This is a genomic window from Stenotrophomonas sp. STEN035 (assembly GCF_056759935.1).
In genome coordinates this window covers 1-57671 of the sequence record NZ_JBRRDY010000021.1, presented here as the reverse complement: position 1 = coordinate 57671, position 57671 = coordinate 1, and the positions used below count along the sequence as shown (strand labels likewise).

Annotated in this window: 46 protein-coding genes (1 of these 46 running past the window's edge); 25 read left to right on the top strand and 21 right to left on the bottom strand. The window is 62.7% G+C overall.

Going from position 1 to position 57671, the window contains the following annotated elements; genetic code table 11:
* Positions 1-355, bottom strand: partial view of a pirin family protein gene (locus ACVOLL_RS12765; protein ID WP_481513218.1) — the 5' portion only. 506 nt of this gene lie to the left of the window's left edge; 355 of the gene's 861 nt are visible here — the first part of the coding sequence; the start codon lies at positions 353-355; the stop codon falls past the left edge of the window.
* 400 nt (positions 356-755) lie between these two features.
* On the opposite strand from ACVOLL_RS12765, the gene gpmA reads away from it, so the two are divergent.
* Complete coding sequence (gpmA, locus tag ACVOLL_RS12760) at positions 756-1505, top strand: 2,3-diphosphoglycerate-dependent phosphoglycerate mutase (RefSeq protein WP_481513217.1); 750 nt, start codon at positions 756-758, stop codon at positions 1503-1505.
* Positions 1506-1749: 244 nt separating this feature from the next.
* Here gpmA and ACVOLL_RS12755 read toward each other — a convergent pair whose 3' ends face one another.
* Entirely contained in the window at positions 1750-2151 is a 402-nt protein-coding gene (locus tag ACVOLL_RS12755) for a helix-turn-helix domain-containing protein (RefSeq protein ID WP_481513216.1), read from the bottom strand.
* Between the two features lie 262 nt (positions 2152-2413).
* Here ACVOLL_RS12755 and ACVOLL_RS12750 point away from each other — a divergent pair, with 262 nt between their 5' ends.
* The 3 genes from ACVOLL_RS12750 (at position 2414) to ACVOLL_RS12740 (ending at position 5863) form a co-directional block, all read left to right on the top strand.
* Entirely contained in the window at positions 2414-3319 is a 906-nt protein-coding gene (locus tag ACVOLL_RS12750; protein ID WP_481513239.1) for an alpha/beta hydrolase, read from the top strand.
* A gap of 133 nt (positions 3320-3452) precedes the next feature.
* Positions 3453-4265, top strand: coding sequence for a helix-turn-helix transcriptional regulator (locus ACVOLL_RS12745; RefSeq protein WP_481513215.1), 813 nt, complete (start codon positions 3453-3455; stop codon positions 4263-4265).
* A gap of 74 nt (positions 4266-4339) precedes the next feature.
* On the top strand, positions 4340-5863 hold the full coding sequence (locus tag ACVOLL_RS12740) for a serine hydrolase domain-containing protein (protein ID WP_481513214.1): 1524 nt from the start codon (positions 4340-4342) through the stop codon (positions 5861-5863).
* A 244-nt stretch (positions 5864-6107) separates the two neighbouring features.
* Here ACVOLL_RS12740 and ACVOLL_RS12735 read toward each other — a convergent pair whose 3' ends face one another.
* Positions 6108-6470 carry a roadblock/LC7 domain-containing protein gene (locus ACVOLL_RS12735; protein WP_481513213.1) on the bottom strand — a complete coding sequence of 121 codons (363 nt, stop codon included), beginning with the start codon at positions 6468-6470 and terminating at the stop codon, positions 6108-6110.
* A 430-nt stretch (positions 6471-6900) separates the two neighbouring features.
* On the opposite strand from ACVOLL_RS12735, the gene ACVOLL_RS12730 reads away from it, so the two are divergent.
* On the top strand, positions 6901-7593 hold the full coding sequence (locus tag ACVOLL_RS12730; protein WP_481513212.1) for an alpha/beta hydrolase: 693 nt from the start codon (positions 6901-6903) through the stop codon (positions 7591-7593).
* A 61-nt stretch (positions 7594-7654) separates the two neighbouring features.
* On the opposite strand, the gene ACVOLL_RS12725 is transcribed toward ACVOLL_RS12730, so the two are convergent.
* Entirely contained in the window at positions 7655-8455 is an 801-nt protein-coding gene (locus ACVOLL_RS12725; protein ID WP_481513211.1) for an AraC family transcriptional regulator, read from the bottom strand.
* Between the two features lie 72 nt (positions 8456-8527).
* On the opposite strand from ACVOLL_RS12725, the gene ACVOLL_RS12720 reads away from it, so the two are divergent.
* From ACVOLL_RS12720 to ACVOLL_RS12690, 7 genes are all read left to right on the top strand, one after another.
* Positions 8528-9739 (top strand): MFS transporter, encoded by a 1212-nt coding sequence (locus ACVOLL_RS12720; protein WP_481513210.1) that lies wholly within the window; start codon positions 8528-8530, stop codon positions 9737-9739.
* Positions 9740-10129: 390 nt separating this feature from the next.
* Entirely contained in the window at positions 10130-10918 is a 789-nt protein-coding gene (locus tag ACVOLL_RS12715) for a DeoR/GlpR family DNA-binding transcription regulator (protein WP_481513209.1), read from the top strand.
* Between the two features lie 56 nt (positions 10919-10974).
* Entirely contained in the window at positions 10975-12114 is a 1140-nt protein-coding gene (locus tag ACVOLL_RS12710; protein ID WP_481513208.1) for an MFS transporter, read from the top strand.
* A gap of 293 nt (positions 12115-12407) precedes the next feature.
* Complete coding sequence (locus ACVOLL_RS12705) at positions 12408-15107, top strand: type VI secretion system Vgr family protein (protein ID WP_481513207.1); 2700 nt, start codon at positions 12408-12410, stop codon at positions 15105-15107.
* A gap of 171 nt (positions 15108-15278) precedes the next feature.
* Positions 15279-17267 carry a T6SS effector phospholipase Tle3 domain-containing protein gene (locus ACVOLL_RS12700; RefSeq protein WP_481513206.1) on the top strand — a complete coding sequence of 663 codons (1989 nt, stop codon included), beginning with the start codon at positions 15279-15281 and terminating at the stop codon, positions 17265-17267.
* Positions 17264-18940 (top strand): type VI lipase adapter Tla3 domain-containing protein, encoded by a 1677-nt coding sequence (locus tag ACVOLL_RS12695; protein WP_481513205.1) that lies wholly within the window; start codon positions 17264-17266, stop codon positions 18938-18940. Before ACVOLL_RS12700 ends, ACVOLL_RS12695 begins: the two co-directional genes overlap by 4 nt.
* Positions 18937-19206, top strand: coding sequence for a PAAR domain-containing protein (locus ACVOLL_RS12690; protein ID WP_481513204.1), 270 nt, complete (start codon positions 18937-18939; stop codon positions 19204-19206). Before ACVOLL_RS12695 ends, ACVOLL_RS12690 begins: the two co-directional genes overlap by 4 nt.
* A 51-nt stretch (positions 19207-19257) precedes the next feature.
* Here ACVOLL_RS12690 and ACVOLL_RS12685 read toward each other — a convergent pair whose 3' ends face one another.
* From ACVOLL_RS12685 to ACVOLL_RS12675, 3 genes are all read right to left on the bottom strand, one after another.
* Positions 19258-20058, bottom strand: a complete 801-nt coding sequence (locus ACVOLL_RS12685; protein ID WP_481513203.1) for a hypothetical protein — start codon at positions 20056-20058, stop codon at positions 19258-19260.
* A 115-nt stretch (positions 20059-20173) separates the two neighbouring features.
* Entirely contained in the window at positions 20174-20746 is a 573-nt protein-coding gene (locus ACVOLL_RS12680) for a cytochrome b (RefSeq protein ID WP_481513202.1), read from the bottom strand.
* Complete coding sequence (locus ACVOLL_RS12675) at positions 20743-21369, bottom strand: dioxygenase family protein (RefSeq protein WP_481513201.1); 627 nt, start codon at positions 21367-21369, stop codon at positions 20743-20745. Before ACVOLL_RS12675 ends, ACVOLL_RS12680 begins: the two co-directional genes overlap by 4 nt.
* A gap of 161 nt (positions 21370-21530) precedes the next feature.
* Here ACVOLL_RS12675 and ACVOLL_RS12670 point away from each other — a divergent pair, with 161 nt between their 5' ends.
* From ACVOLL_RS12670 to ACVOLL_RS12660, 3 genes are all read left to right on the top strand, one after another.
* Entirely contained in the window at positions 21531-22082 is a 552-nt protein-coding gene (locus tag ACVOLL_RS12670; RefSeq protein ID WP_481513200.1) for an RNA polymerase sigma factor, read from the top strand.
* Positions 22072-23076: a hypothetical protein gene (locus ACVOLL_RS12665; protein ID WP_481513199.1), complete on the top strand. Its 1005-nt coding sequence runs from the start codon at positions 22072-22074 to the stop codon at positions 23074-23076. Before ACVOLL_RS12670 ends, ACVOLL_RS12665 begins: the two co-directional genes overlap by 11 nt.
* 136 nt (positions 23077-23212) lie before the next feature.
* The gene (locus tag ACVOLL_RS12660; RefSeq protein ID WP_481513198.1) at positions 23213-25306 is read left to right on the top strand and encodes a M13 family metallopeptidase; all 2094 of its coding nucleotides are present in this window, start codon (positions 23213-23215) and stop codon (positions 25304-25306) included.
* 205 nt (positions 25307-25511) lie between these two features.
* On the opposite strand, the gene map is transcribed toward ACVOLL_RS12660, so the two are convergent.
* Together map and ACVOLL_RS12650 are read right to left on the bottom strand one after the other, a co-directional pair.
* Positions 25512-26303 carry a type I methionyl aminopeptidase gene (gene map, locus ACVOLL_RS12655; protein WP_481513197.1) on the bottom strand — a complete coding sequence of 264 codons (792 nt, stop codon included), beginning with the start codon at positions 26301-26303 and terminating at the stop codon, positions 25512-25514.
* The gene (locus ACVOLL_RS12650; RefSeq protein ID WP_303749276.1) at positions 26300-26512 is read right to left on the bottom strand and encodes a ParD-like family protein; all 213 of its coding nucleotides are present in this window, start codon (positions 26510-26512) and stop codon (positions 26300-26302) included. The genes map and ACVOLL_RS12650 overlap by 4 nt, the downstream gene beginning before the upstream one ends.
* Before the next feature lie 286 nt (positions 26513-26798).
* Between ACVOLL_RS12650 and rpsP the strand changes: the two genes are divergently transcribed.
* The 4 genes from rpsP (at position 26799) to rplS (ending at position 28940) form a co-directional block, all read left to right on the top strand.
* On the top strand, positions 26799-27059 hold the full coding sequence (gene rpsP, locus ACVOLL_RS12645; protein ID WP_282273428.1) for a 30S ribosomal protein S16: 261 nt from the start codon (positions 26799-26801) through the stop codon (positions 27057-27059).
* A 37-nt stretch (positions 27060-27096) separates the two neighbouring features.
* On the top strand, positions 27097-27612 hold the full coding sequence (gene rimM / locus ACVOLL_RS12640; RefSeq protein ID WP_481513196.1) for a ribosome maturation factor RimM: 516 nt from the start codon (positions 27097-27099) through the stop codon (positions 27610-27612).
* Between the two features lie 5 nt (positions 27613-27617).
* Positions 27618-28397 (top strand): tRNA (guanosine(37)-N1)-methyltransferase TrmD, encoded by a 780-nt coding sequence (trmD, locus tag ACVOLL_RS12635; RefSeq protein WP_481513195.1) that lies wholly within the window; start codon positions 27618-27620, stop codon positions 28395-28397.
* Between the two features lie 135 nt (positions 28398-28532).
* The gene (gene rplS / locus ACVOLL_RS12630) at positions 28533-28940 is read left to right on the top strand and encodes a 50S ribosomal protein L19 (RefSeq protein WP_481513194.1); all 408 of its coding nucleotides are present in this window, start codon (positions 28533-28535) and stop codon (positions 28938-28940) included.
* A 478-nt stretch (positions 28941-29418) separates the two neighbouring features.
* Here rplS and ACVOLL_RS12625 read toward each other — a convergent pair whose 3' ends face one another.
* The 6 genes from ACVOLL_RS12625 to ACVOLL_RS12600 form a co-directional block, all read right to left on the bottom strand.
* Positions 29419-31218 (bottom strand): MFS transporter, encoded by a 1800-nt coding sequence (locus ACVOLL_RS12625; protein WP_481513193.1) that lies wholly within the window; start codon positions 31216-31218, stop codon positions 29419-29421.
* A gap of 134 nt (positions 31219-31352) precedes the next feature.
* On the bottom strand, positions 31353-32465 hold the full coding sequence (gene nagA / locus ACVOLL_RS12620) for an N-acetylglucosamine-6-phosphate deacetylase (RefSeq protein ID WP_481513192.1): 1113 nt from the start codon (positions 32463-32465) through the stop codon (positions 31353-31355).
* On the bottom strand, positions 32462-33238 hold the full coding sequence (locus ACVOLL_RS12615; RefSeq protein WP_481513191.1) for a DeoR family transcriptional regulator: 777 nt from the start codon (positions 33236-33238) through the stop codon (positions 32462-32464). The genes nagA and ACVOLL_RS12615 overlap by 4 nt, the downstream gene beginning before the upstream one ends.
* A gap of 32 nt (positions 33239-33270) precedes the next feature.
* Positions 33271-34605: a D-tagatose-bisphosphate aldolase, class II, non-catalytic subunit gene (locus ACVOLL_RS12610; protein ID WP_481513190.1), complete on the bottom strand. Its 1335-nt coding sequence runs from the start codon at positions 34603-34605 to the stop codon at positions 33271-33273.
* A 2-nt stretch (positions 34606-34607) separates the two neighbouring features.
* The gene (locus tag ACVOLL_RS12605) at positions 34608-35558 is read right to left on the bottom strand and encodes an ROK family protein (RefSeq protein ID WP_481513189.1); all 951 of its coding nucleotides are present in this window, start codon (positions 35556-35558) and stop codon (positions 34608-34610) included.
* Positions 35551-36705, bottom strand: a complete 1155-nt coding sequence (locus tag ACVOLL_RS12600) for an SIS domain-containing protein (protein ID WP_481513188.1) — start codon at positions 36703-36705, stop codon at positions 35551-35553. Before ACVOLL_RS12600 ends, ACVOLL_RS12605 begins: the two co-directional genes overlap by 8 nt.
* A 316-nt stretch (positions 36706-37021) precedes the next feature.
* On the opposite strand from ACVOLL_RS12600, the gene ACVOLL_RS12595 reads away from it, so the two are divergent.
* From ACVOLL_RS12595 to ACVOLL_RS12585, 3 genes are all read left to right on the top strand, one after another.
* A complete protein-coding gene (locus ACVOLL_RS12595; RefSeq protein ID WP_481513187.1) occupies positions 37022-40384 on the top strand; it encodes a TIM-barrel domain-containing protein in 3363 nt (1120 codons plus the stop codon).
* A gap of 122 nt (positions 40385-40506) precedes the next feature.
* A complete protein-coding gene (locus ACVOLL_RS12590; RefSeq protein ID WP_481513186.1) occupies positions 40507-43482 on the top strand; it encodes a TonB-dependent receptor plug domain-containing protein in 2976 nt (991 codons plus the stop codon).
* A gap of 116 nt (positions 43483-43598) precedes the next feature.
* A complete protein-coding gene (locus tag ACVOLL_RS12585) occupies positions 43599-44954 on the top strand; it encodes a Gfo/Idh/MocA family protein (RefSeq protein ID WP_481513185.1) in 1356 nt (451 codons plus the stop codon).
* A 131-nt stretch (positions 44955-45085) separates the two neighbouring features.
* Here ACVOLL_RS12585 and ACVOLL_RS12580 read toward each other — a convergent pair whose 3' ends face one another.
* Positions 45086-46540, bottom strand: coding sequence for an MATE family efflux transporter (locus ACVOLL_RS12580; RefSeq protein ID WP_481513184.1), 1455 nt, complete (start codon positions 46538-46540; stop codon positions 45086-45088).
* Positions 46541-46646: 106 nt separating this feature from the next.
* Between ACVOLL_RS12580 and ACVOLL_RS12575 the strand changes: the two genes are divergently transcribed.
* Positions 46647-47054, top strand: a complete 408-nt coding sequence (locus tag ACVOLL_RS12575; protein WP_481513183.1) for an RNA-binding S4 domain-containing protein — start codon at positions 46647-46649, stop codon at positions 47052-47054.
* 146 nt (positions 47055-47200) lie between these two features.
* Here the strand turns inward: ACVOLL_RS12575 and ACVOLL_RS12570 are convergent, their stop codons facing one another.
* Positions 47201-47809, bottom strand: a complete 609-nt coding sequence (locus tag ACVOLL_RS12570; RefSeq protein ID WP_481513182.1) for a DUF937 domain-containing protein — start codon at positions 47807-47809, stop codon at positions 47201-47203.
* A 157-nt stretch (positions 47810-47966) separates the two neighbouring features.
* Positions 47967-49613: a catalase gene (locus ACVOLL_RS12565; protein ID WP_481513181.1), complete on the bottom strand. Its 1647-nt coding sequence runs from the start codon at positions 49611-49613 to the stop codon at positions 47967-47969.
* Positions 49614-49817: 204 nt separating this feature from the next.
* Between ACVOLL_RS12565 and ACVOLL_RS12560 the strand changes: the two genes are divergently transcribed.
* Positions 49818-50504, top strand: a complete 687-nt coding sequence (locus ACVOLL_RS12560; RefSeq protein WP_481513180.1) for a helix-turn-helix transcriptional regulator — start codon at positions 49818-49820, stop codon at positions 50502-50504.
* Between the two features lie 73 nt (positions 50505-50577).
* A complete protein-coding gene (locus ACVOLL_RS12555; RefSeq protein ID WP_481513179.1) occupies positions 50578-51201 on the top strand; it encodes a glutathione S-transferase family protein in 624 nt (207 codons plus the stop codon).
* Positions 51202-51375: 174 nt separating this feature from the next.
* On the opposite strand, the gene mutS is transcribed toward ACVOLL_RS12555, so the two are convergent.
* From mutS to ACVOLL_RS12540, 3 genes are all read right to left on the bottom strand, one after another.
* A complete protein-coding gene (mutS, locus tag ACVOLL_RS12550) occupies positions 51376-53931 on the bottom strand; it encodes a DNA mismatch repair protein MutS (protein WP_481513238.1) in 2556 nt (851 codons plus the stop codon).
* Between the two features lie 379 nt (positions 53932-54310).
* Entirely contained in the window at positions 54311-56617 is a 2307-nt protein-coding gene (locus ACVOLL_RS12545; protein ID WP_481513178.1) for a TonB-dependent receptor, read from the bottom strand.
* 590 nt (positions 56618-57207) lie between these two features.
* A complete protein-coding gene (locus ACVOLL_RS12540) occupies positions 57208-57462 on the bottom strand; it encodes a hypothetical protein (protein ID WP_481513177.1) in 255 nt (84 codons plus the stop codon).
* Positions 57463-57671 lie beyond the last annotated feature (209 nt).

Below are 57671 nucleotides of genomic sequence, written 5' to 3'. Positions count from 1 at the left end.
AGGTCTGCATGCCGTGCAGGGCCTGCGCATGTTCGCGCGCCTCGCTGGGGCTGCGCTCGGAGTGGGCGATGCCACGGCCGGCGGTCATCCAGTTGACGTCGCCAGGGCGGATGATCTGCTCCGAGCCCAGGGTGTCGCGGTGGCCGATCTGCCCGGCCCACAGGAAGGTGACCGTGGCCAGGCCGATATGCGGGTGCGGTCGTACGTCGATGCCCTGGCCGGGACTGAAGATGGCCGGACCCATATGGTCCACGAACACGAATGAGCCAACGCTGCGCGCCTGCAGCGACGGGACCGCACGGCGTACCTGGAAGCCGCCAAGGTCATGGACGCGCGGGCTGATGATGGTGGTCATGGCTGGCTGCTCCGGGGTGTTTGAATGTGGGGGCAGGATGGCATGGTGGAAGCGAAGAGGGGGTTGTCGTGCGGGGAATGGATTGTTGTTTTGGTGTTGAGGGTGGGGAAGTTGGAAGCGAGATGCGTTACCCCTCCCCAGCCCTCCCCTTCGCTGCGTGAAAGGGAGGGGGCCAGGGCCTTGAGTGCGCGGAGGGCTGCTGCAAAGCCCCCTCCCTTTGCCAAAGGCAAGGGGAGGGCTGGGGAGGGGTGAGCTCTTGCTCCCGCACATTCACCAAACAAACAAAACCAGTCTGCCCTGCAACTACATCGCTCCCATACCCAAACCCCCGACAAAGAACGGATGCCAGCGTGAAGGGGCTACAATCGCCGTCTTACTTCCCCATCCGGAGACCTCCGCAGTGACCCGCAAACTCGTGCTGTTGCGCCATGGCCAGAGCCAGTGGAACCTCGATAACCGCTTCACCGGCTGGGTGGACGTGGACCTCACCGAGCAGGGCCGTCAGGAAGCCGCTACCGCCGGCCGGCTGATGAAGGAAGAGGGCCTGCAATTTGATGTAGCCCATACCTCGGTACTGAAGCGCGCCATCCACACCTTGCAGGGTGCACTGGCCGAACTGGGTCAGGATTGGCTGCCGGTCAACAAGTCCTGGCGTTTGAACGAGCGTCATTACGGTGGCCTGCAGGGCCTGGACAAGGCCGAAACCGCCGCCAAGCACGGCGAGGAGCAGGTCAAGGTGTGGCGCCGTTCCTACGACATCCCGCCGCCGCCGATGGAGCTGGCCGATCCGGGCCACCCGATCCACGATCGTCGCTACGCCGGCCTGGATCGCAACGCGTTGCCTGCCACCGAGTCGCTGGCGACCACGCTGGAACGCGTGTTGCCGTATTGGCACGACGCCATCGCCCCGCAGCTGAAAGAGGGCAAGACTGTGCTGGTCACCGCCCACGGCAACTCGCTGCGCGCGCTGTACAAGTACCTCAACAACGTGAGCAAGGAAGCCATCCTTGAGCTCAACATCCCGACCGGCATCCCGTTGCTGTTCGAATTGAACGACGACCTCACGGTCAAGTCGTTCCGCTACCTGGGCGACCCGGAAGCAGCCAAGAAGGCTGCCGAGGCCGTGGCCAACCAGGGCAAGGCCAAGTAAGCGATCGGCCGGAAGCAGCACCACTGTTGCCTGCTCCAGTGGTGAATCACAAAAAGACCGATGCCAGCATGCTGGCATCGGTCTTTTTGTATGTGTGGGAGCGGCGTCAGCCGCGAAGCTGGAAACGCTTGAATCGCCGGCCCAGCTGTCATCTGATGATCTCCCTGCTTCGCGGCTTACGCCGCTCCCACAATGAGATCCGGCTGAGCGCCGTGTGAGTGATGCTTGGGAGTAGCGTTGCGGATCAGCGACGGCACGCCGGGTCGGCTTGGCATACCCGGTTGTCGCGTTCGGCAGCCTGTTTGCCCAAGCTGAAGCCAGCGACCAGCTGGAAAATGATCGCCACCAGGACCAGGCTGGCGATCCACAGGCTGATCTTTATCCGGTCAGCTGGACTGATGGCTGCAGCGCTAGCTGCCCGACCCGTGACGGATTCGCCAGTGTCGAGAAGATCCTCCGCCGCAACATCCAGCGCCGCCGCAACCGCCATCCGCGACTCAAGCGAAGCATTGCCTTCGGTTTCCAGCCGTTGCACCGTGCGCGGGCTCAAACCGCAGATGCTGGCCAGATGTTCCTGCGACCAGCCGCGGGCTTCGCGCAGTTGCCGGATCCGCTTTCCGTCGATCTTCACTGTTTCATCTTCCATGCTGCATTCCTGCCGATGTTAGCCGAGCTGCCAGGTTGCCGGGCAACTGCGGTCGAGAACACGACAGTAGGTCGACAGCAGTGTGTCGCCCCAAAGGAATCAACGACTTGTGCGCTTCCAAGGTGGCGGCTGAACTGATCCGCGGTGCGCATGCAAGTGGGAGAGGCAGTCTTCGGATGGGGGCTTTGCCATGGCATCATCGGGCACTGATCACGATGACTGGAGTGTCTGCTTGAGCAAATGGATGATGTCTGTAGTGGCAATGGTGGCGCTGAGCGCCTGTAGTGGTGCTCCCGAAGCTACACCCAATGCCACACCAGAAGCGGCCGCTGCGAAGCCTGCAGCAGCAACCGCGCAGCGTGGCGAAGGCAACCCTTATGAAGTGCTGGGCAGCGAAGTCTGGGGCGTGCCGGATCCGGTCAGTGGCCGCAACTACCAGGTGTTCGTGGCCTTGCCAGCCGGCTACGCGGACAACCCGGACAAGCGCTATCCGGTCTTGTACGTCACCGACGCCGACTATGCCTTCCCGCTGGTCTGGCAGATGGCGCGGCGTTTGAACGTCGAAGGCCGCAAGATCGAGGACTTCATCCTGGTCGGTCTGTCCTATGCCAAGGGCGAGGGCGGCATGCAGAGCCGCCGCCGCGATTACACGCCTACCGCCAATGGCCCGAGTAGCTCGCCGGCCGATGCCGTGCACGGTGGCGCCAGCGACTACATCACCTACCTGGAAACGCAGGCGCTGCCGTTCGTGGCCAAGCGCTACCGCAGTGACGAGAGCCGGCGCATGTTCCTCGGCCATTCCTACGGCGCCTTGCTGGGTACGCAGGTGCTACTGGAACGCCCGCAGTTGTTCAGCGGCTACATCCTCGGCAGTCCGTCGTACTGGTTCGACAAGCATGAGATGGAGCGTCGACTGGCCGCGGCAGGCAAGCCAGCCGAGTTCCCCGCGCGGGCCTATATGTATGTAGGCGAATATGAGTCGGTGCAGCACGGCGGGGATGCCGACATGGTGGTCGATGCGCGGCGCATGATCGGTCTGCTGGGGGCGCGTGGCGGCCAGTCACTGGAGCTGAAGCTGGACGTGCTCAATGACGAGGACCATCTCAGCGTTGCACCGCGTGGCTTCATGCATGGCTTGAAGTACCTGCTGGCCGCGCCAAAGGGCTGAGTCTTCCAATCTTCAGGGGCGGGCCCCGCACGCACAGCGGCCGGGCCAAGCCTGCGGTACCACGACCAACGGCAGGTGTGCCGACCTGCGGCTTGGCTAGACTGCGTTCAATCCCTGCTGCCCGCGCCACGCCATGTCTTCGCCGCCAACCACGCATCGGATCGATGCCGCGCAGGGCCCAACCCGACGCCGGGTGTTCAGTGGCGAGCGTCTGGCCGCACGGGTCAGTTGGTATGCACCGGGTGAGCGCATGCGCCGACACGCGCACGATTGTCACCAGCTCTCGCTGCTGCTGCTCGGCACCTTGATGGAGCAGACCGGGCAGGGCGAGGAGCGGCTGGCTGTGCCAGCATTGGGCGTGAAGCAGGCAGGCGTTGCCCATGCCAATGATTACGGGCCGAGCGGTGCGCTGATGTTGGGTATCGACTTGCCGGCATCGTTCGATCTGCAGGACAAGCTCGGTATCGGCCGTGCCTGGCAATGGCGCGGGCATGCGCTGCAGCCGCTGCTGCTGCAGGGACGGGGACTGTTGTCGGCCTTGTTTGCAGGTGAGCTGGTCGCTGCCGATGTTGATGCCCGGCTCTGGGAATTGCTGGCTGGCATGGCCGGCCCGGACGAGCGCCCCAGCGGCACACCGCCACGTTGGTTGGCGTTGTGCTGCCAGCGTCTGCAGGATGAGAACGTGCAGTTGGCCGATCTGGCTGATGAGCTTGGCGTGCATCCGGTGTACGTCGCCCGTGCCTTTACGCGTTGGATGGGCTGCGCGCCGTCGGTGTTCCGCGCACGTGCACAGTTGCAGCGCGCCCTGCCGCTGTTGGCCAAAGGGCAGGCCCTGGTTGATGTGGCGCAGCAGGCCGGTTTTGCCGACCAATCCCATTTCAGCCGGATTGCCCGCACGCACAGTGGGCTGACCCCGGCGCGGCTGCGCGCGCTGTTGCAGGCGTGAGCAGGTTCAATCCATTCAAGACCCTGGGCAATGCCCTGGCGCATCGTGGCGCTTGTCAGTCACGGAGCCGCACCATGCATCTGCGCAACATCCTGTCCCTGCTAGTGCTGCTGCCGGTTTGGCCGGGCTGCGTGACAACGGCTGCGGCGGCTACGCCGCAACAGGCGACACGGGAGCTGGCGGTATTCCTGGATGGCATTCCGGAGCTTGGGCCGGGCTATGCGGTGGTGATCGTCGATCGTGACCGGCAATTACTGGGCTATACCCGCGGCCTGCGCAACGCCAGCAGCCAGGCGCCGCTGACCATGCACACGCCGATGTACATCGCGTCGCAGACCAAGTCCTACATGGGATTGCTGGCGCAGGTGCTGGATCAGCAGGGCGTGCTGCGCCTGGACAGTACCTTGGCCGATCACTGGCCGCAGCTGCGTCTGCCTGATGGCGTCGATCCGGCCGCCTGGACCTTGGCGGATCTGCTCAATCACCGTGTGCCCTTGAGCGCGGATGCGATCACCACGCTGGAGGCGTACATCGGCAGTCCCGATCCGGCCCTGTATCCGCAGCTGCTGCAGCAGTTCGCCAGCAAGCGCGCCGATGGCTTCGACTACGACAATCTCGGCTACAACATCTACGCGGCGATCCTGCAGCAGCGCACTGGCCGCTCGTGGCAGGACTGGTTGCAGCAAACCTTGTTCACGCCGTTGCAGCTGCACGAAACCGCAACGAACACCTCCAGCTTCGATCCGGCGCAGCTGGCCTTCAACCACCAGTGGCTGGGTACCGAACAGGGCTGGCGGTTGGTGCCACCCAAGCCCGACGCCTTGATGCATTCGGCTGGCGGCACGATGACGTCACCGCGCGACATGGGCCGTTGGTTGCGCTTGCAGTTGGGTGCAGCCTTGTCTCCCCAATTCGATGCACGCTTGCTGGATGCTGCCCACCGCGTCGGTGCCCAGGTCGATCCCAAGGCCCGCAACGCCTACGAGTTGCCCTGCAATGGCTATGCGTTTGGTTGGAACGTGTGTGATTTCGAGGGCCACACGTTGTACATCCACGGCGGCAGCTATACCGGTGCGCGCAGCATGATGGCGTTCTCGCCGGATCTGGGCGTGGGTATCGGCGTGTTCTCCAACTCGGACAATGCCACCGGTTGGTTGACCTCGCGCACCGTGGTGCAGTTCTTCCAGTATCTGGTGGACCATCCGGAAGCTGCTTCATGGGCGCAGATCCGGCGCAATGCCTATCCGCAGCGCGTGACCGAACAGCTGGCGGGCATGCGAGCGCGGCAGGCAAAACAGCATGACGATCCGCGTTGGCAGGGGTGGCAATGGCGGCCGGATTCGACAGCGCCCTATGCCGGTGATTTCCGTGGAGTTACGTTGCCGGTCACTGCGCAGGTGATCGTGGGCGGCGAGGGAATGCAACTTCAGGTGGGCGCACTAAATCGCAAGCTGACACCCGCTGCGCCGGATCTGTTTGCGGCGCAGGATGGGCCGTTGGACGAGGCTGAGTCCATGCAGTTCCAGCGAGATGTGCAGGGTGAGTTATTGGGGTTTGAGTTTGATGGGCAGCGTTATGTGCGTGTGCGTTCCCGGTAGAACGGCACGGGTTGATTCAGAGGTTCGGGTGAAATGGGCGCGCAATTGTTTGTAGGAGCGGCGTGAGCCGCGAAGCTGACATTGCTGCAGTTGCAGATGTTTGTGGCACCTGACGATCTACCTGCTTCGCGGCTTACGCCGCTCCTACAAAAGCCTCGCCGCCTCTGTCAAAGATGTGTCCCTGCACAACGCAAAAGCCCGGCGTTACGCCGGGATTTCGTGCAGCAACGTGATCCGTTACGGCTTACTTGAAATCCAAAGTCTTCTCGAATGACTTCAGCTCATGCCGCGCCATCGCCAGGTTGGCATGGGTGCGGTCGAGCACGACATACAGGAACAAATCCTTGCTGCCGTCCAGCGGGCGAATCAGGTGGTACTGCTTGGACAGGGTCAGCAGGATGTCTTCCACCACGTCGCTCAGACCCAGCGAATTGGCCACGCGACGCTTGGCGCGCACGACGTCGGCGTTGCCGGCGGCGGCAACTTCCATGTTGATGGCGCCGCCACCCAGCGTGCCCAGCGCCATACCGCTGTCGCTGTCCACCAATGCGGCGCCGATGAAACCAGCGATTTCGCTCAAAGCATCAAGTTTTACGTTTGCAGCCATTTCTCATCCAATGAAGTAAGGGTTACTACAAAAGCAAAGCGCGCGCGGGTCCATCCCGGGCGAGCGGCCGCGCAGCATAGCGAAAACCGTTGAATGCATGCGAGCCGGCCAGGTATGCGAGGTGCAACGGTGCGTCTTATGCTTGGCTTGCTGTTTCTGCGGCGAGCGCTGGCAAGGGCTGCAGAACCCACACTGCATGCGCCTACGAAGGCAGGCGGCATCGGCTTGCAATGTTTGGTAACGGTGCTGCCAGTGTTGGATTTCGCACTGAATGGGAGCCGGAACTTCGATGCAATCCCGGCAATGAAACCGTCACGGTCAATTTACGGCCGAGTCGCAGAATGACGGGCAGAGAGCGATCGCCAATCCTATCCACGATGAGGTGCTCGCTCTCCGTCATCGACTATTCCAAACAGCGGGAGCGCACATCATGGGCAAGCCGGCAGTGGTTCTGGTGCATGGTTTCTGGGGCGGAGCGGCGCATTGGGCGCGTGTGATACTGGAGCTGCGACGGCTGGGTTACCAGGATATCCGTGCGGTTGAAAATCCACTCACCTCCTTGGCCGATGATGCCGAGCGCACCCGCAAGATGGTGGCGCAGATCGACGGGCCGGTGGTCCTCGCCGGGCACTCCTACGGCGGTGCGGTGATCACCCAGGCTGGTAATCTGCCCAACGTGAAGGCCTTGGTGTTCATTGCCGCGTTTGCTCCCGATGCCGGCGAGAGCCCGGGCGGGATCACTCAGCAGCATCTTCCGGTCGCAGCGCCGAATCTGGCGCCAGACAGCGATGGCTACCTGTGGCTCAAGCCGGATAAGTTCCATGAAAGCTTCTGCCAGGACCTGCCCGAGGAGGAGGGTTTTGTCATGGGAGTGACGCAGAAGGCGCCATTGGCCAGTACGTTCGGTGACAACATCAGTGACCCGGCCTGGAAGCACAAGCCAAGCTGGTACCAGATATCCAGCCAGGACCGGATGATCGCGCCGGAAAACCAGAAGGCCATGTCCGCCCGTCTCAACGCGCGCAAGGTGATAACGCTGGATGCGGGACATGCATCGTTGGCATCGCATCCGGCGGAGGTCGCGGCCCTGATCGACGAGGCCGCGACGGCTACTGCTGGCTGAAAGCGACACGCACCGTATGCCGCGTTGCCCACTGCGGCGGTGCGGCGGTTCGCATATGCCCTCAGCGGAAGAACTGGCTCGGCGTCAGCCCGAAACGGCGCTTGAACATGGTGGCGAATGCGCTGGGGCTCTCATAGCCCAGCGCCAATGCAACGTCGATGACTTTCTCGCCAATCGCCAAACGTTCCAGGGCACGCAGCAGGCGTGCCTGCTGGCGCCATTGACCGAAGGTCATGCCCAGTTCGCGTGCACACAGGCGCTGGATGGTTTTGACGTCCACCTGCAGGCGGGTCGCCCAGTCCTGCAGGGTGGATGCATCGTCCGGGTGGCGTTGCAGCTGTCTGCCGATCTGGCGCAGCCGTGGATCGCGCGGCTCGGGCAGGTGTAGCGGCAGCACCGGCAGCGTCTGTACTTCGTCCAGGATCAATCGCATCAGCCGGCCATCGCGCGAGTTCTCGGCATAGCGGGCCGGTATTTCCACCGCCGCATGTATGAGCGATGCCAGCAATGGGGTGATGGACACTGCCGATGGAGTCTGCGGCGCGTCCGGCATTGCCTCCGGGGTGATGTACAGGCTGCGCATCTGTACCAGACCGATGCAGTGCACCTGGTGGCCGATGCCGGCCGGCATCCAGATCGCGCGCGTGCTGGGCACCACCCAGCGGCCCATGCCTGCATTGACCACCAGTACCCCGGTTTCCGCGTAGACCAGCTGGTGTCGATCCGGATGATGGTGCAGCGGAATCAAGGTAGTGGTGGGGTAGTCCCGGGCCTTGCAGTACACCGCTGTTTCCGGGCCGACGGGGAGTGGCTGGCGACGGCCTTTTCGGACAGCTGGAATGTCCTTTTCGAAAGGATACATGACCATATCGCGCAGGATGGACGTGAATTGCGACTCTACCATGCGCGTCCGCCCCCACTACGCGGTCATGCCATGTCATCTCCTGCTTCAACGGTTGCAGCTCCTGCCTCACAACGTCGCCCGGTCGCGGTAGGTGTGCTTGCTGCGATCAGTAGTTCGCATCTGGTCAACGACATGATGCAGTCGTTGATTCTGGCGCTGTATCCGATCTTCAAAGGCCAGTTCCATCTGAGCTTCGCCCAGGTGGGCTTGATCACGTTGACTTACCAGCTAACTGCGTCGTTGTTCCAGCCCTTGATTGGCCTGCGCACCGACAAGCGGCCGGCACCGTACTCGCTGCCCATGGGCATGGTGTCCACCTTGTGTGGTTTGCTGCTGTTGGCGTTCGCACCCAACTTCGCAATGGTGTTGGTGGCGGCGATGCTGGTCGGCATCGGTTCGGCGATTTTTCATCCGGAATCCTCGCGCATCGCGCGGCTGGCCTCCGGCGGCCGCCATGGCCTGTCGCAATCGGTGTTCCAACTGGGCGGCAATGCCGGTACTGCGATTGGTCCGTTGTTGGCCGCGGCGGTGATCGTGCCGAACGGACAACGCAGTGTGGCGTGGTTCGCCTGTGCCGCTTTGTTGGGCATAGGCCTGCTGACTTATGTGAGCCGTTGGTACCAGCAGCACCTGCTGGCCGTCGCCACGCAGCCCAAGGTGGCGGCCAAGCATGCCAACCTATTGCCGCCGAAGACCGTGGCCTGGGTGATCGGCATCCTGCTGGTGCTGATCTTCAGCAAGTACTTCTACATCGCTGGTTTGAGCAGTTACTACACGTTCTATCTGATCCAGAAGTTCCATGTTTCGGTGCAAAGCGCGCAGCTGCATCTGTTCGGCTTCCTCGCAGCGTCTGCGGCCGGTACCTTGATCGGCGGGCCGTTGGGTGACCGCATCGGCCGCAAGCCGGTGATCTGGGCCTCGATCCTGGGGGTGGCACCGTTCGCCTTGATGCTGCCGTACGCCGACCTCCAGTGGACCATGATCCTGACGATGGTCATCGGCTTCGTATTGTCCTCGGCGTTCTCGGCGATCCTGGTGTACGCGCAGGAATTGATGCCCACCCGCATCGGCACGGTTTCCGGCCTGTTCTTCGGCTTCGCCTTCGGTATGGGCGGCCTGGGTGCGGCAGTGCTGGGCGTGCTGGCCGACCACACCAGCATCATCTGGGTCTACAAGCTGATCTCGTTCCTGCCGCTGCTCGGCATCGTCGCCGCCTTCCTGCCGAATCCGCGTGCGCCTTGAATGACAGGCGGCGCGCGCACCCTTTGAACGTGGGATTCCCAGTCCCCTCGCAGCGGCAGGGGAAAATTTTGAGGACTGCAGCTTCTGCCCCCTCCCTTTCGCAACGCGAAGGGGAGGGCCGGGGAGGGGTAAAGCTCTTGCTGTAGCGCTGCCGGATCGTCTGATGACCACCCGGCCGGGGCCTCATCCCGGATCGAGGCATCACTGTCCTGGCGGTCGCGGTCGCGGGCGCATGGCGGATGTTTGCTTGTTCATCCGCTGTTTTGCACGAAGTTGCACGATTGCTTGTGTTGATGCATGATTTCGCAATCAAGAGGCTGAGCGCCCAGAGCGATGACTGTCGGTGCTCCTATGCCGAGTCAGATTCCCATCAACGCAGAAAACCATCACATGACCGCCTCGGACCCCGACGCACTCCCGCAGGAGCGCCAGCAGCGCATCCTCGAGCAACTCCGCAAGCACGGTCGCGTAGTTGCCAACGAGCTGGCGGCCGCGTTTGCGGTCTCCGAGGACTCCATCCGGCGCGATCTGCGTGACATGGCCGCCAAGGGGCTGTGCCGGCGGGTATACGGCGGGGCACTGCTGCCGACGCCGCAGTTCGATACTTTGCCTGAGCGGGTAGGGCGGCAGGATCCGGAGCGCAGTGCGCTGGCCGCCCACGCGGCGTCCCTGCTGCTGCCCGGGCAGGTGGTGCTGATGGATGCGGGTTCCACCAATGTCGAGATCGCCCGCGTGCTGCGTGGCACGGCATTGACGGTGGTGACCAACTCCCCTGCCGTCGCCGATGCGCTGGCCGGCGCGCAGGCAACCGAGGTGATGATGATCGGTGGTCGTATCGACCCGCGTAGCGGCGGTGCCATCGGCTCCATCGCATTGCAGCAGCTGACGCAGCTGCAGGCGGATGTCTGTATTCCAGGTGTCTGCGCGGTTGATCCGGAGACCGGCATATGGGGCATCAATGCCGAAGAGTGCGCATTCAAGCAAGCAATGCTGCGGGTCAGCGATACCACGCTGATTGTCGCCAGCAACGAAAAAATCGGCGCACGTGGCAGCTTCCGTATTGCCAGCATCGATCAGGTTGATCAACTGCTGATCAGCGACCGTGTCCCGGCGGAAATGCAGCAGCGGTTGGCGCCAATCGCACAGCGTCTGCATCGGGTTGTCGTCGCGAAAACCTGATTCAACGGATCGAGTGCAAGCAGCGCGGCTGCAGTGCAGATATCAAGGAACAACAAGTGACCAATCCAATCATATTGCAGCGCAGCGAGCAGATAGCCACGCGCGCAGCCTTTTTCGTGCCCGGTTTTGCGATCGCATGCTGGGCGCCGCTGGTACCTTTTGCGAAAGCCCGCGCAGGTCTTGATGACGCAATGCTTGGTGTGCTGTTGCTGTGTCTCGGTCTGGGCTCGTTGCTGTCCATGCCGCTGGCCGGCATGCTGGCAGCACGGCATGGTTGTCGGCCGGTGATGCTGGCAACCGTTTTGATGATGGTGTTGATGCTGCCGCTGTTGGCGGCGGCGTCCACGCCGCTGAGTATCGGCGTTGTATTGCTGGTGTTTGGCGCAGGCATCGGTGCAATGGACTGCGTGATGAACATTCAAGCAGTGGTGGTGGAGCGCGAATCCGGGCGCGCGATGATGTCCGGTTTCCACGCGTTCTATAGCATTGGTGCCTTGACCGGTGCGGCACTGGTAACGCTGCTGTTGTCGGTTGGCGGCGGCGCGCTGTTGTCGACCTTGGTAGTGGCTGCCGGCGTGTTGGCGATCACGGCACTGTCATCGCGCTGGTGGCGCAGCGAGCGAGCAGAGCAGGGTGAAGCCAGCTTCGCTTTGCCGCGTGGCGTGGTGATCGTGATTGGCGCCGTATGCTTCATCAGCTTCCTGGCCGAAGGCTCGATGCTGGATTGGAGCGCAGTGTTCCTGCATGAAGTACGCGGGGTGGAGCTTGCCCATGCCGGTTGGGGCTTTGTTGCCTTCAATATCGCAATGACTGCCACACGCCTGTTCGGCGACCGGCTGGTGAACCAGCTTGGGCCGAGCGTGGCGGTGCTGCTGGGTGGTTTGCTTGCATGTGGCGGGTTTGTACTGGCCACGCTGGTGGCGAGCTTCGCTGTGGCCTTGCTTGGCTACGCGCTGGTCGGCATTGGCTGCGCCAACATTGTGCCGGTGATGTTCAGCCTTGCAGGGCGGCAGACCCGCATGCCCGAGAGCGTTGCCATTCCCGCAGTCACCACCATGGGCTATGCGGGCGTACTGCTGGGCCCGGCGGCAATCGGCTTCATTGCCCAGCAGTGGTCGCTGCCTGCGGCGTTCCTGATGGCTGCGGCGGCGCTTGCGCTTGTCGCGGTGATTGGTTCGTTGCTGCGGGTGCGTTGAGTGCTCCTTTCCATGCTCCAGGTGACTTCGCGCGCGGCCGATTGAAACCGCTGCGGCTTTACGCCTGCTGCCATACGAGTCCGCCTGCTGCTACCGCCGCCATCCGATACGTTTCGCCTTTGACGCGGTTATATGAGGCGCTTTCCTGGCGATCCTGCCTGGCGAAGCGCGTAGGAAAATGCCGCGGTCTTGCCTCACCAAGCGATTTTTAAGTTTTTCCTTATGGTTATTGGCTGCCGTTTTGCTACAGCATTCCAGATCATAGAGTTCGGCGTGATCAAAGGAATGAACGCATGCAATGGATGCAGTATCCGGCCTGGGATGGCCCGGAATCGAAGCATCGGCTGATTGATGTGGAGTGGCCAGGTACGGGTGATTCGCCACCGATATGGCCAAGTAGCATCCGCTACCGCGATGAACTAAGTCGTTCCTTTCAGCTCGAAGCTACCTGCTTCTGCAGTGTTGAGGGGATTGAGGTTAAGCAGCTGCTGGGTAGACACGTGGCCTTCGGCGTGGACACTGGTCCTGGAGAGCGGCGCTGGCTCTCGGGGATCATCACTGCGGCCGCGAAGCGCGATGGCGCTGGTAGTTTCTCGTTGATCGATCTGCAGATCGAGTCCGCCTTGTCGCTGCTGGATCGCCGTCGCACGTGCCGTATCTTCCAGGACCAGAGCGTTCCGCAGATCGTGGCGACGTTGCTGGATGAACATCGTCAGCGCAACGCCATCATCGCCGCTTCGTTCAACCATAAAAGCGAACTACAGCGCGATTTCCCGGCGCGCTCTTACTGCGTTCAGTTCAATGAAAGCGATCATGCCTTCATCGACAGGTTGCTGGCTGAAGAAGGCATCACGTACTACTTCACATTCACCAGACAGTCTGGCGCTGCTGCGCACCAGCTGGTGCTCACGGACAAAGCTATCCGAGCGGATCAGTCGCTGCGTGCACTACATTTCCGGACGCAGGCCGATGCCGTTGGTTCACAGGAGCAATGGCTAACCCACTGGGAGGCCAAGTGCCAACTTGTGGGAAGCCGTGTCAGCCTCTCCAGCCACGACTACCAACCTGCGCATCGCCTGCAAGGTCAGGATGAGAACGTTCAAGAGCATGGTGAGTACGGCCGGCAGGCAGCCGCCAGCCTGACTGACTACCAGTCTTTGGCGCCGTACTACGCTGACCAAGAGCGGGAGCTGAGCAGCTATGCGCGGCTTCGGATGCAGGCTGAAGAGCAACAGGCCAGAACCTTCCTTGGGAGTGGGCGACTGCGCGGCCTGGCCACCGGCGAACGTATCTTGCTGGAGGATCATCCTGCGCATGCGGGACAGAGCGAACATCAGCGTACTTTCGTTGTCACCGGAGTTGATCTGCAACTGCGTAACAGCGTTCCTGAAGCTTGGCAGCTCCCCTCGTCGTTGCTGGAGCAGGCAGCTCAAGGCAATCTGATCGGGGGCGAGGAGCATCCGGATCAGGCAGCGGACGACATCAGACTGTGCTTCAGTGCGGTCCATCGGGATGTGCCCTTGGTGCCGCGCTATGCCGGGACCCTTGATCGCCCGACTGCAGATGGGCCGCAGACGGCCACCGTCGTCGGCCCTGTCGGTGAGGAAATATTTACCGACGAGTTAGGGCGTATTCGCATTCAGTTTCATTGGCAGCGCCCAGAAGAGCATCCGGCTGGCACGGCTGAGGGTAACGAGCGATCTTCAACTTGGGTGCGAGTGGCCATGCCCAGTAGTGGCGATGGCTTTGGCCATCAGTTTGTGCCTCGCATCGGTCACGAGGTGTTGGTCGCCTTCCTGCACAACGATATCGACAGACCGGTGGTGGTTGCCACACTGTACAACGGCAAACATGCGACACCGGGATTCAGTGGACGACGCGGCTTGCCCGGAAATCGCGCACTGTCGGGCATCCAATCGCGTGAGCACCATGGTCAAGGTCACAGCGAACTACTGATGGACGACACTTCCGGGCAGGTCCGTGCCCGGTTGGCAACTACCCCGTTTGCCAGCGAGCTCAACATGGGCAAGTTGAGCTCGCCGCGAGTAGACGGACAGGCGCAGCCACGAGGTGATGGTGCAGAGCTGCGTACCGATGCGGCGCTGGCGTTGCGCGCTGCCCACGGGATCCTGATCACCAGCTATGCGCGCGAACTGGCCCGAGGTGGGCAACTGGACCGGCAGGAGTTGCTGACGCTGCTTGACGAATGCGGCGAACTCTTTCGCGGGTTGGGGCAGACAGCGACCAATCGTGGCGCGAAACAAAGTGTTGGCGAAGGCATGGCGACGTTGCAGGACGCCGTAGCTGCGTGGCCAGAAGCGGGAAATCAAGCCGGTGAGCCGGTCGTCGCCATTGCTGGCGACGCAGGCATCATCAGCGCCACGCCTCAATCGCAGTTGCACTACGCCGGTGGAAACCACGACGTTGTAGCAACTGACAACGTGCAATCGGTTAGCGGTGGCGCCATGCTTCTGCAAGCAGGTGGCGGCGTGTCTGTTTATGCTCAGGATGGTGGTATCCAGGCCATCGCCAATTGCGGCAATGTGCTGGTACAAGCGCAGGACGCGGACATCGCACTAAATGCGCAGAAATTCCTGCATGCATCGGCGAGCGAAGGGGAGGTGCTGGTTACCGCCCCCACCATCCGCCTGGTTGCCGATGACGGCAGCTACATTCGTATTGGAAATGGCATCGAGATAGGTACCTCTGGCGATGCAAAGGTGCATGCAGCCAAGCACGATTGGGTGGGGCCGAAGACAGACAGTGTCGATATTCCAACGTTTGGGCGTGATCCGGCGGCGCGTCAGCCCCGGTTCCACTATGAAGGTGACACAGCTGCTGTAGTTGCCAATCTGGCCTATCGCCTCGTGATGGAGGATGGGGGCGTGGTTGAGGGAACGGCGGGGAGCGACGGGCAGGGGCTACGCGTAGAGCGTGGAACCATGCAGAAAGTGGCTGTTGAAATTGCCAAGTCGGCTGAGGACGGAAGTTGATGCAACGCCTCATCGTTCAAGGGTTGAATGCGCCGTACTACCGCCGATGTGTTCAGGGTTTTCTCCTGCGCTCCGGCTTCACCTTGAGTGCTGGTGACTTGTGGTCGCCGTATCGATGCGCTTGCTGACCATTGATGGAATGGAAGCCAGAATGCGAACAGGAGTATGCAAGTGAGTAACTACGAGCCTGCGGGTCAAAGCCGACTTACACCCAGTTCCACTGTGCCGAGCAATACGCCGGTGCCTCGACAGCGGCCCGGTGTGGTCATTTTTCTGCACGGGGTCAATGATCCTGGCGCCAGTTATGCCTCGGTTGAGACAGGGCTATGTCAGGGTTTGAACGAACGACTGGATCGTGACGACCTGAGGGCGGGACGTTATGGCGCGGATTACTGGGTGGCAAAAGCCAAGCCCAAGTTTTTGCATACAGAGGATGACATCGCCGCTCTTGATGATCCAGATACACACCTCTACCGCCGCAAGGATGGCCAAGCCAAGAGCGTATTGATTCCATTTTACTGGGGTTACCGGGCAGCCGATGGTGAGATCCAGCGCGATGCCAATGGCGATCCTGCCAAGGTCCGCACCCAATATCAGGACAAGTTCGGCAACCGGCTGGACCGGAGCTTCGGGAAGGGCGGTGGCTTCTTCGCAAATGCGACCAACAACCTGCGCGAGATGTATGGCAAGGGTTTCGACATGTTCGTCAGGCACGCGGCCAATACCCAGCTGCCAAACAGTCAGTTCATGGGCGAGTGCCCGCATCGCCGCTATTTCGTGCTGGCTGCCGAAAGACTGGCCAACATGATCAGCACCATCAGGAGTGTCTATCCCTCCGAAACCATCACCATCATGGGACACAGCCAGGGCACATTGATCACCTTGCTTGCCCAGGCGATGTTGGCCGATCGTGGGCAACGCTGCGCTGATTGCGTGATCATGGTGGCCAGTCCCTATTCGTTGCATGCCAAAGTCACACCGAAGGGCGGCGATACCTTGGGTGACTTTCTACGCATCATCGAGACGATCACAGCCGAGCCCTATGCCTTGCCAACCCTGGATGACCTTTGTGTTGGCCAACCCAAGTCCGGCGGTCGCGCAGGCCCACGATGGAGCGCGTTGAATGGGCATCGCATTGGCATCGATGGTCGCTCGGCGGCGTTCCCTGAGCGCGATAACCGCGGCAAGGTGTACCTGTATTTCAGCCCCGATGATGCCACGGTCGGCTTGGCGCAGGTGGTTGGGATCGGCACCTTCGGTGTTCCCGACCTGGTTGAAGGGCGCAGCGCGATGGAAAGGCTGCGTGAGAAGCGCTTTTACCAGCGTTTGTGGACCAAGCGCCACCGTGAGGGACAGCCGGTGTGGGTTGGTACTGAACCCGGTCGCCAGTTGCTACGCGCCAAAGGTGAGCCGCGCTATGCCAGTGGTGGCTGGTCTGCGAAGAACATCGCTGCCGCCGAGCCAATGAGTGAGGACGAGAGTCTGTGGATCAATGGGGAAGCGTTGATGCCCATGCACGCACCGAAGATGTTTGGTGGCGAAGCGGTCAAAGGAAGCCCGAGCACGCTTGGTAAAGATCGTGGAGATGATGTCACGCAGAATATTTCGCTGGGCAAGGTAAAGGCTGATTTTCCATGGCTACCGTTGCCAGACGCCTATGCCGGGATGAAAGAAGATGCAGCTCTGGCAAAATTCAACAGCGGGGCTGCTGATGAGAATGGTCAGACGCGTGCTGTGCGCAAGGGCCCAAGGGGCAAGTCGCTTGAACGGGAGATGACCCCTGACGAGGCCAGAGCGTGGATGCGGACTGCGGACTCGGAGCTGGAGGACAACAGCTATCACTCCGGCGTGCTGCGCGATTCAGAGAACCATCGTTGGGTGACTGCAATGGATGTGGCAATTGGTCAGGGCCATATTTTGGATGATAAGGATTGGCGTGCGCTGCTGACGCTGATGGGGGATTGGAGGATGGAACAGGCGAAAATCGATGCCATGAAAGAGAATCCAAAGTGGAGTGAGTTGAGTGAAGCCACGTGGAAGCTCATCGAGGCCTGTGGTCGTTACTACAACTCCGGTGAGTTTCCAAGATCCTCGCTCGTCAATCTGCGGAAGCCTCCGCAGATGGTGAGCGGCGGGAACTTCAATGAGAACCCATCATGAGCGGCCTCGGTACGATTCGCCCACGCTTGGCGCCTTATTGCTGGGCAGTGATCGTGCTTGGACTTGTCTGGACCTTGCTGATAGTTGCAATGGGTACAACGATGGACCTTGATGCCTCAGTGAACGACATGGAGATGGGCCACATGCGCAGCGCAATTGTTTTCGGAGTCACCGGTATTGCCTCGCTGGTTGCGCTGGTCTTTGCAGGACACTGGGGCTACAAGGCGCTTTCACGTAAATCGGATGTCGTACCTGTTGCAATGACGGAAGCTGCGGTGGTTGAAGATCCGACGAGCAGCCCGACCTGGTCGTTGGAGTTGCGCGGTGTTGGTATCGCCCCAGGCGCGAATCACCAGACCTCTGTATGGAAGAAAGTCCGGGTGCCGGGACAAGATGGCTTTACCTCTATCTACTCGCAGGACCCCAATGACTATCCTGATTCTGCAGATAGCAGGGAAGTCAACGCAGGCCTCAGGACCGGCGCAGCCTTCAAGTATGCCGCTACCGATTCTGTGGCGTATTGGCCAATTCCCGTCTTTGCGGTGGAGCCTCCAATTCGTGAAATCCGAAAATCCACACGCGCGGCGGGCCTGATTAGCGAAGGCAGGTTTGGCGGATCGCTCGGGGTGACATTGTTTCTGTGGCAGCAGGATGCCAATACCACCCATGCGCAGGCGACAATCGAACAGTCGTTTGCGCTCTTCGATGATAGCCCCGAGCTTCCAATGGCGTTGATCGCCGCGCGTGACGGTGATGTAACTCGGCGCAGATATGCTCCTCTGGGTACGCCACGCATGAGTGACGAACGTTTCGTTCCCGTGGTGGAGGACACAACGGCGGTCTTGTTGCTTGCGCGCGGCGATCGCGTGGAGCGCTACCTGCGTCCGTTTGCCCCGGACTATCCGGAAAACAACCAAGACAGCCGTACCGACCTTGGCAAGCTCTGGTCGTTGTTCTTTAAAACCCGAACCAGAGCAATGGATCAATACGAGGAAGTAGCACGCAATGCAGGCGCACGAGACGCCAGTTCTCCGGGCGTTACGCCTACCAGCTTCTGGCAGGCCGTTCTGCCCGAGCTATGGAACACAACCGACAACCGCGGGCCGGGTGACTTCAAACCTACCCCGTGGCTGCCGATTCGCTGGGCGAAGCATCAAGTAGATGAGTTCGATCGAGCTCCCCACCTGGGTCATCTGCACCGGCCCATCAAGGTTCCATTGCGCGATGCCGAGGGGAAGCCTCTGAAGCAGGCGCTGCAAACGCTGGCGATGCTCGAAGGCTGGAAGCAGGCGCTCGCTACATTGCCGGAAGGTAGCGTGCCGGCCCGGGTGTTTTACGACAGTCATGATGGCACGGCACTGGGCGTGGCCCTGAACAACGCCTTGCATACATTGAATGCCGATGGCCATGGATTGGAACTAGGCAATGTGGATGAGGGCTTCGACATTGGCCGCCGCATCGCCGATGTCGGTTTGACCAGCCCGCTGGTGCAGATCGGGTTGAGCGCGATTGCCAGCTATCACGAGGGCGGGGTCAGCGCGGTGGTGTATGCCGGTGCCGATGGCAGCGCCACCATTCAGATGGTGCGGCCACCCAGTGCTGAAGAGAAAGCCAAGAACAACCCGCCCGGCGTCAACCACGACCCCTTCATGCGAAAGGTACGCGGCAGATGAAATCGCCGATTTGCCTGGGTGATGCCACCAGCAGTGGAGGCAAGGTCACCGAGTGCCAGTTTGCGGGTACTCATACCGTGAATGGCAGGCCAATAGCCGTGCTTGGGGATAGCGCGACGTGCCCCCTGCATCGTGGGAGCTTCCGATTTGTTGAAGGAGACCCAGCGCGAACGATGCGGGGAAAGCCCGTGGTGTTTGAAGGTCATAAACTTGCCTGCGGCTGCCATGCCATCGCCGGTGCGGCTGTCACCATCAGAGCGGATTGAAGAAGCGCGCTGTACCCTGCTGCTCGTGGTGGGGGCAGTCGGGGTAGGCGCTCAAAGGTGGCGGTAGGCGAACAACACCGGTTGTCCAATCAGCTCGCCGATTGCAGCGGAAAAGCGGTCGCGGTCAAGGTCGCCACCATTGTCGAACTGCATGAAGTTCCAGCCGACGCCAAGGCCGCAGCTCCAGTCCAGGTCCAGGATGTGATATCTGCGGCCATCATCGGGATTGGTCCAGGTGGCATGGATGTCTTCGTAGGCAGCGCCGATGAAATCGACGTAGGAGCCAAAAGGATCCAATTCTTCAAGCTCGGCGTCATCGCCGGGGACGCAAGGTGCAGTGGTGTTTTCGCCAGCTGTTACAAAGGGTGGCTGATCTTCAGGTGTTGTGAATAAAGTTACGGCGGCGCGCCTGCTCTCGATCTCATAGTCGCGCTCTTCATAGAACGCACGCATTCCCGGGCCTATCCGGTAGCGGGGGCTGGCCCAGTTACACCACTTGTGTTCGCTGAACTTCCATGCATCGCCCAGGGGTACGGCATGGGCCTGCAGAGCTTGCACTGCATCTTCGATCGACCAGTGTGGGGATGTCGGGATGGTCGCGGGAATATGACCTGCGGCCATATGTGTGCGCAGTACATCCTCTGCCGATTTCCATGTTCTATCGTAGAGGTACATTGCTCCGGGAATGCCCGCGAATGCCATGCTCAGATCGGTCAGCATGCATCCAGGGATGTCCTGGCCCGAAGCCGGCAGAAGCATTTGTTTTTCAAGCATCAATCTTTCCAGTTGCCGCCAGTCCGGAGCAGGCAGATGAGGATGCTTGGGCAGCAGGAACCAGTGATGTTCGGACATGGATTTTGGCCGGAGGAGTGGTTGGCAACGGTACAAGATCGCGCAGCCTTCATGCAGGTTTACTTGTATATGGGCTGCGTGCAAGCAGCGCGATATATCAGGCTGCCGGCGTTCTTCAAATTTTTGGGTTTGCTCGGATGCTCTTGAAGCCCATCCGTCGCGCGATGAAGTCATCGCGGCGGCGCCACTGATGGTGGAACGCGGCGGATCCATGCAGGCTTGCCAGTACAACCAGTACCCATGCGCCATACACGTGCACATACCAGGCGATGGCGCGACCGGTCTCGCCAGCGGGTGGCACAAATAGCGCGGGAAGGTCGAGTCCTGCGAGCAGGCTCCTGTCAGCGCCTATCCATATCCAGATCACGTAGCCGCTGATGGGTAGCGCGAACGCCAGTGCGTAGAGCGATGCATGCACACACAGCCGGATCCAGCGAATCCAGCGTGATTCTTCATTGCCGCAGCGGGGAGTTGGCAATAGCAGGCGCAGGCACAGACGCAAAGTCATCAGGCACAGGATCAGCAGGCCCAGTTTGAAGTGAACTGCAAGCACGGCATCGCCCTGCTCGCGACTGAGCCAATGCTCCGCCGCAAAGCCGAGTAGCAGCTGCGCTACCAGCAGCGCTGCAAGCAGCCAGTGCAGCAGGCGCAATACCAGCGGATAGCGGTCAGTGGGGCGGGCGTTCATTTCGCGCAGCCTGGGTAGCCGGGTATGTTCTGGCCCAGCACGATGTCGCGACGAACCTGCCAGCCTGCGGCAGTACGTTGTGGTGTCACAATGCCACTGCCGCCGCGGCCTTGGTCTGCCTTGCGCACAGCCGCCGCTGTGAGATTTGGATCGTCACGGAACAGCACATCGTCGATGTAGTACGTCGCGCAGCCCCGCTCGATGACATACAGATGGATGTGTTGTGGCATTCGCGTGCCCGGGTAGCTGCCTGGGCGCACGCTGGAGAAGCCATAGTTGCCGTCGGCATCGGTTTTGGCCCAGGCACGTAGCCTGCCGTGACGGCGAATGGCGATATCGGGATCGTTGCCCTCGCCGGGATAGAGTCCATCGCGATTGGTCTGGTGTGCATAGATGACCACTCCGGCGCGCGGCTGGCCCGATGCATCGGTCACCCGGCCGCTGAGCTGCAGGCGTTCACCGGGTTCGGTGTCAGGAGCGAGCTGCGCTATGGTTGGAGCGGCGGCAGGAGCGCCAATCAAGGGCACTTCGCAGTCTTCGCAGGGCAGACCGACAATCGGTGTGGGGCTGCCCAAGGCGCAGCCGCTGAGAAGCAGCAGCGCGCTGAGGTATGTGGCGGACATGTTGCGGATGATGTGTGGGGCGGGGCATGGCATGGGCGTTCTCCGGCATGGTTGCCTTCATCAGGAGTGCCATGGGCCATGCGCCGTTAACCGGTGCTGCTGTGTTAACACTTTTGCCTGGGTTGTCCTCTTCACTCCCATTGCCATCGCTCCTACGGAACATGAAGCCCGCCATTCCGCCCATGGACATTGCCAGGCAGGTACAGGAAGCCCGGCGGGGATCGCAGGCGGCCTATAGCTGGTTGTACCGCCGCTTCGCGCCCTTGGTGCACGCCATCCATCTCGGGAAGAGCGCGCGTGCACGCGTGGATGACCTGACCCAGGAAACCTTCGTGATCGCGTTCTCGAGGTTGCATCAGCTGCGCGAGGCAGAGCGCTTCGGGCCGTGGATAGCAGTGATCGCGCGCAGGACGTGGTCGCCTGATGGCGTTGAAGCCATCGATATCGCTGCTTGCGAGGAGCCGGTGTGGGCCGGTGCAGGGCCGGAGGCGATGGCTGAGGCGGGAGAGGTGTTGCAGGCGATCCGCAGGCTGCCCGAGGCCTACCGTGAAACCCTGTTGCTGCGTCTGGTCGAGGGTCTCAGTGGACCGGAGATCGCGGATTTGACTGGACTGAGCCCGGATTCGGTGCGGGTGAATCTTCATCGCGGTATGACCCGGCTGCGCAGTGCGCTGGGTGTCGCCGCTCGGCAGGAGGATGACAATGAAGCCTGAGCAGCCTGATCCGCTATGGGATCCACAGCTCCCCGCTGACAGCGAGCTCGCACGCTTGCAGGCGCTGCTGGGTAAGTACCGACATGTGCAGCGGCAGGATATTCGATGGGATGTTGCGTCGGTGCCTGCGCCGCGCCGCTGGCACCGTTTTGCGCTTGCTGCCGCCGCCGTATTGGTGGGTGTCACTGTTGCCGGAGCTGCATGGTTACCGTGGCGGCTGCAGTGGAACGAGAACAGGCAATGGGCAATCCAGAGCACTGCCGAGGCAGTGCCGGTAACCCTGCAGGTAGACCGGATACTGGCGACTTCGTCGCGGGAGACTGCAACGCTGCAGGTGGCACGTATCGGCCGCATGGAGGTGTTGCCGGGAACCCGGGTCCGGCTGGCAGAGACGCGCAGCGGACACCATCGCGTTGAATTGCTGGAAGGGCGACTGCGGGCTCGGATATGGGCACCGCCGGGATATTTCGGGGTAAGCACCGGCAATGGCGAAACGGTTGATCTTGGCTGCGCGTTCGAGCTGCATCGTAGCCAGCACGGCGAGGGGGATATCCAGGTCCGCAGTGGCTGGGTGATGTATCGGGTCAACGGCCAGGAGACGCTTGTGCCGGAAGGCTACCGTCTGCAGTTCAACCAGCAACGTGGCGGTATTCCACTTGCAGTTACGAGCAGTACGGAGCTGCGGGCGACGGTCGAGCAGTTGGATCTGGCACTGGCCGAAGGCCGTCGTGTTCCAGTGTTGGAGCAGGCGTTGGCGGAGCAGGCAGCAGCCGGAGATCGTTTCACTTTGCTTAGTCTGTTGACCCGGTATCCAGCGCTGGCGTCCGGACCGCTGTATCTGCGGCTGTCCGCCATGTTTGGCGAACCCCAGATCGATCAGGAGCATCGCCAAGCCTGGCAGCAGGGTAGCGTGCATGCCATGAATCTATGGTGGGAGCGGATTCCGCGGCCGGCCAAGGCGTGGTGGCTCAACTGGCGGGATGCTTTCGGCTGAGGCGTAGGACGATTGGCTTGCTGTCAAAGCCACTGACGTGACCTTCGGCCGATCCCCGTTGCGGCTGTAATCCACTACGCTCACGGGCTGTGTCGCGCTTGTTGCGCGGCCTTTCCCTGTTTGGCCGGAGATGTCCATGTCGTTTTCCAAGCTCGTCCCGTTGTCCCTGACGGTTGCAATCGCTGCCTCGCTCGCTGCCTGTGGCAAGACCGAAGCTCCCGCCGCGCCGGCTGCTGAAGCCCAGGCTGCATTCGACCAATCGCAGCTCAAGACCCAGCTGATCTCGCTCAACGCCGCCGATCTGGACCCGGCCGTGCAGGCCTGTGCCGACCTCAATGGTTTCGTCAACAGCAAGTGGCTCAAGGCCAATCCGGTGCCGGGCGACCAGACCACCTGGGGCAGCTTCGAGATCCTGCGTGAGCGCTCGTTGGAAGTGCAGCACGCGCTGGTGCAGCAGGCTGCCGCTGGCAAGGCTGCCGCCGGTTCCAACGAAGCCAAGATCGGCGACATCTGGAAGACCGGCTCGGACGAGGCGGCCATCGAGGCCGCTGGCATCAAGCCGCTGCAGCCGGAACTGGACAAGATCGCCGCGCTGAACGACACCGCCGCCATCACCGGTTACCTGCGTGATGCCTATGCGCAGGGCAATGGCTTCCTGTTCTCGCTGTACGCCAGCCCGGACTTCAAGGACTCGGCCAACGTCATCGCCTATGTCGGCCAGAGCGGTCTCGGCCTGCCGGAGAAGGGTTACTACTTCGACGAGTCGCAGGCCAAGATCCGTGAGGCCTATGTGGCCTACATCGAGCAGCTGTTGACCCTGTCCGGCGTCGACGCCGCGCAGGCCAAGCAGCAGGCCAAGGCGGTGATGGATTTCGAAACCCGCCTGGCCAAGGCCTCGCTGTCGCGCATCGAACTGCGTGACCCGGCCAAGCGCTACAACCCGGTCAGCGCTGCCGATGCCGACAAGCAGACCCCGAACTTCAGCTGGACCGCGCTGTTCGACACGCTGCAGATCCCGGCCAAGGACAAGTTCTCGCTGGCCCAGCCGGGCTTCTTCAACGAACTGAACACCATGCTGGCCGACGTGCCGGCTGCCACTTGGCAGGCCTACCTGCGCTTCCACACCGTAGACAACGCCGCACCGTACCTGAGCAAGCACTTCGAGCAGGCCAACTTCGACTTCTTCAGCAAGACCCTGCGCGGCCAGCAGGAAATGCAGCCGCGCTGGAAGCGCGTGCTGGATTCGGTGAATGGCTCGATGGGTGAAGCACTGGGCCAGCTGTACGTGGACGCGGTGTTCCCGGCCGAATCCAAGGTGGCCATGCAGCACCTGGTGGAGAACCTGTCGGTCGCGCTGAAGGCGCGCCTGGAAGGCCTGCCGTGGATGGGCGAAGACACCAAGAAGAAGGCGCTGGAGAAGTGGGCCAGCTTCACCCCAAAGATCGGTTACCCGGACAAGTGGCGTGATTTCTCCGGTCTGACCACCAATAGCGACAGCTACCTGGGCAATATGCAGGCCGCGCAGGCGTTCAACTACCGCTACATGCTGGCAAAGATCGGCAAGCCGGTGGACAAGACCGAGTGGGGCATGACCCCGCAGACCGTCAACGCCTACTACAACGCGACCAAGAACGAGATCGTGTTCCCGGCCGCCATCCTGCAGCCGCCGTTCTTCGATGCCAAGGCCGATCCGGCGCTGAACTACGGCGGCATCGGTGCGGTCATCGGTCACGAAATGATGCATGGCTACGACGACTCGGGCAGCCAGTTCGCCGCCAACGGCAACTTCGACAACTGGTGGACCGATGCTGATCGCACTGCGTTCAACGGTCGCACCGACCAGCTGGTTGCACAGTTCGATGGCTACGAGTCGCTGCCGGGCGTGAACGTCAAGGGCAAGCTGACCCTGGGCGAGAACATCGGTGACCTTGGTGGCCTGACCGTTGCCTATGACGCGCTGCAGATGGCGCTGAAGGACGACGCGAAGGTCAATGTGCCGGTTGATGGCTATACCCAGGACCAGCGTTTCTTCATGAACTGGGCCACCGTGTGGCGCCGCAACTTCACCGATGGCGAACTGCGCGTGCGTCTGAACACCGATCCGCACGCACCGGCAAACTTCCGTGCCAATGGCGCGCCGTCGAACATGCCGTCGTATGCCGCCGCGTTCCAGTGCAAGGCCGGCGATGCGATGGTGCGTGCCGACGACAAGCGGGTTGTGATCTGGTGATTGCGGTTGTTTGATCGCGATCTGTGAATGAAGAAGGCCCGGCAATGCCGGGCCTTCTTTTTGGCTGATCACATTGACGGCGAGCTGCCTGCTTTTTGTAGGAGCGGCGTAAGCCGCGAAGCAGAGACACCATCAGATCGCACGTTTGCCAGCAGCTTCAGCAACATCAGCTTCGCGGCTTACGCCGCTCCTACAAAATCCTGTCCTACGCGAGCGCGCCCAGCAGCTTCTGTGCGATGGCCCGCTCCTCATCGCGCAGCGTCAGCACGCGCACGCCGGTTTCCGTAACCTCGACGGTATGCTCGCACTGCGCCGACAACTTTCCATCGCGTGTGGTCACGGTCCAGCCATCGTCGTGGTTGTCGATCGCCGCGCGGCCTTGGTTGATCATCGGCTCGATGGTGAAGGTCATGCCGGCCTGCAGTTCCAGCCCGGCGCCTCGATGCCCGTAATGCAGCACATTCGGCTCTTCGTGCATTTCGCGGCCAATACCGTGGCCGCAGTACTCCTTCACCACCGAATAGCCTGCATCCTTGGCGTGGCGGTTGATCGCAAAGCCGATGTCGCCCAGGGTCGCGCCGGGGCGTACCGTGGCGATTCCTTTCCACATGGCCTCGTTGGTGACGCGCACCAGGCGTTTGGCTTGATGGCTGACATCGCCGATCAGGAACATGCGGCTGGAGTCGGCGATGTAGCCGTTCTTCTCCAGGGTGATGTCCAGGTTGACGATGCTGCCGCTGCGGAGAATGTCTTTCGATGACGGCACGCCATGACAGACAACAGTGTCGATGGAACTGTTGAGGACATAGGCAAAGCCATACTGGCCTTTGCTGGCAGGGCGCGCCTGCAAACGGTCGACGATGAAACGCTCGACCCAGTCGTTTACCTGCAGCGTGCTCATGCCCTCCAGCGGCAGCTGGTTCAGTGCTTCGAATACCGACGCCAGCAGACGTCCGGATTCGGCCATCAATGTCAGTTCATGCGGCTGCTTGATCATGCTTCCGCCACCCGCATGCTTGCGGGGCTTACCCCGGCGGCGGCGAGTTCGCGGGCGACCAGTTCCTGGAAACTCAGCTGTGGGTTCAGTTCGCAGAGCATGCCGATCCTGATCCAGAACCCGGCCTGGGCATTGATGGAGCGGCCAGATACGGTGCTGGCCTTGCGCAGGTTGTCGTGCAGTTCGTCGTCGATGTTGACGATGCCCATCGGTCGCTCCATTGATTGAATATATGATCCATATACGAATCATATTATTCCTGCGCTGAACGGAGCACAAGAAAGGCCTGGCGGTGGCACCTGGCAGGCAGAGGAGTTGGGTAGTCGGCGGGCTGGCTGTAAAGGCCTGGCCTGCCGCGCTGGCCCGCCGCCAGTAGAAGCTGGGGGGCGTTCAGGTTTTCTGTCAGGGCCGGGGTTGGAATGAGGCGGGGTGGTCGCTATAATCGCCGGCTTACCGCGCCATCCTGGCGACTGGGCAACATAGGAAAACACCACCATGGTCAAGATTCGACTGACCCGCGGCGGCGCCAAGAAGCGTCCGTTCTACCACATCATCGTTTCCGACGTCCGTAGCGCCCGCGACGGCCGCAACATCGAGCGCGTCGGTTACTACAACCCGGTTGCACAGGGTGGCGAGCAGCGCGTTGTGCTGGATATCGCTGCTTGCGACAAGTGGATCGCCAATGGCGCCCAGATGACCGACAAGGTTCGCAACCTGTACAAGGAAGCGTCCAAGTCCCAGGCCGCTGCGGCCTGATCCTGCGGGCTGCGCGCAAGCGGGCCCCGACTGCTATATGAAGAAAGATATCGAGCGCCGGATCCTGCTGGGCAGGGTTGCCGGCGTTTTTGGTGTGCGCGGTGAACTGAAGCTTGAGTCCTGGACCGAGCCACGTTCCGCCATTTTCAAATACCAGCCCTGGATTCTGCGTACCTCTGCGGGGCAGGAATCCGAGCTGACCGGTGTGCGTGGCCGTGATTCGGGCAAAACCCTGGTGGCGACCTTCCCGGGCGTGACTGACCGCGATGTGGCCGAGTCCATGATCGGGACCGAGATCTACATCGCTCGTAGCGCCTTGCCGCCGCCGAGCGCGGATGAGTATTACTGGGTCGATCTGGAAGGCCTGGACGTGCAGACCGTCGAAGGCGTCAAGCTGGGTATTGCCTCGCACCTGTTCAGTACCGGCTCCAACGACGTACTGGTAACCCGCGGCGACCGTGAGCGGATGATTCCGTTCGTGATGGGCGACTTCGTCAAATCCGTGGATTTCGAGGCCAACCTGATCGTGGTCGACTGGGACCCGGAGTTCTAAAGCCTGTGCGTGTAGACGTCATCAGCCTGTTCCCTGAATTCCTCGCTCAATCGGCCGCGCTGGGCGTGGTCGGTCGCGCGCAGGAGCGGGGCCTGCTGGAACTGCATGGCTGGAACCCGCGCGACTATGCCGAAGGCAATTACCGCCGCGTGGACGACCGTCCATTCGGTGGCGGCCCGGGCATGGTGATGCTGATCGAGCCTTTGCGAGCGGCTTTGGCTGCTGCGCGTGAGGCAGATCCGACGCCGGCACCGGTGATCTACCTGAGCCCGCAGGGGCGACCGCTGGACCAGGCCAAGGTGCGCGAGCTGGCGGCCTTGCCGCGGATGATCCTGCTCTGTGGGCGCTATGAAGGCGTGGACGAGCGCTTCCTGGCGGGCGAGGTGGACGAGGAGATTTCCATCGGCGATTACGTGCTGTCCGGCGGTGAGCTGGGTGCGGCGGTGATCATCGACGCGGTTACCCGTCTGCAGGAGGGCGCCTTGAACGATGCCGAGTCGGCCGTACAGGACAGTTTTGAAGGCGATGGACTGCTGGACTGCCCGCACTACAGCCATCCGGCCAGCCACGCGCTGGGGGATGTGCCGGACGTGCTGCGTTCCGGCAATCACGCCGCCATTGCCGCCTGGCGCCGCCAGCAATCGTTGCTGCGCACGTCATTGCGGCGCCCGGACCTGCTGGACGAGGCCGGCCTGAACAAGACCGACCGCAAGTTGCTGGCCGAGGGCCGGCAGGCGCTTGCAGATTCGTTCAAACAAGCTACTGGCGCCGAGGGCGAACAGTAAGTTAGAATTACGAGTTCCCGTCGGCTGAATGGCTTGACGAGGAGCCAGAACAATAACGTGCAGCGCAATTCGGCGACTGTATGAGCCTAAGCTGTCGATACCGACACGCCCACCCCGAACAATCGGTGTAACCCAATGAGCAAGCTGAACAAGTCCATCGTCGCGGAATTCGAATCCGCCCAGATCACCCGCGAACTGCCGAAGTTCAGCCAGGGCGACACCGTCGTGGTGAACGTGAAGGTCAAGGAAGGCAACCGTGAGCGCGTGCAGGCATACGAAGGCGTCGTCATCGGCACCAAGAATGCTGGCCTGAACTCCGCTTTCACCGTGCGCAAGATCTCGCACGGCTACGGCGTCGAGCGCGTTTTCCAGACCCACAGCGCCATCATCGACTCGGTCGAAGTGAAGCGTCGCGGTAAGGTTCGCGCCGGTAAGCTGTACTACCTGCGTGGCCTGGAAGGCAAGGCTGCCCGCATCAAGGAAGATCTGGCTGCTGCCCAGCAGGCCAAGGCTGCTCGCCTGGCTGCCAAGGCTGCCGGCTGATAGTCCCGCCAACAGGTTCTGCCTGTTTGCAACAACGGCCACCTTCGGGTGGCCGTTTGCGTTTGTGGGGTTGGGTGGAGGCCGGAAAGGCTTTGAAGCGTAGAAGCTCAGAAGCGTAGAAGCTCAGAAGCTCAGAAGCGTAGAAGCTCAGAAGCGTAGAAGCGTAGAAGCTCCCCTCATCCGCCCTTCGGGCACCTTCTCCCGCAAGCGGGAGAAGGGACTGCTGGCATTGTTGTGTTCTGATGTATTGCTTGCGCTCCGGCTTGCGCTCCGGCTTGCGCTCCGGCTTGCGCTCCGGCTTGCGCTCCGGCTTGCGCTCCGGCTTGCGCTCCGGCTTGCGCTCCGGCTTGCGCTCTGCGCGGCCAACTATCAGCTGGTAGGAAACTTGGCCTTCCCTTCTCCCGCCTGCGGGAGAAGGTGCCCGGAGGGCGGATGAGGGGGCTTTGATTCTTGCTTTGGCTTGTAGCTCTGCCGCCGCTCAGCGGAAATGCGCCTCGATCTGCTCCAGCGTCTTGCCCTTGGTCTCCGGCAGCCAGAACGCCGCAATCAGGAAGAACGCAAACGTACACGCTGCCCAGAACAGGAACATGCTGGCGTAGCCGTAATGGCCAACCGTCGGCAAGAACACCGCCGCGATCGTGGTCGACACGAACTGGTTGATCAGCAGCGCAATGCTCATGCCGTTCGATCGAATCCGGTTTGGCATCAACTCCGACAAGGCCAGCCACACGCATACACCCGGGCCCACCGCGAAGAACGCTACGAATACCAGGATGCAGGCCGCCACCGCCCAACCATGCGAAGCCGGCGGCACCGCGCCGATCCAGGCCTGTTCGATACGCAACGGCGCATTGGCAGCGGCGCTCGGGTCGGGGAAGGGATTCAGGTGCAGGCTGCGGAAGAAACGCCCAATCACGCTGTCGGCATGTACGGTGCTGGAGCGCTCGATCAACAGCTGCTGATCGCTGGGATTGTCGCTACGCAGTGAACGTACATCGCTGAAACCGCCGTAGCTCCACGACACGGTCAGCTGCGAAGGTTGCCCATCGCGATTGCGGGTGCCGGCCAGCTGATGCCATTGCGCCGCATCCAGTTGCAACTGCAGGCCATCGGCCTGCACCGCATGCTGCAACACCTGCTGCACATCGGCGCGGCCCTGTTCGGCTTTGAAGAACAGCATCGCTGCAGCCAACAGGGCAAGACAGATGCCGCCACTGCCGATCATCAGCAGGAACTTGCGCCCTTTGCGATCGACCAGAAACAAGGCGACCAAGGTCATGATCACGTTGAGAAGCTTGATCGCCACATCCGCGCCGTTCGCAGCTGCACCTGGCAGACCAGCTTGATTGAGGATGTTGACCGCGTAGGCGAGGATCGAGTTGATGCCGGTAGCCTGGGTGAAGGCAAGCACCAGGCAAGCCAGCACGAACGGCACCATGTAGCGGCGACTGAACAGCCGGTCGCGCTCGCCTTCGGCCTTGGCGATGACTGGATTCTGGATCTGCGCCAGCGTGGCTTCCACCTGCGACGGCGGCAGCGTTGCCTGCAAGCCGCGGCGTGCGGCGTCGATGCGGCCGCGGCGTGCCAGCCAGCGCGGTGACTCATTGAGCCAGAACAGGCCGATGCAGAACACCACGCCCGGCAACAGGCAGGTCCAGAAGATCGTGCGCCAGGCCTGGTCCTTCACTGCGAACAGATGCTGTGCCTGCTGCACCAGGGGCAGGATGCGCACCGACTCGGTTGCTGCATCCACCGAATGCGCCTGGTACAGGCCAATCAAGGCGGCCAGCACCAGCCCAACCGTCAGCAGCAGCTGGAACATCGCTGCGCCGCGACCGCGCCGTTCCGGTCCCAGCACTTCGGCCAGATACAGCGGCACCACCACGCCGATCAGACCGCCGCTGATGCCTTGCAGCAGGCGCCCGAGCAGCAGTGGCGTATAGCCGGAGGCCAACGCCATGATCGGGATGCTGGCGGTGAACAGCACGCCGGCCAGCAGCATCGCGCCACGGCGGCCGATCAGGTCGGCGATCATGCCGGCGAACAGCGACGACAACACGCTGCCCAACAAGACGGCCGCAACCACGAAGCCTATCTGCTGGCTGCTGAGCTGCCAGGCATGGCTGGCGGTGGCTTCCAGATAGGGCAGGGCGCCGGCAATGATGCCGATGTCGATGCCGTACAGCAGGCCACCAAGACCGGCGATGAAAAGGAGATAGCGCACGGGCCAACGCGGCGCGGCGTCGCTGGCGGGCACGGCAAAAGTGGTGTCTGTCATCGGCGCGTTCCTGGGGCAAGATTTTGTAGTGCCGAGCCATGCTCGGCTGCACTTCGTTCCGGTGTATGCGCTGCCGGATCGCGCCGCGCATCCGCGCGGTTTGCCGAGCATGGCCCGGCACTACGTGGAGCGGATCAGCTTGGGTCGATCGGGTTGCCGGCTATCCATACCTGTTGCAACTTCAATTGCGGGTCCAGCACCACCATGTCCGCGCGCAGGCCCGGGGCGATGCGGCCGCGGTCTTCCAGGCCGAGGTAGTCGGCTTGGATGGTGGAAACACGTTGTGAGGCGTCGGCAAGTTCGAGGCCGACATCGACCAGATTGCGCAACGCCTGATCCATGGTCAGTGCGCTGCCGGCCAGCGAGCCGGTTGAAAGCCGCACGCAGCCCATGCACTTGTGCACGCGCTGCTCGCCCAGCGCGTATTCGCCATCGGGCATGCCGGTGGCGGCGGTGGCATCGGTGACGGCATATAGGCGCGGGATCGCGCGTACCGCCATGCGGATGGCACCGCGATGCACGTGCTGCAGGTCGGGAATCAGTTCGGCGTATTCGGCATGCGCCAAGGCGGCGGCAGCGATACCGGGCTTGTAGTGGTCAACGCCGGTCATGCCGTTGAACAGATGGGTAAAGCCGACCGCGCCCGCCTGCAATGCGGCAACCGCATCGTCGTACGTGCCGGCGCTATGGCCGATCTGCACGCGGATGCCCATCGCTGCCAGCGCTGGAATCAAGGCGGTGTGCTGGCCGATTTCCGGCGCGATCGTCAGCACCTTGATCGGGGCCAGGGCATGCAGGTGCTGCACCGATTCCAACGTTGCTTCCAGCGTGCGCGGGGGCTGTGCGCCCAAACGCTGGGGGCTGATGAAGGGGCCTTCAAGATGCACGCCGATGATCTGCGCGGCATCCGCATCCGGTGTTGCCATCACCTGCGCCACACCGCGCAGTGCGTTCTCGATCTCCGCGTACTCGGCGGTCATGGTGGTGCCGAGCAGGGTGGTGGTGCCGTAGCGCGCATGGGTGTGGGCGATGCGGCGGGCGACATCGCCGCCCTGCATCAGGTCCACGCCCGCTGCGCCATGCACGTGCAGGTCGATGAAGCCGGGCAGGATGATCGGCAGATCGCCGCCATCGCCCGCATGGTCTTCTACTTCCAACGTGCGCAGTTGCTGGTCGAAGTGGACGTGGCCGCGGCGCCAGCCCAGCGGGGTGAGGATGCGGCCGTACAGGCTTTGGGTATCGGTCATAGCGGTGGCTCGGCGGTGATCACTTCGATGCCCTGGCGCTGCAGTCCCTCGCGGGTGGCATCGTCGATGCCGGTATCGGTGATGATGGCGTGGATCTGGTCGAGGCGGGCGATGCGGTGCAGGCTGACGCGGCCGAATTTCGAAGCGTCGGTGAGCACCACGATGCGGCGGGCGCGCTCGACCATGCGGTGATTGAGGCGGGCTTCCGCTTCATCATGGGTGGTCAGGCCGAACTGCAGGTCCAGACCATCCACGCCGAGAAACAAGGTGTCGAAGCTGTAGGAGGTGAGGCTGGCTTCGGCCTGGCTGCCCTGCAGCGACAGCGATTGCTTGCGCAGCAGGCCGCCGGTCAGCAGCACATTGACCGCCGGTGCATTGGCCAGCTCCCAGGCGATGTTCAAGCCGTTGGTCATCACCGTGACATCGCGGTGATCGCGCAGATGCCGGGCCAGGGTCATGGTGGTGGAGCCGGAGTCGATGATGATGTTGTCGCCGGGTTGCACCAGCTGCGCGGCGCACATGCCGATGGATTCCTTCAGCGACAGGTTCAGCGCATCTTTCTCGTGGATGTCCTGTTCCTGCGGCGGCATGCGTACCAGCGTCGCGCCACCGTGGGTGCGCGTGGCCAGGCCCTGGGCCTCGAAGTGGCCCAGGTCGGTACGGATGGTCACCGCCGACACGCCGAACTGGTCAACCAGTTCGGCAACCTGCACCGAGCCCTGGTCGATCAGGCGTTGCAGGATCTGCTGTCGGCGGGGACGGGTATTGCGCATGGTCAGCTCTCTTGTGCGTTTGAAAGCGAAGATTAACCGTTCGCAAGGTTTTGGGTGCGCAAACTTTCGCTTTGCTTGCGCGTACCTGCCTGATTGGCGCTGCAGGCGCGCGCGTATTCGCCCAGGCACTGGCCGACGCGATGCTGCACCAGAGCGGCTGGCGTGGCGGCCAACTGGCCCTCGCGCACGGCCACGTACTGGCCCGGCAGGTATTGGCTGAGCAGTACCAGCGGCGGGGTGTGCTTTTCGAGGTTGGCGAACAAGGTCTGCACCGCCTGCAGCAGCTCCGGCTCGCCCCAGTAGTAGCGGCAGCGGTCACTGAAGGCGTAGGCGCGCAGCAGGCGCAGCGTGGCTTCGTCGCCGTGGTAATGCGCCTGCCAGTTCTTCGGCTTGGCCAGCATCACCTGTTCCAGTACCTGCGGCAGCTTGGAGCACTGTGCGGCGGGCAGCAGTTCGGCTTCGATCGCGGCGAGTGCGAACAGCGCTTCGCGGTAGGCGAAGGTCGCCGCCGGGCCAACCTTGAGGATGGCGAAGTGATCGCGCACCAATGCATGCAGGCCGGATTCGCGCTGATAGTCAGTGGAGTGTGCTTCGAACACGATGCGCGGCTGCTGCTCGAGGAAATCCGCCAGCTCGCTGGCAGCGGCGGCGTCGTACTCGTGCACGCTGCTGTGGTCGAAGTCCACGCCCGGCTGCACCACCATTGCAATCACGCGCTGCCAGGCATCGCGCAGTTCCGGTGTGTCGAAGGCCTGCTGATGGATGGCCAGGGTCTGCGCGGCAGCGGCCGGCGTGGTTACGGCCAGGCCGCCTGCCAGCGAGGCTTCGCCACCGGGGATCGGCACTTCGGTACCGATCACATAGACCGGCGGCGGCAGGCCATTGGCCTTGGCGGTGGCTTCGGCAATCACTGCGAGCTCGGCCGAACGTGCGGCGACGGTAGCATCGGGTAACGGGGTCGGGTCATCGGCGCAGGACATGCTGCAGTCCAGATGGATCTTGTGGAAACCGGCGGCGACATAGGCTTGGATCAGCACGCGTGCATTGGCCATCGCCTCGGCGGCCGGCTGCTTCTGCCAGGCGTTTGGACCGAGGTGATCGCCGCCCAGGATCAGCTGCGCGCGCGGGAATCCTTCTTCATCGGCCAGTGCTTCCACATAGGCGCGGTACTGCGGCGGGGTCATGCCGGTGTAACCGCCGAACTGGTCGACCTGGTTGGAGGTGGCTTCGATCAACAGCACGGTGCCGTGCTGCGCGGCCACATGCATTGCAGCGCGCAACACCTGTTCGTTGCTGCAGCAGACGCTGTACAGGCCGACGTTGTGGCCTTGGCGATGAGAGGCAAGCAGGGATTGCAGCGGTGACATGGTCAAGCTCCGGGAATCAGGTAAGCGGGTTGGCAGGCGAGCAGGGCGGCACCACGGGCACCGCCGGCATCGCCGAAGCGCGGTGGCACGATGGGCGGCACTTCCACGCCGTTGAACAGATGTGCGGCGATGGCCGCGGGCAGTTGCTGGTAGAGCGGCGCGTACTGCGACAGGCCGCCACCGAGCACGATGACGTGCGGGTCCAGCGCGAGAATCAGCGCGGCGAAACTGTGGCCGAGCAGGTCGCGGTGGATGTCCAGCGTCTGCATGGCGCGGATATCGCCAGCTTCGGCCTGGGCGATGACTTCGCTGGCGTTGACTGCATTGCCGCCAAGATGGCGTTCGATCATGGCCACGCCGCTGCCGGAGACATAGCGCTCCAGGCAGCCGCGCAGGCCGCAGCCACAATCCAGCAGCGGCAAACCATGCCGTTGCAGCAGGTTGGCTGGCACGCTCCAGTGGCCCCATTCGCCGGCCAGGCCGTTGAAGCCGCCGACCAGCTTGCCGTGCAGGCAGTAACCACCGCCGGCACCGGTGCCGAGGATGGCGCCGAACATGCTGGCGTAACCATCCGCCGCGCCGCCGTGTGCTTCGGACAAGGCGAAGCATTGCAGGTCGTTGCCGAAATGCAGCGGCCGTTGCAGGCGTGCCTGCAGGTCGGCGCTGACGCATTGGCCGGTCAGTGCCGGTACGTTGGCACTGAGCTGGCGGCCACTGCGACGCTCGCGCACGCCGGGCAGGGCGATGCCGATGGCTTCGGCGCGTTGGCCGAGTTCGGCATCGGCATCTGCAACCAGCGCTTCCACCGCCTGCAGGAAACCGTTGTAGTCGCCCTGTGGGGTGGCGATACGTTTGCGCCACGCGACCTGCAGGGCGGCATCGCAGGCCACCAGTTCAATCTTGGTACCGCCGATGTCGATGCCGTAACAGGCCGGGGCGCGGGTATCAGCCATGGTGGATGGTGACGCCCTTGACCACGCGGTTGACGGTGCCGTCCGGGAACGGATTGTCCGGCGTCAGGCCGAGTGCGGCCGAGCGCTGCAGTGCGTACAGCTGGGCGAACGGCAGCCACACCGGCGCCAACCAGCTGTCAGGCAGGGCAGGCACGGGCAAGGTGTAGTCGTCGTGGATGCCAAGGTCCGAATGCGGGCCGATCGACAGCACCTTGCCGGCAACGCCATCACCGCGCAGTTCTTCCAGCAGATCCTGCTCGTAGCGGCGCGACAGCGGCTCGGCGCTACGCAGCACGACGACCAGGGTTTCATCATTGAGCGTGGACTTGGGACCGTGGCGGAAACCCAACGGGGTATTGGCCAGTGCCAGCACGCGGCCGGCAGTGAGCTCCAATACCTTCAGCGCAGCCTCGCGGGCCAGCGCTTCCAGCGGACCACTGGCCAGGTAGATAACGCGGTTGTACGGCTGCGCAGCCAGTGCGGCGACTGCTGCATCCCAGTTGGCCAAGCCCTGGCGCGCGAGTGCGGCAACCTGCTGCAGGCGCTGCACGCGCTCGGCCCACGGCGCGCTGTCGAACACGGTCAGTGCGGTCAGCAGCATGCAGCTCAGGCTGCTGGTCATGGCGAAGGCGCGGTCGCAACTGGCGGCCGGCATCAGCAGCGTGCAGGTGTCGTCACGACCGGCGCCACGACGGGCCAGTTCGCCTTCGGCATTGCAGGTGATGTCGAGGAAGCGGGCATCGTCGACGTCGGCGCGGACGCGGTCGACGGCGGCCACGCTTTCCGGGCTGGAACCGCTGCGGCCGAACGACACCAGCAGGGTCGGGCGGTCGCGCTGCAGGTACAGCGCCGGGTGGGTGAGCAGGCTGGTGGTGTGCACGGCGCGCACTTCGGCCGGCCACTGCGCGTTGATGGTGTCGGCCACCATTTCGGCGATGAATCCGGAACTGCCGGCGCCGGTGAAGATCACCCGTTGCCGCGGATCGGACAGGCGTTGGCCGAGGAAAGCCTGCAGGCGCGTGCTGGCCTGTTGCAGATCGAGGGCAAGGGTTTCCCACAGCGCGGGCTGCTGGGCGATTTCGGTAGCGGTATCGGCTCCGCCCAGGCGCTGCCAGGCGGTCAGATCGTGAAGCAGGGTGGCATCCATGTGTGATTCCTGATTGGCCAGCGCACCATCTTTCTTTTCTTTCGAAATGTCAAATACCGAAAGCAAAACGAAAGAAATAATTTGATTCGGCTTTGTTCCCTTGAGAATTGTCCGAAGCGAAAGGTTTCCCGGGAAACCCTTTCGCAGCAATGAATACGCTCAGCTTCATGATGTGAAAGTTGCTGCTCCGCACCATCTTTCGATTGCAAGAAATCTTACTTATCTTTTGCTTTCATTTTGTTGACATCTTTCGATTTCCTGCCCTAGAGTCGGCGCACTCGGTTTCGAAACGCCCGTTGAACGGGTTGGAGGCAAGGTGGAACACTGCGTTCGTCAATCGCCGCTGTTGCTGGCACTGCTTTCGGCCTTGTTGTTGCCGGCAGTGACCGCACAGGCCGAGCCCATCGGCAATCTGCGCTCCGTCACCGCCAGCGATGGCCGCGACGGTGTGCGTGCCTGGGACGTACGCAGTGACAACGGCAGTACCCTGCGCATCGAGGTGCTGGCCAACGACATCGTGCATGTGCAGGCCGGCCGCAACGGCAAGCTGACCGGCGCCGGCGACAAGGCCGCGCCCATCGTGCTGCCGCAGCCCGTGCAGCAGGTGCAGGTCCAGCTGGAGGAGGACGCGCAGGAAATCCGTGTGCGTACCCCGGCGCTGGTCCTGCATGTGCAGCGCCAGCCCTTGCAGCTGCGGTTGGAGCGTCTGGACGGTGGCAAGCCGGTGTCGCTATGGCAGGAGCAGCAGCCGTTGGATCTGTCCGCCGAGCAGAGCGTGCAGGTGCTGTCCTCGCAGGCCGATGAAGCCTTCTACGGTGGCGGCCAGCAGAACGGCCGTTTCCAGTTCAAGGGCCGCGAGCTTGAAGTTTCCTATTCCGGCGGCTGGGAAGAGGGCGACCGCCCGAGCCCGGCGCCGATGCTGCTCAGCTCACGCGGCTGGGGCATGTTGCGCAACACCTGGAGCGACGGCAGCTATGACCTGCGCCAGCCGGACCAGGCCACGCTGCTGCACCGCGAAGACCGCTTCGATGCCTATTACTTCGTCGGCAATGATCTGCAGCGTCTGCTGGAGCGCTACACCCAGCTGACCGGCCGACCGAACATGGTCGCGCGTTGGGCGCTGTCCTACGGCGATGCCGATTGCTACAACGACGGCGACAACATCAAGAAGCCCGGCAGCGTGCCCGAAGGCTGGAGCGATGGTCCCACCGGTACCACCATCGACGTCGTCAACAGCGTTGCCGCCAAGTACCGCGAGAACGACATGCCTGGCGGTTGGATCCTGCCCAACGATGGCTACGGCTGCGGTTACAAGCAGCTGCCGGAAACCGTGCAGGGCCTGGCCAAGTACGGCTTCAAGACCGGCCTGTGGACCGAGAACGGCGTCGACAAAATCTCCTGGGAAGTCGGCAAGGCCGGCAGCCGCGTGCAGAAGCTGGACGTGGCCTGGACCGGGCAGGGCTATCAGTTCGCGATGGATGCCAACCGCCAGGCCTTCGACGGCATTCTCAACAATTCCGACTCGCGCCCGTTCCTGTGGACGGTGATGGGCTGGGCCGGCATCCAGCGTTATGCGGTTGCATGGACCGGTGACCAGAGCAGCAGCTGGGACTACATCCGCTGGCACGTGCCGACCCTGGTGGGTTCCGGTCTGTCGGGCATGGCCTATGCGAGCGGCGACGTCGATGCGATCTTCGGCGGCAGCGCCGAGACATTCACCCGCGACCTGCAGTGGAAAACCTTCACTCCGGTGCTGATGGGCATGTCCGGCTGGTCGTCGAACGCGCGCAAGCACCCCTGGGCCTTCGACGAGCCCTATCGTTCGATCAACCGCGATTACCTCAAGCTGAAAATGCGCCTGACCCCGTATATGTACGGGCTGGTGCATGACGCCGCACAAAGCGGCGCGCCGCCGGTGCGTGGGCTGATGTGGGACAACCCACAGGACCCGCACGCGCAGGACGAAACCTACAAGTACCAGTTCCTGCTCGGCCGCGATCTACTGGTCGCGCCGGTCTATCGCAGCCAGGCGGCAAGCCGTGGCTGGCGCCGCGATATCCATCTGCCCGCTGGTGGCTGGTACGACTATTGGGATGGCCGCCATCTGCAGGCCGGTGCTGCAGGCAAGCAGCTCGACCGTCCGGTCGAGCTGGCGACGCTGCCAGTCTTCGTGCGTGCCGGTGCGATCCTGCCGATGTATCCGGAGATGCTGTTCGACGGCGAGAAGCCGTTGGATGAAGTGACCTTCGATCTGTATCCGCAGGGCGAATCCAGCTACACCTTGTACGAAGACGATGGCAGCACCCGCCGCTACCAGAAGGGCGAGTCCAGCACGCAGCACATCCGCGTGCAGGCGCCGGCGCAGGGCAGTGGCCCGGTGCAGGTCGAGATCGCACCGGTGCAGGGCGAGTATCAAGGTCAGTTGGCGCAGCGTCGCTATGGCCTGCGCGTGTTGAATCGCACTGCACCGACTGCAGTGCAACTGGATGGCCGCGCGCTGCCCAGGCTCGCCGATGCCGCTGCACTGCAGGCAGCCAACGAAGGCTGGTACTTCGATGGCAAGGAACGCAAGGGCACCCTGCACGTGCGTACCCCCAGCCAGGACATCCGCGCGCCGCTGAAGCTGCAGCTGGATTTCCCGGTCGCCGCCGCGCTGGCCGACGACGTGTTCCCGAACGCACCGGAACTGGGCCGCGCACTGCCGTCCGACAGCCTGCTGGTGGTCAATCGTCCGGCAGAAGAACCCGGCCATCCGTTGGAAGATGCCTTCGACGACGATCCGGCGACGTGGTTCCGCAGCGTGCGCAACCAGGCCATCCGTACCGGCGCCCACGAATGGGTGGTGGGCTTCGGCGAACGCAAGCTGATCGACGGCATCGAACTGGCACCGCGCAACGACCAGCACTGGAAGCACGGTCAGGTGCGTGATTACGAAATCTACATGGCCGACAGCAATGGCGAGTGGGGCAAGCCGATTGCCAGCGGTCACCTGCAGCTGAAGCAGGAACTGCAGCGCATCGACTTCCCAGCCCATGCCGGCCGCCTGCTGCGCTTCCGCGTGCTCAGCGTGCAGAACCCGGATGGCGACGGCGCAAGTGGTGCCGATCCGATGGTGACCGCAGCGCAGGGCGGCACCGCACGTGCGGTGGATGCACTGCAGCCACGCGATGTTGGCCCGATTGCACTGTCCACCTTCCATATCCTCGAGCAGCAAACGGCCGAGCGGCCGGCGCGGCAGCAATACCTCTCCCAGCTGCCGCTGCCGGCCGTGTTGGCCGCCCAGGTGCATGCCGACCGTTCGTTCGCTGCGGCCGTGCCGATGCGCATGAACGGCCTGCAGTTCCGCCGCGGCCTCGGCGTCGGTGCGCAAAGCCGCATCGACATGAGCTTGAAGGGGCAGTGGAAAACACTGCGCGCCGACCTCGGCGTCGACGACCAATGCCGGCAGGCCGGCGGCCTGCAGTTCCAGGTATGGGGCGATGACCGCCTGCTCTATGACAGCGGCTTTGTGAAAGCACCGGGTGTGGTCAAGCCCGAGCTCGACATCCGCGGTCTGTCCAAATTGAGCCTGCGCACCTTGGGCGCGCAGGGTAGCCAACCGTCCCAGGTCTGCGCCAACTGGGCCAACGCCGTACTGATAGGCGAGGAGGGCGATTCCGCCGACATCCTCGCCCCATGACCCACCCGTAACACCGCTCCTTCCACCGGATTACCCCGGCTACGGTCCAAGAACCGTGGCATGGGATCGCTTTGCCCGCCAACTGCTGTTTTTTTGCGTGCCCTTGCCAGGAGAGAACCCCGATGTTGCCAGCCAACCGCAGTGCCAAACGCTGTTTGCAAGCTCCACTATCGTTGGCTGTCGCCAGCGTGTTGTTCGCCATCGCCGCACCTGCCTTCGCGCAGGACAAGGCCGAGAAGGAAAAGGACAAGACCACCGAGTTGTCCCGCATCGAGGTCACCGGTTCCAACATCCGCCGCACCGATGTGGAGACCGCATCGCCGGTGCAGGTGATCAGCAAGCAGGACATCGAGAATATGGGCGCGCGCACGTTGTTGCAGGTGCTCGACAACCTGCCAGCAGCACGGCCGGGTCAGGTCGATTCCAAGTCCTTGTTCACCGGTTCCGATGGCGCTTCGCAGGCCAACCTGCGCGGCCTCGGCGCACAGGGCACGCTGGTGCTGTTGAATGGTCGCCGCCTGTCGTATTACGGCGCGCCGGCAGGCTTCCAGACCCAGTTCGTCAACATCGACGCCATTCCTGCCGCTGTCATCGAACGCATGGAAGTGCTGACCGATGGCGCCTCGGCCGTATACGGCACCGACGCGGTGGCCGGCGTCATCAACGTCATCACCAAGAGCAGCTACCAGGGCCTGGAAGTCAGCGGCACCTGGGACACTGCTTCGCGCTTTGATTCCTTCGGTGAGAAGCAGGCCAGCGTCACCGGCGGTTTCGGTGACATGGCCGAGGATGGCTACAACGTCTATGCCAGCGTCAATCTGTATGAGCGTGACGGCATTCCGGACAGCGAGTGGTACCTCAAGCACCCGGGCCAGTTCTACGTCAACACGCCGGACTACATCAAGAATCTGCGGCTGGACACCGGCAGCGCGCCGGGCGTGTTCAACCCCGGCTATTACTACGCCATCGATCCGGTCACTGGCGTGCGCAAGGATGAGGCTGCACCGGGCTGCAACAACGTGCTGCAGGTCAGCAGTGGCACCCGTTGCATCTGGCAGACCTGGATGAACCGGCAGATCAACGGCGGCGCGGATTCCAAGCGCGTCACCGCCTACGTCAATGGTCATTACCAGCTCAATGACAGCACCGAGGCGTTTGCCGAAGTCACCTATACCGACATTGACCTGCACGCCAATGGCGGTACGCCGCGTGCTTACGGCACCACCACCGGCAATCCGCAGAGCTGGTTCTCGCGCAACACCGGCAATACGGTCAACCAGTTCCTGACCCCGTGGCTCGGCCCGAACAACGAATACAACCACGCCAGCCCGGAGTTGAAGGCGATGAATGGCGGTGTGGTCGGTTTGGGTTACCTGCTGCAGGACGTCGGCGGTGGCCACTTCGGTCAGCGCAATACCGACGACAGCTACCGTGTGGTGGCAGGTCTGCGTGGTGCTGCCGGCGACTGGAACTGGGAGACCGCGTTCGCCACCGCCGGTTCGCACTCGGTCACCTACCAGACCACCAACGTCAACCTGAAGGGCTTCGAGAAAGCCTTTGGTCCGTACACCATCGATCCGGGCACTGGCCGCGTCATCATTTCCGATCATCCGGCCTACAAGTTCGGCGAGATCAGTGAAGCCAACGCAGCGCTGATCCGCGAAGCCTTCCCGACCTTCGACATCGAGTCGTGGACCCGCCTGCACACCTTGGACGGCAAGATCGAGGGCCCGCTGTTCAACATGCCGGCCGGTGAAGTGCGCGCGGCATTCGGCTTCAATGCAACCCGCGAAACCTTCTACACGCCGGGCAACCCGGACGCTGCCAACGGCCTGATCACCCAGCAGGGTGGCTCGTGGTTTGACGGCAAGCGCAACACCTACGCGCTGTTCTCCGAAGCCGTGGTGCCGCTGACTGAAAAGCTCGAGATGGACCTGGCACTGCGCCTGGACAAGTACCCGGGCTTCAGCGCCAACGCCGCGCCGAAGATCGGCCTGAAGTACCAGGCGCTGCCGCAGTTGATGCTGCGTGGTACCTATTCGGAAGGCTTCCGTGCACCCAGCCTGGCTGAAGCGGGTAGCGGTGGCGTGTATGCGCAGATCGGTGGTTATCGCGATGAAGTCCGTTGTGCGGAAACCAATGCGATCGCCGGCCTGTTGCGGCAGTCTAACCGCGTCGTCGACAAGGACCTGGGCAACAGCCTGTGGAACAGCGATTGCGCCCGCAACGTGGCGCGCATGACCCAGCCCAATCAGGACCTGAAGCCGGAGAAGGCGAAGATTGCCACGCTGGGCGTCGTGCTGGAGCCGACCGATTGGCTGTCGGTGTCGGCCGACTACTGGTTCGTGTACCGCCGCGATGAAATCGTCGCACCGGACTACAGCAAGGAAGAAGACATCGACTCGATGACCCGCTTCCCGATCACCGAATCCGACAAGTCCAACCTCGCTGCACTGGCTGCGATGTGCAACGACCCGGCCAGCGGTGTGACCTGTCCGGGCACCTTGCCGGGCTACAGCATCGGCAACGTCGCCAGCGTGATCGGCCAGTACAGCAACCGTGGCCGCACCCTGATCGACGGCTTCGACGTGGATTTGCGCAGCCGCTTCGACCTGGGTGAATGGGGCCGCCTGAACATCGGTGTAGCGGCGACGATCGCCAACCGCAATATGTACAACTCCGACAACGGTGACGGCTGGTACTACGGCAACCTGGTTGGCTACTACAACAACCCGAAGGTGCGCGCCACGTTCAATACCAACTGGACCTACGGCAAGTGGGATACCGGCTTCTACGTCAACTACGTCGGTGGTACCAAGTGGGCCTATGACCGCATCGATGCGCAGGACAACAACGCCCAGACCTGTACCGGCAGCTTCCTCGACCTGGCCCCCGGCCATTGCGGTGGCGCACCGGCATGGTGGACGGCCAACCTGAGCGTGAACTGGCGTCCGATCGAGAAGCTGAGTGTCGGTGTGACCGTCAAGAACCTGTTCAACCGCCTGCCGTTCTACGACCCGAACGACTGGATGAACTTCTCCGGCTATGCCAACAACTTTGGTCGCATCTACAGCGTGACCGCGACCTACAAGTTCTGATCCACTGCAGCAGCGCTTCCCCCTTATGCATTGCATGAGGGGGAAGACAGTGACACCGTCAGCACGGTCGCGGCACGCCTGCCATGACCGGCACGACCCCTGAAAGAGGAAACACAATGAAGCGTAGGGAATTCATCATGGCCAGCGCGGCCCTGGCCGCCACCAGTCTGCTGCCGGAAACGCCGGCGTGGGCACGCGGCCGCAAGGTGCGCCTGGGCGTGATCGGCACCGGCATGCGTGGCCAGGTACTGCTGAAGGAACTGGTGCGCCGCGACGACGTGGAAGTGGTTGCCCTGTGCGACATCGAGCCGATCATGCTCGGCCGCGCCATGGACATGGTGGCCAAGGCCGGCAAGCTGGCGCCGCAGGCCTATGGCGCGGACCGTGACCAGAACGCCTGGAAGCGCCTGCTGGAGCAGCGCGGCCTGGATGGCGTGATCATCGCCACACCGTGGGAACTGCATGCACCGATGGCGATTGCGGCGATGCAGGCCAAGGTCGCGGTGGGCTGCGAAGTGGTCGCCGGTATTACCCTGCAGGACCATTGGGATGTACTCAACACCCAGCTCAGCACCGGCACCCCGTACATGCTGCTGGAGAACGTCTGCTATCGCCGTGACGTGATGGCCGCGTTGCAGATGGTGCGTCAGGGCCTGTTCGGCGAATTGGTGCACCTGCAGGGCGGTTACCAGCACGACTTGCGTGGAGTGAAGTTCAACTCGGGTGATCCGTCGCAGCCCTATGACAGCGGCGTTGAGTTCGGCGCCAAGGGCTGGTCGGAAGCACGCTGGCGCACCGAGCATTCGGTGCAGCGCAATGGCGAGTTGTATCCCAGCCACGGCATCGGCCCGTGTGCGATGTATACCGGCATCAATCGCGGCAATCGCTTCACCCACATCAATGCCTTCGCCAGCAAGGCGCGCGGCCTGCATGACTACACCGTTGCCAAGAGCGGCGGGACTACCCACCCGAGCACCAAGGTCAAGTTCAAGCTCGGCGACATCGTGACCACCACGCTGGCCTGCGAGAACGGCGAAACCATCCTGCTGCAGCACGACACCTCGTTGCCGCGTCCGTACTCGATGGGCTTCCGCGTACAGGGCACCAAGGGCCTGTGGATGGACGTCAACCACGGCATCCACATCGAAGGTCGCAGCCCGCCGCACCAGTGGGAAGAGTTCAAGACCTACCAGGACCAGTACGAGCACCCGCTGTGGAAGCAACATGCCGCGACCGCTGCCAGCGCTGGTCACGGCGGCATGGACTGGTTCGTGATCCACGCCTTCGTGGAAGCATTGAAGGCCAAGGCACCGATGCCGATCGACATCTACGATGCCGTGACCTGGAGCGCGATCACGCCCTTGTCCGAGCAGTCGATCGCCAACAGCTTCCAGACCCTGGAGTTCCCGGATTTCACCAAGGGCCTGTGGCAGCAGCGCAAGCCGATCTTCGCCTTCGACGGCAGTTATTGATCAGCCGTGTTTCAGCTCCCTCCCTTGCGCCGAAGGCGTAGGGGAGGGTTGGGGAGGGGTTGAGCTCTTCGGCCTTTCCAGCAATGCCTGCTTCGCGGCTGATGCCGCTCCCACAGCTCCCACAACGCTGCCTAGCGTTCCAGTTCCGCATCCGGATCCGCCACCGGCGATGGCGGCGTAGCCGGCACTTCGGCCGGGGTGGCTTGCGCCGGCTTGTCCAGGATCGTTGCCTTGCGCCAATTACCCCAGCGGTAATAGGCCATGATCATCAGCATCGAGCAGAGCGCGCTGATCGGGAAGCTCCACCAGATAGCATCGGCACCAAAGCGTGGTTGAAGCCACAGTGCGAACGGCACGCGGATGCCCCACATGCCGATTGCCAGGATCAACAGCGGTGGCAGCACCGCACCGGTGGAGCGAACCACGCCGGACAGCACGAAGTTGACCCCGAAGAACAGGAACGACCACACCGCGATGTGGTTCAGGTGGCGGCCGATCTCCAGCGCCTCGCTGGCGGCAGGCAGGAACAGCGCCAGGGTGCTGCGATCAAACAGGATGATCGGCGCAATCAAGGCACCGGTCAGCAGGAAGTTGAACAGCACGCCGGTACGCGCGGTGGCTTCCACGCGTGGCCAAAGGCCGGCGCCCACATTCTGCGCGGCCATCGTCGAGCAGGCCGCGCCAATCGCCATGGCCGGCATCTGCACGTAGGTCCACAACTGCATTGCCGCGCCGTAGGCCGAGGCGGTTTCCACGCCGTAGCCATTGACCATGCTGATCATCATGATCATCGCCAGCGAGATCAGGATCATCTGCAGGCCCATCGGCACGCCCTTGACCACCAGCGCCTTGAGGATGACCGTGTCGATCTTCAGCAGGCCAATGTCCTTGCGCCCCAGCCACAGCATGTGCCGCTTGTTGCGCAGGTAGAGCATCAAGCCGGCCAGTGCCAGACCCTGCGAGAAGAAGGTGGCCCACGCTGCGCCGGCAATGCCGAGTTCCGGGAACGGGCCCACGCCGAAGATCAGCAACGGGTTGAAGGCGATATCCATCAACACCGCCAACAGCAGGAAGCGGAACGGTGTGCGCGCATCGCCGGCACCGCGCAGGGCGGCGGTGATGAAGGCGAACGCGTACAGCAGCGGCATCGCCAGGAAGATCACCTTCAGGTAGGCATCGGCCATCGGCAGCGATTCAGCTGGCGTGCCCATCGCCACCAGCAGGCGGTGTGACAGGAACCAGCCCAGTACCGCGATGACCGCAGACAGGCTGATGAAGAAGGTGGCGCTGGTGCCCATCACCCGCCGCGCCTGCGGCAAATCCTTGGCGCCGATGGACTGGCCGATCAGGATGGTCGCGGCCATGCCGATGCCGAACACCGAACCGATCAGGAAGAACATGATGTTGTTGGCGTTGGCGGTGGCGGTCAGCGCCGCCTCGCCGAGGAACTTGCCGACCCAGATGGCATTGACCGATCCGTTCAGCGACTGTGCGATGTTGCCAGCCAGAATCGGGAGCGCGAACATGAGCAGGCTGGTGCCGATCGGGCCTTCGGTCAGCGAGCGGGTTTGCTTGGGTTTCGACATGGACAACGTTGTCGGGATCGGGGCAGGCACACTAGCATCTTGCAGATGAGGGTGCCGGCGCCAGGTATCACCGGTGGGTGGCTTACACAGGAGTCATGGCAACGCGATGAGTGGTGAAGTCGTAGTGGTAGCAAGCATTCGTCTTGATGTGTGGCTGTGGGCCGCACGTTTCTTCAAGACCCGCAGCCTGGCCAAACAGGCAGTGGAGACCGGCAAGGTGGATGTGGAAGGGCAACGCCCCAAGTCGTCCCGCGCCATCCGCCTGGGCGATGCGCTGCGGGTGCAGCGTGGCGACGAGATCTTCGAGATCGCGGTACGCGGGCTGAGTGACAAACGTGGTTCGGCGCCGGTAGCACAGGCCATGTATGAAGAGTCGGCGGCCTCGAAGCAGGCGCGTCGCGAGCTGCAACTGCGTCGCGCCGCCGAGCGCACCGGCTACCAGGCCCCGGAGCACAAGCCCGACAAGCGCGCCCGGCGTTTGATCCGTGCCTTGGGTGACCTTGATGCGCTTTGATCCGCGCGCGAGGCAAGCGATTCACTGTAGTGCCGAGCCATGCTCGGCATTGGGCTCTACTAGTGAAGCCTCTGCCGAGCATGGCTCGGCACTACAGGAACAAAAACGCCACCTTGCGGTGGCGTTTTCAATCAGGCTCCAGCAGCTCAGCGCTTGCCGCTACCCAACAAGCCGCTACCCAGCTTGATCAGGTCGCTGACGCCGAACTGGCCGTCGCCGTCCTGGTCCATCACGCTTCCCAGCAGGCCGCCGCCGATGCCGCCGGCCTGGGCTACCTGTTGCTTTTCCTGGCCCAGAACCTGCGCCAGGCCGTTCGGATCGGCTGGCGCGGCGCCGCTGCTCATGCGCTGGGCGATGTAGGCCATCACGATCGGGGCGAGGATCTTCAGCAGCTGGCTGGAGGTGCTCGGGCTCAGGCCGGTGGCCTGGGCCAGGCCGGTCTCGGCACGGTCCTGGCTGCCGCCGAAGATGTGGCCGAGGATGCCGGCGCCATTTGCTGCCGGGCTGTTGCCGCCGCCCATCACCGCGCCCAGCACGCTGCCGATGTCCAGGCCGCTGTGGTTGTTCTGCAAGGCGCCGAACAGGGCTTCGGCGCCCTGCGGCTTGGCCGCGTTGTTGCCCAATGCGCCCATCAGCAGCGGTAGCGCGGCGCTGATGGCGCCCGAAGCCTGCTGGCTGTCGATGCCAAGCTGCTGCGAAACCTGCTGCAACGGTGCGCCCTGCAGCTGGGAGAGAAGGTCGTCGGTCAGGCTCATCGGGGGTTCCTTGAAAGGGTGGGTTGCCGAGCGGCATGGTAACCCCCGCAAGGGGGCGTAAGTGAAGGGGCCAAAGACGTGCCGGTTTGTGGGCAGAAACAGCACCGCCCGCGCAGGGCGGGCGGTGCTGTTTCATGGGCGAAGCTACATGCTTGGCTTACAGCTCGATGTCCTCAGCGCCTGGGGTGGCGGTCGGGAAATCGCTGCCCGGATGCGGCGGCGGCGCGAACGGATCAGTCGGGGCGGCTGCAGTCGCCAGCGCCTGCAGGGCGGCGGCAATGCCCGCACCATAGGCTGGGTCGGCTTTGTTGCAGTTGTCGATGTGACGCTGCTTGATGAAGTCCGGTGCATCGCCAAGTGCCCGTGCGGTGTTCTCGAACAGACGCTGCTTCTGTGCCGCGTTATAGCTGCGGAACAGGGCACCGGGCTGGCTGAAGTAGTCGTTGTCGTCTTCGCGGAAATTCCAGAAATCGGCATCGCCACGGATCTTCAGCGCCGGCTCGCGGTACTGCGGCTGCTCCTGCCACTGGCCATAGCTGTTGGGCTCGTAATGCGGCAGGCCTCCGTAGTTGCCGTCCACGCGCATGGCGCCATCGCGGTGGTTGCTGAAGACCGGGCAACGGGCGGCGTTGACCGGAATCTGGTGGTGGTTGACGCCCAGTCGATAACGCTGCGCGTCGGTGTAGGCGAACAGGCGTGCCTGCAGCATCTTGTCCGGCGAGGGGCCGATGCCCGGGACGAGGTTGCTCGGTGCAAATGCCGACTGCTCCACATCCTGGTACCAGTTGACCGGGTTGCGGTTGAGCTCGAACTCGCCGACTTCGATCAGCGGGTAATCGCTCTTCGGCCACACCTTGGTAAGGTCGAACGGATGGATGCGGTAGGTCTCCGCTTCCAGCTCCGGCATGACCTGCACGAACAGCTTCCACTTCGGGAACTCATTGCGCTCGATGGCCTGGAACAGATCGCGGCCATGGCTTTCGCGGTCCTTGCCGACCAGCACTTCGGCCTGCGCATCGGTCAGCGCCTGCACGCCCTGCTGGGTGACGAAGTGGAACTTCACCCAGAAGCGCTCGCCGCCTTCATTGGTGAAACTGTAGGTGTGCGAACCGAAGCCGTTCATATGGCGGAAGCTGCGCGGGATGCCGCGGTCGCTCATCACCACCGTGACCTGCATCAGTGCTTCCGGCAGCAGGGTCCAGAAATCCCAGTTGTTGCGGGCGCTGCGCAGGTTGGTATGCGGGTCGCGCTTGACCGCCTTGTTGAGGTCGCCGAACTTGCGCGGGTCACGCAGGAAGAACACCGGCGTGTTGTTGCCGACCAGGTCCCAGTTGCCTTCCTCGGTGTAGAACTTCAGTGCAAAGCCACGGATGTCGCGCTCGGCATCGGCGGCGCCGCGCTCACCGGCCACGGTGGTGAAACGAGCGAACATCTCGGTCTGCTTGCCCACGGCCGAGAACAGCTTGGCGCGGGTGTACTTGCTGATGTCATGGGTGACGGTGAACGTGCCGAATGCGCCCGAGCCCTTGGCATGCATGCGGCGCTCGGGAATGATCTCGCGATTGAGGTTGGCGAGCTTTTCAAGCAGCCATACATCTTCCATCAGCAACGGGCCGCGCGGGCCTGCGGTCTTGCTGTTCTGGTTGTCCACCACCGGCGCGCCGAAGGCGGTGGTCAGCGGCGTCACCGGTGCGTCGCCATGCTGCTGCTTGGGTGTGGTGCTGGTGTCACGCTGCGACTGCGCGGCCTGCTCGGGGGAGGGGGCGCTGTGGTACGGACAGGTCGGCTTGGTGTCATTGCTCATGGCTGGCTCCTGCTGGCGTTGGGGTAGTTCTTGCACCGACTGTAACCACCGAAGCGTTAAATGAATAATCAAATGAACCGCTCGCTCTGATAGGGCTTACCTATTGCTCAGCTTGCGGGGATAAATGCGCTCTGTTGATGCCGCAGGCTCAATGCGCCGGCCGTCAGCCGTTATGCTGGGCAGCTGTCTGTGCCGGAATCCCTGATGAGCCAACGCGCCGCCCGATTGCTGCACCTGCTGGATGAATTGCGGCGGCGCCGCACGCCGGTGCGCGGTGCCGAGCTGGCACAACGGCTGGAGGTGAGCCTGCGCACCGTGTACCGGGACATCGATGCCTTGCGCGGGCAGGGCGCCGATATCGCCGGTGATCCGGGCATCGGCTACCAGTTGCGGCCGGGTTTCCTGCTTCCTCCGATGATGTTTTCCGCCGAAGAGCTCGAAGCGGTGCTGCTGGGCGCGCGCTGGGTGGCCTCGCACGGCGACCCGGAACTGGCGGCTGCTGCCGACACCGCCTTGCAGCGCGTCATTGGCGTATTGCCCGAAACCCTGCGCCTGCAGGTGGAAACCAGTGGCCTGTTCGCACCGCACTGGCACGCGGTGCCACCGGAGCCGTGGCTGCCGGCCTTGCGTCGCGCGATCCGCGATGGCAATGCCGTGCGCATCCAGTACCGCGACGTCGAGGGCAGGGTCAGTGAACGCATGATCTGGCCGTTCGCTATGGCGTTCATGGCCGATGTACGCATGCTGGCGGCGTGGTGTGAAATGCGTGGCGATTTCCGCCACTTCCGTGCCGACCGTTTGCTGGCACTGGAAGACACCGCGCAACGCTATCCAGCGCAACGTCATCAGTTGTTGAAGCGTTGGCGCGCGCAGTGCATGACGGATTCTTGATGCGTCACTGCTGACAGCTGCTGTCAGCAGCCCCTACGCACACTGTCGGCTCCTTACAACGCAGGTGCCAGACATGACCGACACGCTTACCTTCTACAGCCACCCACATTCGCGTGGCCGCATCACCCGCTGGATGCTGGAAGAAACCGGTCTGCGCTACGACGCGGTGATGCTGGAGTACGGCACCAGCATGAAGTCGGCGCAGTATCTGGCGATCAACCCGATGGGCAAGGTGCCGGCCTTGGTGCAGGGAACAACGGCGATCACCGAGAACGCGGCGATCTGCCTGCACCTGGCCGATCTGGCACCGGCCAAGGCCTTGTTGCCGCCAGTAGGCAGCGCCGAGCGCGGCGAATGTTACCGCTGGGTATTGTTTGCGGCCGGGCCGCTGGAAGCGTTCGTCACCGATCTTCGCCATGGCACGCTGGCACCGCCGATGGAGGCCGGTTATGGCACTGCCGAGGATTTGATTCGCACCTTGGAAACGGCGGTTGCCGGCAAGCACTATCTGGTGGGTGATGGCTTTACCGTCGCCGATCTGTATATGGCGGCGTTCCTGAGCTACTTCATCAGCATGGGCCAGCTTGAGGCCAAGCCGGTGTTCACCGATTACTGCGCACGGCATCTGCAGCGGCCGGCGTCGGTGCGGGCGGGGCAACTGGATGATGCGTTGGTGGCGCCTGTGGGAGCGGTGTAAGCCGCGAAGCTGGCATTGCGCGAAAAGCAGAAAGAACCGACCCCTCCCCAACCCTCCCCTTGGCCTTCGGCCAAAGGGAGGGAGCAGAAGTTGTAGTGCCGAGCCATGCTCGGCAGGGGCTGTACCGGGAAAACCCCATGCCGATCATGGCTCGGCACTACTGGGCGGTGCGGCTCAGATCAGCGACTTCACACGGTACAAGGCTTCCAACGCCTGCTTGGGCGTCAGCTCATCCGGATCAATCGCCTGCAACGCATCCAAGGCCGCCGAATTCGGCGCGGCAAACAAACCAAACTGCTGCGGTGCATCCAGTGCCTGTGGCGCCATTGCCGCGCTCTGGGTCTCGCCGCCACGTTGCTCCAGCTCCGCCAGGCGTCGGCGTGCCTGCGCGACCGTGGACTTGGGCAGGCCAGCCAAGGCCGCTACCTGCAGACCAAAGCTGCGGTTGGCCGGGCCGTCCTTCACTGCATGCATGAATACCAGCGTGTCGCCGTGCTCCACCGCATCCAGGTGCACGTTGGCAATGCCGCTGGCGCCACCTTCATGGCTCTCATCGGCCAACGCGGTCAGCTCGAAGTAGTGGGTGGCAAACAGCGTGTAGCAACGGTTCTGATAGGCCAGATGGCGTGCGACCGCATCGGCCAGGGCCAGGCCGTCGTAGGTCGAGGTGCCGCGACCGATTTCGTCCATCAACACCACCGAATGCTCGGTGGCGTGATGCAGGATGTAGCTGGTCTCGGCCATTTCCACCATGAAGGTGGATTGGCCCTTGGCCAGATCGTCGCCGGCGCCGATGCGGGTCAGGATGCGGTCGATCGGGCCGATCACCGCGCGGCTGGCCGGCACGAAGCTGCCGATATGGGCGAGTAGCACGATCAGCGCGTTCTGCCGCATGTACGTCGACTTACCGCCCATGTTCGGACCGGTGATGACCAGCATGCGACGGTCCGGGTGCAGGTCCAGATCGTTGGGTTCGAACGGCGTGTCGCGTACGGCTTCGACCACCGGGTGGCGGCCGCGCTCGATACGCAGGCAGGCATCTTCCTGCAGCTCCGGCTGCGACCAGTCCAGCGCCTGTGCGCGTTCGGCGAATGCGGCCAACACGTCCAGTTCGCTCAAGGCGTCAGCGCAGCGTTTCAGCGGCTCCAGGTGCTGGCCAACAATGTCGAGCAGGCCTTCGTACAGCAGCTTCTCGCGGCTGAGCGAGCGCTCACGTGCAGACAGCACCTTGTCCTCGAAGTTCTTCAACTCCTCGGTGATGTAGCGTTCGGCATTGGTCAGGGTCTGGCGGCGGGTGTAGTGCACCGGCGCCTTGTCGGACTGGCCCTTGCTGATCTCGATGTAATAGCCATGCACGCGGTTGTAGCCGACCTTCAAGGTGGCAATGCCGCTGGCCTGGCGCTCACGCGCTTCCAGATCGATCAGGAACTGGTCGGCGTGGGTGGACAGGCGGCGTAGTTCGTCGAGCTCGGCGTCGTAGCCTTCGGCGATCACGCCGCCGTCGGACAGCTTCAGCGGCGGCTGCTCGGCGATGGCGCTGGCCAGCAGCTGCGCGCTTTCATCGTGCGAGCCCAGTTCGGCGCGCAGCTGTTGCAGGCGCGGTGAATCCAGTGCATCCAGCTGCGCGGTGATTGCCGGTAGCAGGCCCAGGCCGTCACGCAGGGTGGAGAAATCGCGCGGGCGTGCCGAGCGCAGCGCCATGCGGGTCAGGATGCGCTCGATGTCGCCCAGGGCGCGGAAGCTGTCGCGCAGGTCGGCGTCGGTGCCGCGATCAATCAGCGTGGCAACCGCGTGGTGGCGTTGCTGCAGCACGTTGCGCAGGCGCAGCGGGCGGTGCAGCCAGCGGCGCAGCAGGCGCCCGCCCATCGGCGAGACGGTGCTGTCGAGTACGCCGAGCAAGGTATTGCGGGTGTCGCCGTCGACGCGCGTATCCAGTTCCAGATGACGGCGGGTGGCGGCGTTCATCGCGATCGCTTCGCCAGCATTTTCCATCGAAATGGAGGTCAGGTGCGGCAGGCGCTGCTTCTGGGTTTCCTCGACATAGCCGAGCAGGGCACCGGCAGCGCCGGTGGCACGCGGCTTGTCGTCGATGCCGAAGCCGCTGAGGTCGTGCAGCTTGAAGAAGTTCAGCAGATGGCGGCGACCACTGTCGGCATCGAACAGCCACGGCGCGCGGCGGCGTACGCCATTGCGATGGCGCAGGAACTCGGGCCAGTTCTCCTCGTCGGGCACCAGCAGCTCGGCCGGTTCCAATCGGGCCAGCTCGGCTTCCAGCGCATCGTCGGTGTCGACTTCGTTGACCAGGAAGCGGCCGCCAGCCAGATCGGCCCAGGCCAGGCCGTAGCCGGCCTTGCTGCGCGACAACGCCATCAGCAAGGTGTCGCGGCGCTCGTCCAGCAGCGCTTCGTCGGTAACCGTGCCGGGGGTGACCACACGCACCACCTTGCGCTCGACCAGGCCCTTGGCCAGCGCCGGGTCGCCGATCTGCTCGCAGATCGCTACCGACTCGCCAACCGCCACCAGCCGCGCCAGGTAGCCCTCGAAGGCATGCACCGGCACACCGGCCATTGGGATCGGCGCGCCGCCGGAGCTGCCACGCTGGGTCAGGGTGATGTCGAGCAGGCGTGCGGCCTTGCGCGCGTCGTCATAGAACAATTCGTAGAAATCGCCCATCCGGAAGAACAGCAGCAGGTCCGGGTACTCGGACTTGGCTGCAAAGAACTGCTTCATCAACGGGGTGTGTTCGGGCTTCTTCTCGGTCACGCGGGGTCCACTTCAATTTGCCGGGCGGCGGCATAGGGCCGCTATTGTAGGCGCAGTGTCGGGGATGGACGAGGAGGAGGCTTGGATGAGTGCTATCCCGGCGTACGTCGCGGCGCCGCCAACATGTGTTGGCGATGAGGGTGGGCCGGATTTTCCTGAATGCTTGACCGTTGCGTGGTCGGCCGGTATCGCCGACAGGATGGCGATCCTCCGGCGGGTATGTGTTTGCTCGGTAGATCGGGGCCAGCTGCAACGAAGTAGTGGAGGCGCGTTGACCGGTTGCGTCCTGCGTCCGGCAACGAGAGGAGGGCGCCTGCACTGGGGCCATCGTTGCGTCAGTCGGTGCCTAGAAATTCCAGGTCAGCGATACCCCGGCCGTGCGGAAGCTGTCCGGTGAAAGGTATTGCATCAATCCATCGTTATTGATGGTGGCACCGTAGGAGATGAAGCTGCGGTAGTGCTTGTCCAGCAGGTTGCGCGCGTACAGCGATACTTCCCACTGGCCATCCTCGGCACCGATGCCGACGGAAAGGTTAACCACGCCATACCCAGGGGTAGTGGTGGAGGACTGGGCGGGGGCATTGTAGAACTTACTTCTGTAGCTCCAACCGGCATTGCCATTGATGGCCAGGCCGTTGCCAAGAGCATGATAGTAGTTTCCGTTGAGGGAATAGCTGTACTTGGAAACAAACGATGGGGTGAATCCGGTCAGGTCAGCCTGCAGCACACCGTCGACGAGACCACAGGGGGCATCCTGGTTGGCCTCGCAGGTGGTGAAGTAGTCCCGGAACTCGGCGTCGGTGATCGCGCCGGTGGCGATCAACGAGAAGTCCGCAAACGGGCGCCAGCTGATTTCAAGTTCAGCCCCCTTGGTACGCATCTCGCCTGCGTTTGACATGGCATAGCCCAAGGTCTCCGGGATGTAGACCTGTGCCTGGAAATCCTTGTAGTCGGCTTTGTACAGGCTGACGTTGACGGTGAGGCTGCGGTCGAAAAACTGAGTCTTCGCACCGAGTTCGTAGGCCGTGGATTTTTCCGGCTGGATCTTGTTGGAGCGGTCCGAGACCGGGTCGATGGTGGGGCCCTTGTAGCCCGTGGCGACGTTGGCGTACCACATCAAGGTGGCGCTCTGCTGGAACTGAAGGGCGACCTTGCCCGATACGTTCTCCTTGCTGATTTCGGCGTGCGATGGAAGGATGTTGCCAACGTAGATAACGGGCTTTCCTTCCGCGCTAGGCATCTGCACAGGGGTCATGGAGGCGAACACCTTGTCGTTGGTGTAGCGCAATCCACCGCTGGCCGACCAGCGATCGCTCAGCTTGTAGCCGACATTGGCGTAGATCGCGTGGCTCTTGGTGTCGGCGTGGACATGCTGTCTGGGTCCGGTGAGCGAGAGATATTCGCTAGGCGGTTCCGGGCTGAAATTGAAGCCACCATAGGCGTAGTACTCGTATGTGCTGTCGACATTTGCGTAGTATGCGCCCAGGACATAGTCCAGTTGCTCGTCATGCGCAGTGCCGGCCAAGCGGAACTCCTGGCTGATCTGATGTGCACGGGTCGTTGTTATGTTTCTGTTGAGGAAGTTTGCCGGTGTCTGGTCCATGTCGTGAATCTGGTTCACGGTTGAGGCGCGATAAGCGGTGATGGACGTCAACTGGGCACCGTTGGCCAGTCGCAGGTCGGCCTTCGTCGAAAAGCCGGTTACTCCCTGGAAGGCAAAACCATCAGCGTCAGCCTGACTGGTAAAGCTGTCGCCGCCAATGTTCTGGAAGCCGGCGAGGCTGGTGTTGTAGCCCTCGTCCGTGCCCAGCGTATAGAGGGTCCCCAGGGCGCGGTTGAACAAGGTCTGGCGCTCTGCTGCCACCAGGATGTCGAGCTGCTCGGTCGGCTTCCACAGCCACTTTCCGCGAATGCCACGTCCGGTTTGGTCGCCGATGTTCCAATCGTGGAAAGCATTGGCAATGGCGCCGTCCTGGTCCTTGTAATACGCGGAAAGGCGTAGCGCAGAGGTATCGGAGACAGCCAGGTTGCCGGTCACGCGCGCGACATGTTCGTTGCGCTCACCCAGCGACAACGAAACCGAGCCGCCGGTGGTGCCGATTTCCGGGTTGCGGGTGCTGATGTTGACCACGCCTGCGGAGGCATTCTTGCCGAACAAGGTACCCTGCGGGCCGCGCAGAACCTCGATGTGTTCGATGTCATTGAAGCCTGCTACGCCGGGATCACGGGGGATGCCAATCACGACGTCATCGACCACGGTGCCAACGGTTTGCTCGGAGGCGACGCTAAAGGCCTGTGTGCCGATGCCACGGACCTGGAAGCCCCCGCTATTGGCGGTGCCTGCGCTAGCCGAGAACGACACCCCGGGGGCGAGATACTGCAGGTCGGAGATGTTGCTCATGTTGGTGCGGTCAAGCTGTTCAGCGGTGACAACGCTGACTGAAATGGGGGTGCGTTGCAGCGGTTTGGCTTGGTGGGTAGAGCGTACCGTCACCGTGTCCAGGTCCTTGGTCGTGGGCTCCGAAGCGGCAGTAGGATCCTCGGCCAGCGCGGGTTGTGCGGCTGCCAGTGCGTAAAACAGGGCCAATGACAGGTGGGTGCAACGCAGGCCGCTTCCGGAACTCCGGTGTTGTTGGGCGGTGGATTTCCTCATGCATTTCTCTCCGATGGTGAGGCTGGGAGCCGGTTGGGACCGGCGGGTTTGTGCGCTGAAGGGTTTGTTCTGGTGCAGCGCTTGCTAACGTTTGCCACCGAGGAGAAATCCAGCCGGGACATAGTCAGTGCGGCAATTCAACGCGGGGCAGCATGGCGCTGTTGCGCAGTACTCCTGTCCAGCGTCGTGGCTGCCGGACGAGTTAGACGAACCGTGGAGAAGGACTCTGCTAGGTGATGGCTTAGCAGGTATCGCGCTTGGTTGCGGTCGGCTGTGTTCGCTGCAAGCGCTGCACCCGGGGATGCCCGCTTGTGCCGATGGATGCGGCAGCAACGCGGTTGCTAACGTTGTGCGCAAGATGAAAGGGCTGGCTGCATCCAGCAAGCTGTGTCGTAGGACGTCCAGGCCTGCAGTCCGCCAAGTGCCGAACAGCCTGTTCGGTGCTGCAAAGCGGTCTCCACAAGCAGTCAGCAGCCAGTGGGCCGCTGATGGTTGCTGGTTGCGATCTTGATGCTGCCTTGGATTCCATTTCCGGGATGACTCCACGCAGGTTGATCAATGCTTGTCACGCGTTGCGGGAGCGACGATGTTCATTCGGCAATGTCGGCGTCAATAGTTTGCAGCGAGATGCGCGAATCGGAACATTTCAGCGAAAAGTTGCAGTTGTTATAGAGCGGGATAGTTGATTGATTTTCATCAATGGCAGCGATGCAACTGTGCATGGTTTGCGCTTTGTCACCTGGAGATTGCAACGGTGTTTGCTGCGCAGGCGAAGCCTGTTTGCGCAGTCTGCTTGAATGAAAGGAAATTGAATGGATGAAAGAAGGAACGGTTACTTGAATCAAGCTGGATACAGCTCGTTCTGCGTACGTTGGAAGGCGCTGGCGTTCGATTCTAGAGGGTGGCGATTGGGCGCGGATGTTGCCGGAGACAAGGTGGTGTCTGGACCGGCCAGAGTTCTGTAGACACTCAGTCGCCGCTCTGCGCGTAGCGCCTTTCAAACTCTACCGGTGACAGTCCGCCAGCGGAACCATGCCGGCGGATCGGGTTGTAG

Bases quoted from the DNA above. Each gene is read 5' to 3' on its own strand.
- ACVOLL_RS12755 (WP_481513216.1), bottom strand. From the start codon at position 2,151: ATGGAAGATGAAACAGTGAAGATCGACGGAAAGCGGATCCGGCAACTG.
- ACVOLL_RS12750 (WP_481513239.1), top strand. From the start codon at position 2,414: ATGGTGGCGCTGAGCGCCTGTAGTGGTGCTCCCGAAGCTACACCCAAT.
- ACVOLL_RS12745 (WP_481513215.1), top strand. From the start codon at position 3,453: ATGTCTTCGCCGCCAACCACGCATCGGATCGATGCCGCGCAGGGCCCA.
- ACVOLL_RS12740 (WP_481513214.1), top strand. From the start codon at position 4,340: ATGCATCTGCGCAACATCCTGTCCCTGCTAGTGCTGCTGCCGGTTTGG.
- ACVOLL_RS12735 (WP_481513213.1), bottom strand. From the start codon at position 6,470: ATGGCTGCAAACGTAAAACTTGATGCTTTGAGCGAAATCGCTGGTTTC.
- ACVOLL_RS12730 (WP_481513212.1), top strand. From the start codon at position 6,901: ATGGGCAAGCCGGCAGTGGTTCTGGTGCATGGTTTCTGGGGCGGAGCG.
- ACVOLL_RS12725 (WP_481513211.1), bottom strand. From the start codon at position 8,455: ATGTATCCTTTCGAAAAGGACATTCCAGCTGTCCGAAAAGGCCGTCGC.
- ACVOLL_RS12720 (WP_481513210.1), top strand. From the start codon at position 8,528: ATGTCATCTCCTGCTTCAACGGTTGCAGCTCCTGCCTCACAACGTCGC.
- ACVOLL_RS12715 (WP_481513209.1), top strand. From the start codon at position 10,130: ATGACCGCCTCGGACCCCGACGCACTCCCGCAGGAGCGCCAGCAGCGC.
- ACVOLL_RS12705 (WP_481513207.1), top strand. From the start codon at position 12,408: ATGCAATGGATGCAGTATCCGGCCTGGGATGGCCCGGAATCGAAGCAT.
- ACVOLL_RS12695 (WP_481513205.1), top strand. From the start codon at position 17,264: ATGAGCGGCCTCGGTACGATTCGCCCACGCTTGGCGCCTTATTGCTGG.
- ACVOLL_RS12690 (WP_481513204.1), top strand. From the start codon at position 18,937: ATGAAATCGCCGATTTGCCTGGGTGATGCCACCAGCAGTGGAGGCAAG.
- ACVOLL_RS12685 (WP_481513203.1), bottom strand. From the start codon at position 20,058: ATGTCCGAACATCACTGGTTCCTGCTGCCCAAGCATCCTCATCTGCCT.
- ACVOLL_RS12680 (WP_481513202.1), bottom strand. From the start codon at position 20,746: ATGAACGCCCGCCCCACTGACCGCTATCCGCTGGTATTGCGCCTGCTG.
- ACVOLL_RS12675 (WP_481513201.1), bottom strand. From the start codon at position 21,369: ATGTCCGCCACATACCTCAGCGCGCTGCTGCTTCTCAGCGGCTGCGCC.
- ACVOLL_RS12670 (WP_481513200.1), top strand. From the start codon at position 21,531: ATGAAGCCCGCCATTCCGCCCATGGACATTGCCAGGCAGGTACAGGAA.
- ACVOLL_RS12665 (WP_481513199.1), top strand. From the start codon at position 22,072: ATGAAGCCTGAGCAGCCTGATCCGCTATGGGATCCACAGCTCCCCGCT.
- ACVOLL_RS12660 (WP_481513198.1), top strand. From the start codon at position 23,213: ATGTCGTTTTCCAAGCTCGTCCCGTTGTCCCTGACGGTTGCAATCGCT.
- map (WP_481513197.1), bottom strand. From the start codon at position 26,303: ATGATCAAGCAGCCGCATGAACTGACATTGATGGCCGAATCCGGACGT.
- ACVOLL_RS12650 (WP_303749276.1), bottom strand. From the start codon at position 26,512: ATGGGCATCGTCAACATCGACGACGAACTGCACGACAACCTGCGCAAG.
- rpsP (WP_282273428.1), top strand. From the start codon at position 26,799: ATGGTCAAGATTCGACTGACCCGCGGCGGCGCCAAGAAGCGTCCGTTC.
- rimM (WP_481513196.1), top strand. From the start codon at position 27,097: ATGAAGAAAGATATCGAGCGCCGGATCCTGCTGGGCAGGGTTGCCGGC.
- rplS (WP_481513194.1), top strand. From the start codon at position 28,533: ATGAGCAAGCTGAACAAGTCCATCGTCGCGGAATTCGAATCCGCCCAG.
- ACVOLL_RS12625 (WP_481513193.1), bottom strand. From the start codon at position 31,218: ATGACAGACACCACTTTTGCCGTGCCCGCCAGCGACGCCGCGCCGCGT.
- nagA (WP_481513192.1), bottom strand. From the start codon at position 32,465: ATGACCGATACCCAAAGCCTGTACGGCCGCATCCTCACCCCGCTGGGC.
- ACVOLL_RS12615 (WP_481513191.1), bottom strand. From the start codon at position 33,238: ATGCGCAATACCCGTCCCCGCCGACAGCAGATCCTGCAACGCCTGATC.
- ACVOLL_RS12610 (WP_481513190.1), bottom strand. From the start codon at position 34,605: ATGTCACCGCTGCAATCCCTGCTTGCCTCTCATCGCCAAGGCCACAAC.
- ACVOLL_RS12605 (WP_481513189.1), bottom strand. From the start codon at position 35,558: ATGGCTGATACCCGCGCCCCGGCCTGTTACGGCATCGACATCGGCGGT.
- ACVOLL_RS12600 (WP_481513188.1), bottom strand. From the start codon at position 36,705: ATGGATGCCACCCTGCTTCACGATCTGACCGCCTGGCAGCGCCTGGGC.
- ACVOLL_RS12590 (WP_481513186.1), top strand. From the start codon at position 40,507: ATGTTGCCAGCCAACCGCAGTGCCAAACGCTGTTTGCAAGCTCCACTA.
- ACVOLL_RS12585 (WP_481513185.1), top strand. From the start codon at position 43,599: ATGAAGCGTAGGGAATTCATCATGGCCAGCGCGGCCCTGGCCGCCACC.
- ACVOLL_RS12580 (WP_481513184.1), bottom strand. From the start codon at position 46,540: ATGTCGAAACCCAAGCAAACCCGCTCGCTGACCGAAGGCCCGATCGGC.
- ACVOLL_RS12575 (WP_481513183.1), top strand. From the start codon at position 46,647: ATGAGTGGTGAAGTCGTAGTGGTAGCAAGCATTCGTCTTGATGTGTGG.
- ACVOLL_RS12570 (WP_481513182.1), bottom strand. From the start codon at position 47,809: ATGAGCCTGACCGACGACCTTCTCTCCCAGCTGCAGGGCGCACCGTTG.
- ACVOLL_RS12565 (WP_481513181.1), bottom strand. From the start codon at position 49,613: ATGAGCAATGACACCAAGCCGACCTGTCCGTACCACAGCGCCCCCTCC.
- ACVOLL_RS12560 (WP_481513180.1), top strand. From the start codon at position 49,818: ATGAGCCAACGCGCCGCCCGATTGCTGCACCTGCTGGATGAATTGCGG.
- ACVOLL_RS12555 (WP_481513179.1), top strand. From the start codon at position 50,578: ATGACCGACACGCTTACCTTCTACAGCCACCCACATTCGCGTGGCCGC.
- mutS (WP_481513238.1), bottom strand. From the start codon at position 53,931: ATGAAGCAGTTCTTTGCAGCCAAGTCCGAGTACCCGGACCTGCTGCTG.
- ACVOLL_RS12545 (WP_481513178.1), bottom strand. From the start codon at position 56,617: ATGAGGAAATCCACCGCCCAACAACACCGGAGTTCCGGAAGCGGCCTG.